Annotated in this window: 38 protein-coding genes (1 of these 38 running past the window's edge); 21 read left to right on the top strand and 17 right to left on the bottom strand. The window is 46.8% G+C overall.

All coding sequences use genetic code 11. The annotated features are described in order from the left end of the window. From cutA to L5M38_RS17255, 5 genes are all read left to right on the top strand, one after another. Positions 1 to 252, top strand: partial view of a divalent-cation tolerance protein CutA gene (gene cutA, locus L5M38_RS17275; protein WP_263179801.1) — the 3' portion only. 72 nt of this gene lie to the left of the window's left edge; the window shows 252 of its 324 coding nt (coding positions 73-324); its start codon lies off the left edge, out of view; the stop codon is at positions 250 to 252. Further along, positions 249 to 2084: a protein-disulfide reductase DsbD gene (locus tag L5M38_RS17270; protein WP_263179799.1), complete on the top strand. Its 1836-nt coding sequence runs from the start codon at positions 249 to 251 to the stop codon at positions 2082 to 2084. Before cutA ends, L5M38_RS17270 begins: the two co-directional genes overlap by 4 nt. 181 nt (positions 2085 to 2265) lie before the next feature. Continuing rightward, complete coding sequence (locus L5M38_RS17265) at positions 2266 to 3921, top strand: cation:proton antiporter family protein (RefSeq protein WP_263179798.1); 1656 nt, start codon at positions 2266 to 2268, stop codon at positions 3919 to 3921. A gap of 294 nt (positions 3922 to 4215) precedes the next feature. Next, the gene (galK, locus tag L5M38_RS17260) at positions 4216 to 5361 is read left to right on the top strand and encodes a galactokinase (RefSeq protein ID WP_263176406.1); all 1146 of its coding nucleotides are present in this window, start codon (positions 4216 to 4218) and stop codon (positions 5359 to 5361) included. Between the two features lie 190 nt (positions 5362 to 5551). Continuing rightward, positions 5552 to 6586, top strand: a complete 1035-nt coding sequence (locus L5M38_RS17255; protein ID WP_263179796.1) for an aldose epimerase family protein — start codon at positions 5552 to 5554, stop codon at positions 6584 to 6586. A 134-nt stretch (positions 6587 to 6720) separates the two neighbouring features. On the opposite strand, the gene L5M38_RS17250 is transcribed toward L5M38_RS17255, so the two are convergent. Together L5M38_RS17250 and L5M38_RS17245 are read right to left on the bottom strand one after the other, a co-directional pair. Beyond that, positions 6721 to 7125 carry a hypothetical protein gene (locus tag L5M38_RS17250; RefSeq protein WP_105251357.1) on the bottom strand — a complete coding sequence of 135 codons (405 nt, stop codon included), beginning with the start codon at positions 7123 to 7125 and terminating at the stop codon, positions 6721 to 6723. Between the two features lie 490 nt (positions 7126 to 7615). Beyond that, positions 7616 to 8617, bottom strand: a complete 1002-nt coding sequence (locus tag L5M38_RS17245) for an NAD(P)H-quinone oxidoreductase (RefSeq protein WP_263179794.1) — start codon at positions 8615 to 8617, stop codon at positions 7616 to 7618. Positions 8618 to 9026: 409 nt separating this feature from the next. Between L5M38_RS17245 and L5M38_RS17240 the strand changes: the two genes are divergently transcribed. Further along, the gene (locus L5M38_RS17240; RefSeq protein WP_263179793.1) at positions 9027 to 12143 is read left to right on the top strand and encodes a M9 family metallopeptidase; all 3117 of its coding nucleotides are present in this window, start codon (positions 9027 to 9029) and stop codon (positions 12141 to 12143) included. Between the two features lie 158 nt (positions 12144 to 12301). Here the strand turns inward: L5M38_RS17240 and L5M38_RS17235 are convergent, their stop codons facing one another. The 4 genes from L5M38_RS17235 to L5M38_RS17220 form a co-directional block, all read right to left on the bottom strand. Further along, a complete protein-coding gene (locus L5M38_RS17235; protein WP_317630250.1) occupies positions 12302 to 14119 on the bottom strand; it encodes a sel1 repeat family protein in 1818 nt (605 codons plus the stop codon). A gap of 200 nt (positions 14120 to 14319) precedes the next feature. Next, positions 14320 to 17391 (bottom strand): efflux RND transporter permease subunit, encoded by a 3072-nt coding sequence (locus L5M38_RS17230; RefSeq protein ID WP_263179790.1) that lies wholly within the window; start codon positions 17389 to 17391, stop codon positions 14320 to 14322. Further along, on the bottom strand, positions 17391 to 18590 hold the full coding sequence (locus tag L5M38_RS17225; RefSeq protein ID WP_263179789.1) for an efflux RND transporter periplasmic adaptor subunit: 1200 nt from the start codon (positions 18588 to 18590) through the stop codon (positions 17391 to 17393). The genes L5M38_RS17230 and L5M38_RS17225 overlap by 1 nt, the downstream gene beginning before the upstream one ends. A gap of 296 nt (positions 18591 to 18886) precedes the next feature. After that, positions 18887 to 20242 (bottom strand): leucine-rich repeat-containing protein kinase family protein, encoded by a 1356-nt coding sequence (locus L5M38_RS17220; RefSeq protein ID WP_263179788.1) that lies wholly within the window; start codon positions 20240 to 20242, stop codon positions 18887 to 18889. Between the two features lie 210 nt (positions 20243 to 20452). Here L5M38_RS17220 and L5M38_RS17215 point away from each other — a divergent pair, with 210 nt between their 5' ends. Next, entirely contained in the window at positions 20453 to 21892 is a 1440-nt protein-coding gene (locus L5M38_RS17215) for a LysM peptidoglycan-binding domain-containing protein (protein WP_263179787.1), read from the top strand. 170 nt (positions 21893 to 22062) lie between these two features. Here the strand turns inward: L5M38_RS17215 and L5M38_RS17210 are convergent, their stop codons facing one another. Then, positions 22063 to 23184 (bottom strand): sterol desaturase family protein, encoded by a 1122-nt coding sequence (locus L5M38_RS17210; protein WP_173247017.1) that lies wholly within the window; start codon positions 23182 to 23184, stop codon positions 22063 to 22065. Between the two features lie 231 nt (positions 23185 to 23415). Next, a complete protein-coding gene (locus L5M38_RS17205; RefSeq protein ID WP_263179785.1) occupies positions 23416 to 24786 on the bottom strand; it encodes a DUF4397 domain-containing protein in 1371 nt (456 codons plus the stop codon). A 372-nt stretch (positions 24787 to 25158) separates the two neighbouring features. Between L5M38_RS17205 and L5M38_RS17200 the strand changes: the two genes are divergently transcribed. Beyond that, positions 25159 to 27876: a DEAD/DEAH box helicase gene (locus L5M38_RS17200; protein WP_263179784.1), complete on the top strand. Its 2718-nt coding sequence runs from the start codon at positions 25159 to 25161 to the stop codon at positions 27874 to 27876. Positions 27877 to 27893: 17 nt separating this feature from the next. Here L5M38_RS17200 and yidZ read toward each other — a convergent pair whose 3' ends face one another. The 4 genes from yidZ to ansB form a co-directional block, all read right to left on the bottom strand. Then, positions 27894 to 28853 (bottom strand): HTH-type transcriptional regulator YidZ, encoded by a 960-nt coding sequence (yidZ, locus tag L5M38_RS17195; RefSeq protein ID WP_263179783.1) that lies wholly within the window; start codon positions 28851 to 28853, stop codon positions 27894 to 27896. Then, on the bottom strand, positions 28828 to 30018 hold the full coding sequence (locus L5M38_RS17190; protein WP_263179782.1) for an MFS transporter: 1191 nt from the start codon (positions 30016 to 30018) through the stop codon (positions 28828 to 28830). Before L5M38_RS17190 ends, yidZ begins: the two co-directional genes overlap by 26 nt. Before the next feature lie 253 nt (positions 30019 to 30271). Further along, a complete protein-coding gene (locus tag L5M38_RS17185; protein ID WP_263179781.1) occupies positions 30272 to 33106 on the bottom strand; it encodes a M16 family metallopeptidase in 2835 nt (944 codons plus the stop codon). Between the two features lie 485 nt (positions 33107 to 33591). After that, positions 33592 to 34650, bottom strand: a complete 1059-nt coding sequence (ansB, locus tag L5M38_RS17180) for an L-asparaginase 2 (protein WP_113940026.1) — start codon at positions 34648 to 34650, stop codon at positions 33592 to 33594. Between the two features lie 556 nt (positions 34651 to 35206). Here ansB and aspA point away from each other — a divergent pair. The 6 genes from aspA to L5M38_RS17150 all read left to right on the top strand — a co-directional run bounded on the left by aspA (position 35207) and on the right by L5M38_RS17150 (position 43106). Then, positions 35207 to 36646: an aspartate ammonia-lyase gene (gene aspA, locus L5M38_RS17175; RefSeq protein ID WP_263179779.1), complete on the top strand. Its 1440-nt coding sequence runs from the start codon at positions 35207 to 35209 to the stop codon at positions 36644 to 36646. Between the two features lie 114 nt (positions 36647 to 36760). Further along, positions 36761 to 38062: an anaerobic C4-dicarboxylate transporter gene (locus L5M38_RS17170; RefSeq protein ID WP_113940028.1), complete on the top strand. Its 1302-nt coding sequence runs from the start codon at positions 36761 to 36763 to the stop codon at positions 38060 to 38062. 139 nt (positions 38063 to 38201) lie between these two features. Continuing rightward, positions 38202 to 38927 (top strand): fumarate reductase cytochrome b subunit, encoded by a 726-nt coding sequence (locus L5M38_RS17165; protein WP_263179777.1) that lies wholly within the window; start codon positions 38202 to 38204, stop codon positions 38925 to 38927. 151 nt (positions 38928 to 39078) lie between these two features. After that, positions 39079 to 41088: a fumarate reductase flavoprotein subunit gene (locus L5M38_RS17160; RefSeq protein WP_263179776.1), complete on the top strand. Its 2010-nt coding sequence runs from the start codon at positions 39079 to 39081 to the stop codon at positions 41086 to 41088. Beyond that, on the top strand, positions 41085 to 41810 hold the full coding sequence (locus tag L5M38_RS17155; protein WP_105251338.1) for a fumarate reductase iron-sulfur subunit: 726 nt from the start codon (positions 41085 to 41087) through the stop codon (positions 41808 to 41810). The genes L5M38_RS17160 and L5M38_RS17155 overlap by 4 nt, the downstream gene beginning before the upstream one ends. 228 nt (positions 41811 to 42038) lie before the next feature. Next, the gene (locus L5M38_RS17150; RefSeq protein WP_105251337.1) at positions 42039 to 43106 is read left to right on the top strand and encodes a porin; all 1068 of its coding nucleotides are present in this window, start codon (positions 42039 to 42041) and stop codon (positions 43104 to 43106) included. A gap of 176 nt (positions 43107 to 43282) precedes the next feature. Here L5M38_RS17150 and ssb read toward each other — a convergent pair whose 3' ends face one another. Together ssb and L5M38_RS17140 are read right to left on the bottom strand one after the other, a co-directional pair. Further along, positions 43283 to 43990 carry a single-stranded DNA-binding protein gene (gene ssb / locus L5M38_RS17145; protein WP_168825597.1) on the bottom strand — a complete coding sequence of 236 codons (708 nt, stop codon included), beginning with the start codon at positions 43988 to 43990 and terminating at the stop codon, positions 43283 to 43285. Positions 43991 to 44098: 108 nt separating this feature from the next. After that, entirely contained in the window at positions 44099 to 45466 is a 1368-nt protein-coding gene (locus tag L5M38_RS17140) for an MFS transporter (protein ID WP_263164505.1), read from the bottom strand. 402 nt (positions 45467 to 45868) lie between these two features. Here L5M38_RS17140 and uvrA point away from each other — a divergent pair, with 402 nt between their 5' ends. The 4 genes from uvrA to L5M38_RS17120 all read left to right on the top strand — a co-directional run bounded on the left by uvrA (position 45869) and on the right by L5M38_RS17120 (position 52736). Then, entirely contained in the window at positions 45869 to 48751 is a 2883-nt protein-coding gene (gene uvrA, locus L5M38_RS17135) for an excinuclease ABC subunit UvrA (protein WP_219250633.1), read from the top strand. A 188-nt stretch (positions 48752 to 48939) separates the two neighbouring features. Then, positions 48940 to 50109, top strand: a complete 1170-nt coding sequence (locus L5M38_RS17130; RefSeq protein WP_263179775.1) for a M28 family peptidase — start codon at positions 48940 to 48942, stop codon at positions 50107 to 50109. Between the two features lie 194 nt (positions 50110 to 50303). After that, positions 50304 to 52226 carry a DEAD/DEAH box helicase gene (locus L5M38_RS17125; RefSeq protein ID WP_011847889.1) on the top strand — a complete coding sequence of 641 codons (1923 nt, stop codon included), beginning with the start codon at positions 50304 to 50306 and terminating at the stop codon, positions 52224 to 52226. 138 nt (positions 52227 to 52364) lie between these two features. Beyond that, the gene (locus L5M38_RS17120) at positions 52365 to 52736 is read left to right on the top strand and encodes a DUF6677 family protein (protein WP_263142103.1); all 372 of its coding nucleotides are present in this window, start codon (positions 52365 to 52367) and stop codon (positions 52734 to 52736) included. On the opposite strand, the gene L5M38_RS17115 is transcribed toward L5M38_RS17120, so the two are convergent. Together L5M38_RS17115 and L5M38_RS17110 are read right to left on the bottom strand one after the other, a co-directional pair. After that, positions 52733 to 53347, bottom strand: a complete 615-nt coding sequence (locus L5M38_RS17115) for an HAD family hydrolase (protein WP_263167733.1) — start codon at positions 53345 to 53347, stop codon at positions 52733 to 52735. The two genes, L5M38_RS17120 and L5M38_RS17115, sit on opposite strands and share 4 nt — an antisense overlap. 29 nt (positions 53348 to 53376) lie before the next feature. Beyond that, a complete protein-coding gene (locus L5M38_RS17110) occupies positions 53377 to 54351 on the bottom strand; it encodes a DMT family transporter (RefSeq protein WP_263167732.1) in 975 nt (324 codons plus the stop codon). A gap of 317 nt (positions 54352 to 54668) precedes the next feature. Between L5M38_RS17110 and L5M38_RS17105 the strand changes: the two genes are divergently transcribed. Together L5M38_RS17105 and L5M38_RS17100 are read left to right on the top strand one after the other, a co-directional pair. Then, positions 54669 to 55490 (top strand): hydratase, encoded by an 822-nt coding sequence (locus L5M38_RS17105; RefSeq protein WP_263167731.1) that lies wholly within the window; start codon positions 54669 to 54671, stop codon positions 55488 to 55490. Positions 55491 to 55649: 159 nt separating this feature from the next. Further along, on the top strand, positions 55650 to 56765 hold the full coding sequence (locus L5M38_RS17100; protein WP_263167730.1) for an energy transducer TonB: 1116 nt from the start codon (positions 55650 to 55652) through the stop codon (positions 56763 to 56765). Between the two features lie 24 nt (positions 56766 to 56789). On the opposite strand, the gene L5M38_RS17095 is transcribed toward L5M38_RS17100, so the two are convergent. Beyond that, positions 56790 to 57119 carry a cysteine-rich CWC family protein gene (locus tag L5M38_RS17095; protein ID WP_263167729.1) on the bottom strand — a complete coding sequence of 110 codons (330 nt, stop codon included), beginning with the start codon at positions 57117 to 57119 and terminating at the stop codon, positions 56790 to 56792. 367 nt (positions 57120 to 57486) lie between these two features. Here L5M38_RS17095 and L5M38_RS17090 point away from each other — a divergent pair. Beyond that, the coding region (locus L5M38_RS17090) for a transposase (protein ID WP_263179774.1) at positions 57487 to 57671 on the top strand (185 nt) is incomplete at its 3' end.

Genomic DNA, 57671 nt, shown 5'->3' with positions numbered 1-57671 from the left:
TTAATTGAGTCGCGTATTGCCGCTTGTGTTCAGATTTCCGCCCCGATACGTTCAATTTATGCTTGGGAAGGAAAAATCTGTGAAGAGCAAGAATTTAGCTTACAGATTAAATGTTTACAAAGTCGATATACAGAGTTAGAACAACTAGTGCTTAGGCTTCACCCTTATCAAGTACCCGAAATTATTGCCGTGCCTGTGACCCACGGGCTACCAGCCTACTTAGATTGGATAAAAGACAACACTCAGCCATGAAAAAACTACTCAGCCTTATTTTCACTTCTTTATTGCTTCTTGCGCCCTTAGCTCATAGTGAAGGGGTTTTCGGTAACAAATTCGACTTCATGAAGGGTGAGCCTGAATTGATGCCTGTCGATCAAGCATTTGTCTTCGATTCCAAGCAAGAAGGTAATCAGGTCAAACTCAATTGGGTGATTGCCGACGGTTACTATATGTACCGCGACAAGCTTAAATTTAGCGTCAATGGTGCCGAGTTAGGCACGGTCGCTCTACCAAAGGGAAAGCCCCATGAAGATGAGTATTTTGGTAAGCAAGAAGTCTATTATACCTATGTCGATATTCCCGTTGGTTTAAAACAGGCCGATGAAAATGCCACGCTCACAGTGACCTTTATGGGTTGTGCCGAAGGTAAATTGTGTTATCCACCGACCAAGCATGAAGTCGTTTTAAAGGCGATTGCAGCCAACGATGGTTTAATTGCAGGCGCCGAATCAACCACGACGACTGAGCAAACCAGCACTGAGCCAAGCACTACCGATAAAGCCAATACGCAACCCATTACTCAGCAAGATACCCTGAGCCAAATGCTGTCGAACGACAGCTTAATTTGGACTTTAGTGATTTTCTTTGGTCTAGGTGTCGGTCTGGCATTAACGCCCTGCGTATTTCCTATGTATCCGATTTTGTCGGGTATTATTGTCGGCCAAGGGCAAAAGCTCTCAACCGCAAAAGCCTTTACCTTGTCCATGGCTTACGTCCAAGGCATGGCAATCACTTACTCTATCTTAGGGTTAGTAGTTGCATCGGCGGGACTAAAATACCAAGCGGCATTACAACATCCTGCCGTATTAGTCGTACTCGCGATTTTGTTCTTTGTGCTCAGCTTATCTATGTTTGGCCTATACGATTTGAAACTGCCATCGAGCTGGCAGGAGAAGATGAACTCAGTCTCGAATAATCAAAAAGGCGGCAACTTAGTTGGCGTGTTCTTGATGGGCGTGATTTCTGGCCTTGTCGCATCACCTTGTACTACCGCGCCGCTGTCGGGTGCACTCGTTTATGTGGCGCAAACCGGCGACCTACTCCAAGGTTTCTTAGCCCTGTATGTACTCAGCATGGGTATGGGATTACCTCTACTGATTATCGGCACCTCAGGCGGTAAATTATTACCGAGAGCCGGCGCTTGGATGGACATCATCAAGACTATCTTCGGATTCCTGCTGATCGCTGTATCTATCGTGATGCTTGGCCGTATTTGGACAGGCGTAGTATCCGATGTGCTTTGGTCACTGTGGGGCGTAAGCTTCACCGGCTACTTGATGCATCAGAACAAACTCAGTGAATTTAACTGGAAACAAACTGTACGTTCAGTCCTATTAACGCTGGCGCTACTGGCGAGCTTCTCCTACGGATTCCAAGCTGTGATGGAACACTTTGGTTTTAATAACAATTCCGTAGGCACTGCGGCGACGACCGAAGAAGTCCATGGCTTTAAACGGATTAAATCGATTGAAGATCTTGAGCAAGAAATTGCAGCCGCTACCGCCCAAGGTAAGCCTGTGATGCTCGATCTGTACGCCGATTGGTGTGTTGCCTGTAAAGAGTTCGAAGCCATCACCTTTAAAGATACCGACGTGTTAGCCCGCATGAATAAAATCGTGCTGCTACAAGCGGATGTGACTAAAAGTGACAAGGTCGATGTGGCCTTACTCGAAAAATACAATGTGCTCGGTTTGCCTACGCTGTTGATGTTTAACGAACAAGGTGAGCAAAGGGAAGATTTACGCGTGACTGGTTTTATGGGCCCCAAAGATTTTGCAACCCATTTAGATCATCTCGTGAAATAGTGACGATTTAGGCTTAGACCAGCGGAGTGATTTAGTTCACGCGAGTTTTAACGGCCAAGTGTATTTACCGCAACACCAATAAAAAGCGGACTTTTTTCATTAAAAGTCCGCTTTTTTATCCAAGTGTCATAGATTTCTTATACAATCACTTACAATTTTAGACTTTTTAGATTGGAGCATCATGGAACCAGGCATCCTCATTATTACACTCATCTGCGGCATGCTCGTCAGCCGTATAGGACTCCCTCCGCTCATCGGCTACTTAGTGGCAGGCTTTGTACTGTTCATCTTAGGAATAGATAAAGAAAGCCTGCCATTACTGCAAGAACTCGCCAGCCTAGGCGTCACTTTACTGTTGTTCGCCATAGGGTTAAAACTCGATATTCGTAGCCTGTTCAAGGCCGAAGTGTGGGCGGGTTCGAGTGTGCACTTAGTGCTATCAATCGTGATTTTTGTGCCGATTCTAAAACTCTTCGGCTTACTGGGCTTAAGCCAACTCACGAGTCTGAACCTAGAACAACTGACGTTAATTGCCTTCGCGTTAAGCTTCTCCAGCACCGTATTTGCGGTCAAAGTGTTAGAAGATAAAGGCGACGTGCAATCCCTCTACGGCCGGGTCGCTATTGGTATCTTGATTATGCAGGATATCTTCGCCGTACTGTTTTTAACCATTTCTAAAGGCGATGTACCTTCGGTATGGGCCTTTGCATTACTCTTACTGCCACTGGCTAAACCACTCATCTATAAAGCGTTCGACCGTGTCGGCCACGGTGAACTCTTAGTGCTCTTCGGCCTAGTTATGGCACTCGTGGTTGGCGCTTGGTTATTTGAATCTGTTGGTTTAAAACCCGATCTCGGCGCACTGATTATCGGTATCTTGTTGGCGGGCCACAAAAAGTCCTCCGAGCTGGCAAAATCCCTGTTCTATTTTAAAGAACTCTTCCTCGTTGCCTTCTTCTTAACCATAGGACTCAATGGCTTACCTACGGTATCGGATATCGTCCTCGCGGCGCTATTGGTGTTGTTAGTGCCACTCAAAATTCTGCTGTTTGTTTACATTCTTACCCGCTTTAAGCTGCGTTCGCGTACTTCTATGTTGGGCTCATTTAACCTAGGTAACTTCAGTGAATTCGGTTTGATCGTCGCCGCAGTAGCCACCTATAAAGGTTGGTTACCTCCTGAGTGGCTAGTGATCATCGCCGTGGCATTAAGCTTTAGTTTTTTACTCGCCGCGCCACTTAACGCCACCGTCGGTAATATCTACCAGCGATTCCAGCAGCGTTTAATCAAGCTAGAAAAACGCCCGTTACACCCAGAAGATAGACCCATCGCCATTGGCAATCCACGCTTTTTAATCTTAGGCATGGGCCGTATTGGTAGCGGTGCCTATGATGAACTCAGGGAACAATTTGATGGGGAAATTCTCGGTATTGAACACAAGCAAGACTTAGTCGACTTACATAAAACAAAGGGTCGCAATGTAGTGCAAGGTGACGCCTCAGATACCGACTTTTGGGAAAAACTCGACAGAGCACCTAATCTTGAACTGGTACTGCTAGCCATGCCGCACCACGCGGGAAATATGTTTGCAGTTGAGCAACTCAAAAAACTGAATTATCAAGGCAAAATCAGTGCAATTGTGCAGTACAGTGATGATGCCGCGGCGCTTCGCGAATCGGGCGTACACAGTGTGTACAACTTGTACGAAGCCGCAGGTGCCGGTTTTGTGGATCATGTGATTTACGAGCTGTTGCAAGACTCAGAGAAAAACGCCGCTCAAGCGGAAGATACTGTACAAGTGCCTGATCCTAAACTTAATGCGGAGCCGCACAGTTAAGTACCTGCTAATGCTGCATTAAATTAAAATCACGCCATAACAGGTCGCACAAACGAGCAGTAACATCCTCTGCTAGTTTGTGCGGCATCCAACTAAATGCTGACTAATCTTTACAAATCAATTAACTATATAAAACACTCAATACGCTATTTTGCCTCCTCATCCCAGTATCAATTTACTCATTGCAGCCTATCGCCATTTCAGCAAAAAATCTCAGTTACATCACTGACTCAGTCGTGATATAAATCGATGACGGTAACGAAATTAGCTCAGCTTTTTGGAATTTTTTACAGCATGTCAAACCCTGCGCAACGCGCCACTAAGTTATTTGTCCAAACCTTTGGCACTAAAGCCGATGATTTATATCAAGCCCCAGGGCGAGTCAATCTGATCGGTGAATACACGGATTACAACGACGGTTTTGTACTCCCGGCAGCCATTAATTTTCATACAGTGATTGCGGTAAAACGCCGTGACGATACTAAGTTTCGAGCCGTCGCCGATGCGTTTCCCGGACAAATTAAAGAGTGGGTTTTCGGCCAAGAAAACGACATGGACCCGCAAGATGGCTGGGTGAATTACCTCAAAGGTTTTACTGCAGCTATGGCGCAAACTGGCTTATTAGCCAAGGGCTTAGACTTAGCCATTGTGGGCGATGTGCCACTTGCCGCAGGTCTTTCATCTTCGGGCGCACTCGTTGTCGCCTTCGGTACAGCCATTAGTGATACCAGCCAACTGCATTTATCCCCAATGGCGGTGGCGCAACTCGCACAGCGCGGCGAACACAGGTATGTTGAGTCGGCCTGTGGCATCATGGATCAAATGTGCAGCGCCATGGGTGAACAAGACCATGCACTCCTGATTGACTGCTTAGATCTCGATAGCGAAGCCATTCCCATTCCAGAAAACCTAAGCCTTATCATCATAGATGCCCATATCGAGAAACAACGCTTAGCCGCGACCAACGAACAACGTCGCACTGAGTGTGCACAAGCGGCAGAGTACTTTGGCTTAGATGCACTGCGTCACCTCGATTTACGCCAACTAGAAAGCGCAAAGGCCGATTTAGATGAAGTGCTATACCGCCGAGCGAAACACGTAGTCACTGAGAACCAAAGAACTCAAAATGCTGCCCGCGCCCTAGAGCAAAATAACATCCAAAAATTCAGTCGTTTAATGGCAGAATCCCATGCTTCACTGCGTGATGATTTTGAAGTCACACTGCCCGAATTTGATACTTTAGTTGAAATTGTCAGCCAAGTGATTGGCGAGCGGGGCGGCATCCGCATGACCGACGGCTGCGTGGTCGCCTTGGTCGACCATGAACTGACCGACGCTGTCGTGGCCGCCGTTGAACATGAGTTTTTCGACAAAACCGCCATCGATGCCACAGTGTATTTATGTTCCGCCAGCGCTGGCGCGGGTCGCATCGATAACTAGCCAGAACAGGCAATTTGCTAGAACAAGCACTTAGCCGCACTAAAATCAAAAACAACCTAATAGAGTGACTACGCCGTCGATAGCATACGAATTCATCGCTGAACTTTATGCTGTTGATGGCAAATAATAGGGTTAACATACTCATTTAACACAATAAGCAGTGAGCATATTCAACACAGAGGGAAGCTAAATGGTACGTTTCAGTGTTTTGGATCCTTGGACCGATCCCCGCGGCGGTGAAATCGAACGGGTTCGGATCGACAATGGCATACTCGCATTAGAAGTCATCAGCTTAGGCGGTATTATCCGCGCTCTGTGGACACCTGATAAACACGGCGAACGTGCTAATATCGTCTTAGGTTGTGATAGCGCTGAAGATTACTTGACCCAATCGGCTCATTTAGGTGCCATTGCTGGCCGCTTTGCAAATCGCATTGCTAACGGCAAAATGCACTATAAAGGTCATGATTATCAGTTAGATGTAAACCAAGCGACTAACTGTTTGCACGGCGGCCGTGAGGGTTTTAATCGTAAAAACTGGCAACTAGGTCAACTCCCCGATGGTGTGCGTTTGACCTTAATGAGCCCAGATGGCGACATGGGTTTCCCCGGTAATTGCACAGTTCAGCTGGATTACCGCCTCGCAGGCAATAATTTGTACGTAGAAATCTTAGCCTCCGTCGATAAAGCCTGTCCCGTAAGCCTCACCCAGCACAGTTATTTCAACCTCGATGGCACAGAGACCAATCATGAGCATCTGATGCAAATCGATGCCAAGCGCTATCTGACCATGAACGATGTCAGTGTTCCCACTGGGATTGCCCAGACGACAGGGTCGATTTTCGATTTAAGTCAACCAATACGCTTAGGCGACAAGCTGCATGCCGCTGAACTCGCAAGCACTCGCGGTTATGACCACTGTTATATGATGAATAATCCCGATGGCTCACTCGCCCGTTTTGGCTGTTTAAGCAGTCCCATCAGCGGTCGCGCTATGACGATTTATACTAATCAACCGAGTGTGCAGCTGTACTGTGCTAATTTTTTAAATGGCACTGTAGGTCGTAATCAACAGGTATTAAATCAACATCATGCCGTGTGTTTAGAGCCGCAGATGCTGCCAGACTCACCGAACCAAGGCGAGCGCTTTGGTGATGACGTTTGGTTAATGCCAGGCAAGGTTTATCACCACATTAGCCGTTATCAGTTCGATGCCGATGCGTAGCCATTCGCAATAAAAATTGAGAAAACGAGGAAAAGCACGATTTAGCAGAAGGGAATAAATAAAGCGATAAGGAATAAAATAAACACTACTTTATTCCTTACACTCACAGTGTTAGCCCTTAGGCCGACACTGTGTTAATCATCAAAATCATCGCCCCAATCATCGTCAAAATCCACGCCAACGGCATCAGATTCGACTTCTGGTTCAACTTCAGGCTTCGCCTTACGTACAGGCGCAGTTTCCTTCACGTTGTTCAAGTCAATGCGAGCTTGATGTTTACTCATAAATTGAGATCTTGCCGCCTTCCATGCACCACCAAACTTAGCCTCAGCAGCTTTTAACGCAGCCTCATCTAAGTCGTATAGGTTCACTTTGACTATATCTTCCACATACTCAATGATCGCATCGCGATCGGTATTGTATAGGTAGATACGTCCTGGGGAGGCATCGGGCAGCTGGTTGTCATGGACGACAATCGCGTTGCCTTTCGATGTTCTCAGCTCACCATACCAAACCTGTTTCTTTGCTGTGTTATACATATATGCTAATACCCTTAAATCAACACATACACCATGAGTTTTTTAGCCTGAATAAGCGAAGCATCGCTTGCTTTGATCCACGAATAGCGCCTGAAAGTCTCTGACGTTTTCAACTGGGTATTTTTACAGAATATTTCCGATAATCAATGCCTCATACCATGAAATTTTCACTAATTACGTATTAATTTCTGCCAAAGTACCCAAAAAGTTTAATCATTAACGACTTTAGTCTAAAAAATCGACGCGGCAAGTTTTATTCCCAAGAAAAAGCAATCATATCTATGGTGTTTGATGAGTCATCAACGTTAACAATTGGAGGTTGCTGTAAAGTTAACCATCAAGGTTATCCATGAGGATTTAATTACAGCGCTACAAACTCATATTTACCGAACAATGACTAAGCCACTATGATGTCAGAATGTCTTCTAGATTGACTCGAATGGCAGCGACTTAAAGCAAATATGTCGCTGCAAAATCCAGTATGCCTAGCTCAAATGACAGTCAGTATTACTTTGCCCCTGTGCTCACCCGACTCCATCAAAGCATGGGCTTTAGCGGCCTGTGCTAATGGAAAGGTTGCAAAAATATTGGGGACAATTTTATGGGCGTTTAACAACGGCCAAACTTTCTCAAATAATTCAGCGGCAATTGCTGCTTTGGCCTCCACGCTCTGCGGTCTTAGGGTCGACCCTGTCCACATGATACGTTTTGCCATCAGGCGGAAAATCTCGACCTCGGCTTTAGGCCCCCGTTGCATAGCTACCGACACCATACGCCCGTCCATCGCTAAGGCTTGTAAGTCGAGATTGATAAAATCACCACCCGCGATATCAAATACCACGTTTACGCCCTTATCTTGAGTGAGTGCCATCACAGGTTCAACAAAGTTTTGAGTACGATAGTTGATGACTTCAGCGGCGCCAAGGCTCAAGCAATAATCGCGCTTCTCATCCTGTCCCGTCGTCGCTATCACTTTTGAACCCAGCGCACTGGCCAACTGAATAGCCGTACTACCAATGCCACCTGAGCCACCGTGGATCAGTACCGTCTCGCCCGCTTTGAGTCCCGCACGCATGAACAGGTTGCCCCATACGGTGAAGAAGGTTTCTGGCAGCGCAGCTGCCTGCACATAACTAAAGCCCGTTGGAATAGGCAAACAATGGGCAGCATAGGTGAGCACATACTCGCCATAACCGCCGCCCGGCACTAAGGCGCATACCTTATCGCCAACTTGCAATTGGCTCACGCCGTCACCGAGGGCACAAATATCCCCAGCAACCTCAAGACCAATAATCGGTGATGCACCCGGTGGCGGTGGATACGCGCCCACCCTTTGTTTAACATCGGGGCCATTCACTCCTGCTGCATGCACGCGGATCAACACTTGCCCCGCCGCAGGGACAGGCAAAGGTGAGCGCGATAGCCGCATCACCTCGGGCGCCCCAGGTTGCTCAACATGAATATGGGTGTACTCGCTTGGTAAAGCTGACATAAAAGCTCCTGTGAGAATGGCACCAACCTAATAGCAGATTGCTATGCTTAAACGGTTCGTTTGCTAAACCTTAGTGCGGCTAAGCTAGCGCAATTTCAAGCCAAATAGCCACAGTTATTCCATTCTATATTCCATCGCACTAAATCAAGCGGCTGACGTTAACCATTTGAACTGAAAGCTGAACCTAAGCTGAACAGAAAAGATGTATCAAAAAAATATTTTGACAAATACTAGATATATTAAAAACTTACAGCCATTATTCTGAGGCATTATTTGCTGGCTGCGATGTTTGTCGCGCTATTGTTATCACGCAAATAATCCAATGAGGTTTGATGCAAGTCTGTGTTAAATGCATCAAATAACGCCCAAGGAAGATCTGCTTTGCAGACTAGATAACTACGGATACACAATGAAAAACACACTACTCTTCGCAGCAATTAGCTTAGCGATTGCAACTCCCGTTCTTGCCCATAACACTCATGCAAGCCCCCCATTAGGCAACAACACACCAAACAGTTCACCAGCTCAACCCGTCCCGCCACCGCCCTCTGCACCAATTAGCTTAATTGAATCACATAGACCGCTACTGCGGGAGACGCCATTGATGGCATCCCCTAATGATCCGACGATGACAGAGCAGCCTAAGATTCATTCACGCCAAAAACGTCAGATAGAGGTCTCGGAGCAACCCCCACTTAAGTTGCAGAATCGTAGCGCCGCGATGCAAGTCAGCGACTGCAGTGACTTTGTTGGGAAATCAGGTCAGGCATTAGTCAATGAACTGAGCCAATCGACTCCCGAATGTGTCGGTAAACTCTATAGCCTCAAAGGCAGTAGCGCGACCGCACTATTTAGCGAGGCCAATGTGATCAGTGTCGCCAATGCCATTGCCACTAAAGCAAAGGACTACACTGGGGTCGATATTCAGCATCTTGAGTCCCATATTTACTTTGTCCGCGCCGCCCTCTATGTGCAGTTTTACAGCCCAAATGATGTGCCCGCTTACAGCAATGCTGCTAAGGTCAGCTTAAAATCTGCCCTTAATGCGTTATTTGCGAACGCTGCGATTTGGACTGTCTCCGATGCTAATGCTGGCGTGTTGAAAGAAGCCTTAATCCTGATTGACTCTGCCGAGCTCGGCGCCGATTTTAATCATGTCACCATAAAAGTGCTAACGGACTACGACGCTAACTGGCAAGCCAGTTTCGCCATGAACGCCGCAGCCAACTCAGTGTTTACCACCTTATTTCGCGCTCAATGGAATGATGACATGCAGGCGCTGTTCGCGCGTGATCAAGGGATTTTAGATGCGCTGAATAACTTCCAACTCGAACATCGCAACTTGTTAGGCACCAATGCAGAGTACCTTTTGGTCAACTCAGTTAAAGAGTTATCTAGGCTGTATTACATTGATGCCATGCGTCCACGAGTGACCCAGCTGGTCAAAAACATTCTCAGCAGCACCAGCAAAACCGAACCGAGCAAAGTGCTTTGGTACGCGGCGGCAGAAATGGCCGACTATTACGATCGCAGCCATTGTAACGATTACAATATCTGTGGTTTTAAGGCGCAGTTAGAAGCCGATGCTTTACCTTTTAATTGGAAATGCTCCGACAGCCTCAAGATCCGCGCCCAAGATCTCTATCAAGATCAAGCCAAATGGGCCTGTGATGTGCTGACCAGCCAAGAAAGTTATTTCCACAGTAAACTCGAAACGGGCATGCAACCCGTGGGGCAGGATAACAACGATGACTTAGAGCTAGTGATCTTCGGCAGTTCGTCTGAGTATAAATCCTTAGCCAACAGTATCTTTGGTATCAGTACCGACAATGGTGGCATGTATTTAGAAGGTTCGCCCGCTGGACTCAAAAATCAGGCACGTTTTATCGCCTATGAAGCCGAATGGCGCACGCCAGATTTCCACGTCTGGAACCTGCAACACGAATACGTACACTACCTCGATGGACGCTATAACCTGTTTGGTGACTTTAGTCGTGGCACTTCGGCCAATACCATTTGGTGGATTGAAGGCCTCGCAGAATACATCTCTTACCGTGACGCAAACCCTGCGGCAATTGCCATGGGCGAAACCGGTGAGTATATGTTATCGACCATCTTCAAAAACAACTATGAATCTGGCCAAGACCGCATCTATCGCTGGGGTTATCTAGCGGTGCGTTTCATGTTTGAACACCACAGGGACGATGTGAGACAGATTCTGGCCTACCTACGCAACGATCAATATGCAGAATATCAAGCCTTTATGGATAATATCGGCACACGTTACGATAACGAATGGCAGGGTTGGCTCGCCAGTGGTTTAAGCACGGCTGACGATGGCATAGTCGATAAGGGCCCGAGTGATGTCGACGCTGAGCCCAGTGGCCGCGAAGGCAACTGGACAGGACCAGCGGGCACAATCAGTAAGGATTACTCGCCTTGCCAAGTGACGAACGAAGCCTACCGTTACACTGAATCGGCCAGCCTGAAAATTGATGTGCCGATGGAATGTATCGATTCAAAACTCGGCCGCGCCAGTTTCAGCTTCACCAATACCAATCGCACAGCCCAAGAGCTTTGGATCAAGATTGGCGGTGGTTGGGGAGATGCCGACATTTATTTCGATTCTAGAGGCTGGGCAAGCCCTGAGCAAAACCAAGGGGCTGGTATCGGTAATGGTAATTATCAAGTGATTAAGGTGCAGTTAAACCCTAACGAGTATTGGCACTACATTACCTTATCGGGGGACTTTGGCGGCGTCGATATGCAAGTCAGCACCACTGAGCTATTTGCTGAAATCGACCCCGAACTGGGGGATGGCGGCGTGGATCCTGAGCCACCAGCCAATTGTGGCGCAGTGACCTTAGATTACGGTAAGCTCACCCTAGGCAAAAATGAGTGCATCAGTGGCGGGCGTAACAGCTTCTACTTCTGGGTTGAGGAAGATAATACCCAGTTCACTGTCACCACTAAGGGCGGCTCTGGGGATGCCAATATTTACTTCAATGCCAGTCAGTGGGCCGACGCAGATAATGCCGATGCAAAGAGCGCTCAAGCAGGAAATCAAGAATCGCTTAGCTTCAGCGCCAATCGTGGCTGGCGTTATATCACGATTGATACTGCCACTGAGTTTAGCGGCGTAACACTGACCTTAAGCACAGGCACCAGTAACACACCCGATCCGCTGCTCATTGCCAACGCCTGCGCGACGCAATCACCCTTAAGTTATGGTGAGCTCAGTGCTGGCAAAGCCATTTGCACCGCCGATGGGCGCAACGATTATTACCTTTGGGTACCAGAGGGAACTAATCAGCTAAGCATCAACTCCGCCCACGGCAGTGGTGATGTTAGCCTGTTTTCGGGGACGACTTGGGCGAATGCTCAACACTTCGATGCAGCCTCTGTAACACCCGCCAATACGCGGGAAAGCATCACAGTCAATGCACCAAACGTGGGGTGGTATTACATCACAGTGCAAAGTGAGCCCCAGAGTGCGGGAGTCGCACTGCAGGTTGATTTACGCTAGTTTGATGACTCACATCGCTTAAGTAAGCAGTTTTAGCCATTACGCATAAATCAAGCATTTGAATAAATAGCAAAATCCCTGCTTCGGCAGGGATTTTTATTGAAGATAAGCTGAATAAGCGACACTGACGTCATAGAGTCTTTAGCGACAATACGTTATTAGCGCATCCCTTCGAGCACTTGCACTCTCTCCTTGGCCCTTGCTGCATAGTCGTTTGAAAACCGCTCTGCCATTTCAATGCTCTGCTGATAAAGCGTTAACGCTGCTTTAGCATCGGCCGGTCCACCCTCGCCTTTATCTAACAGGGTTGCGAACTGGAAGTAAGCATTGCCTAGAATATCCGCCTGCAAGCCTTGTTTGGCACCCAAGGTTGTCACTTTTTCTAACCAGTATCGCGCGTTAACCGTATCTCGATAGGGTTCCAATAGCAGGATATTGGCAAATTCAGCGGCGGCGTAAAGATCTCGCTCGGCGGCAATTATCCAAAACTCCTCGCTCTGCTCAAAATCCTCTTTAAAGTAGTAATAGGTTTCGGCAGCATCTCGCGCTAAATCAGGTTGAGCTTTAACGCTTTGACGATAATTTTCCAATGCCGTTGTGGCATTAAAGTAAGGGGAGCAAGATAACACTTGATAAAACGCCATCAGACTTCTTGCCTCAGGCAACCCTTGGGCAACTAGCTGATTTAACTGCTGCCATGCTTGCGTTTCACGAACCATATCCGCACCTGTATTAACCAAGCCACGCTCGATAACCGATAAAGGTAAACGGATTAACTCAAGCTTTGCCGCGTTATCGCCAAAGCTCGCAGCGCGTTCCAGCCAATAGATCTTTTCATCGGCACGCCCCGCGTAACCCGCTTGATCTCGCAGCCAATGCAGCGCCTCAATATCGCCAGCTTCAGCGGCTTCACGGTAATATTTCTGTGCCTTAATTTTATCCTTGGGTAAGGCGTGCCCAAGCTCATAGATACGTGCTAACAATCGTTTATCAGCAGCCTTTGAACTCTGAGCTAAGGTATTGATTTGTGATTCAGGTTTACCATAGGCATACAATTCCACATCACCGTTAGCATAAGTATATTGAGTACCATCGGGATAATTCACTTCAACCGTATCAGGCTGATACCAGACATTGACCTCATACTGCTCGGCAATCTGTGGATTAAAATTCACCCGCATCACAGCCTCATCACCGCGGCGAATCGCTTGAGTATAAGGACTAGCCCATAGGCTAGAAATTTGCTGCAAACTGCTTTTCAGCCTAGCCTCGAAGGGTTTGTCTTCCTTAGGAGAATGAATAAATACTGGATAGTAAACTGGCGCTAAAGATAAAGGCGTAGTCGCAAGCAACGAATTATCCGCCTCGCTACCCGCATGAATAGGATCGATATTAAGTTCATGACTTAAATAAAAATCATCGTGGGGTGACACTTGAGTCGGCAACGTAGTTTGGCTAGCAACTTGTGCCGCATCCACAACAGAAGTGCGCTGCAACTTAGCAAGGTATTGTTGTTTAAGTGCTTTAGCCCTTTGCCACAACGGATGGTTCGGCAGTATTGTCACATCGAGCATTAAATCCTCAAGCCGCCACTGACAATCGCCGCCACCATTCAAAGCTAAGGGCAGCGAAAACTCACTCGCTTTACTACCACTGCTAATCACTTGCCGCAGCACTGAGGTTTCTTCGAATGTCGCGCGGTAGGGATTAGCAATATCACCACTGGGAAAACGGATTTCCTTTCGAGTACAAACAGATGAGACGTAATAACCGACAAGTTCTAATTGCGTATTAGCAGGTAATACACCAACGAACTCGAAACGCGAACTGTCTACAGGTGCAGTCACTTGATCGACGGGCAACTCACTACGAAATAAAGAATCCCAAAAAGAGGCCATGACGGGAGAGGCAAACATCAATCCAGCCGAGCAAGCCAAATATAAAAAAGCCCTATGAAAGCAATGTAACAAACTCATAATGCCAGCTCTCCGTCGCTGATGAGGCAAATCCACTCGCACTTAAACACTCGCTTAAATACAACAAAGATCATTAAGTTATCGACAAAAAATTAAGCCAACGCGTTTAGCCGTTGGCTTAAATCATAACGTATTTACAGGCAAGTTGAACCCATGCCTGTCAGCCTAGGGGCGATAAACCCCAGCGCATAAAACTCAACTTAAGCACTTCGCAGTCTAGCAAGCACATCCTTGGCCTTCAATTCCGCCATAGCGACATAGGCCACAGGCACTACAAATAACGAGAAGAAAGTGCCCGCTAACAGACCTCCGACTAAGACTAAACCTATGTTAGCTAACCCTAACGAGCCCGGTCCCGATGCCAAGGCTAAAGGAATCGCACTTAAAATCATGGTTAAAGACGTCATTAGAATCGGTCTTAAACGAGATTTGGCACTGCTTCGCGCCGCCTCAATCGCACTCAAACCTTGGTCTTGTTGCTTGTTGGCAAACTCCACCAGCAAGATACCGTGCTTAGTCACTAGCCCCACTAAGGTTAATAAACCAATCTGCGAATAGATATTCACACTCTGGCCAAACAAGGCTAAGGTCAATAACGCACCGACAATACACAAGGGCACTGTCAGTAAGATAATTAAGGGATCGACAAAACTTTCGAACTGCGCAGCCAAAATCAAATAGATAAACACCAATGCCAGCAAGAATAGCGACTGAGTGCCCGCCTGCGAATCCATAAGATCCTTCACCACGCCATTGTATTTAAAGCCTTGGGCATCATTAAGCAATGTCGGTAATTGTTCATCTAAGTAGGTTTTGATTTCATCAGTTGAATAACCGGGCATAATATCTGCCGTCAATTCAGCGCTATCAAGACCCATAAACGTCTTAATGTTAGATTCTGCCGTAGTCTGTTTAATCGACACAAATTGCGACAATGGCAGTGCTTGCCCAGATTCAGAAGTGACATACAGCTTATTCAACACTTTAAAATCACTCAGTTTGTCTAAGTTTACTTGCACTTGAATAGGATAAGTAAAACCATCGGTAGCATGTAAGTCCGCCGCCTTCACTGAGCCAAGAAAGGTAGAAAGCGCATTAGTGACATCACCATAACTCACACCTGAAAGGATAATGGCGTTGCGATCGATAGACAGATCGTAGCGTAGTTGATCCCTAAGCACTGAGTTGCCTACGTTATTCAGGCCAGGATAATCCTCGAGTAACTTTTGCACTTTGGCGGCGGTTTTGCTGAGTTCGTCCTTATTCCGATCTAAGGTCGTCAGCTCTAAACGCAAATTATTGGCAATATTGAGATTATTTGCTGAGCGAATGCTAAACGACATGTTATAAGCAGAAACGTTTTCCTTTGATGTTGCAATCAAGTCGCTGATCACATCATCTATACCCTCACTGCGCTCACCCCAAGGTTTGAGTAGCACATGGTTCACTGGCTCTCCCTCGATATAGGACAAGTTAGCCCCAACCGCGGGATGCTCATTCATCACGCTATTAAGCTCAGCATTGTGATTGAGATGATACTGCCGACCGACACCGGTAGGACCATTAGACGCCACATCAATAAAGCCAGAGTCCTCCGCAGGCAAGAGTATTTTGGGTAATTGCCAGTAAGCAATACCCGCAAGACCCACCAAAACCACAGCCACACCAAACATCAAGCGCTTGCGGAAAAACCACTTATTCAGCTCATTGATATACAAATGATTTAACTGCTGCAGCGCATTCTCGACTCGGCTAAACCATTTAGGGTGTTGCTCAGTGGTATTGATAAGATAAGCGCTCATCATAGGCGACAAAGTTAACGCCACCACGCCAGAGATCATCACGGCCGCTGCTAAGGTAAAGGAAAATTGCCGAAACAGATCGGCGGTTAAGCCCGACATTAATCCGATCGGCAGATACACGGCGGCGAGCGTTAACGTCATCGCAATGATAGGGAAAATGATCTCCTGACAGCCTTTAATCGCCGCATTGAAAGGCGTTTCACCGTTTTCAATATGGCGATAGCAGTTCTCGACCACCACAATGGCATCGTCCACCACCAGGCCAATGGCCAAAATAATCGCCAGAATAGTCAACACATTGATACTAAATCCGAGCGCCGACATCACAGCAAACACCCCAATCACGCACACGGGAATGGTAATAATGGGGATCGATGCCGCCCGCAGGCTACCCAAAAATAACACCACAATCAGCGAAACTAAGATCACTGCTTCAATCAACGCAGAAAATCCTTCGTCGATGGAGGCTTCAATAAAATCAGCTTGGTTATAAGCCAAGTTCATTTCTAAGCCTTGGGGTAAATGTTTTTGCATGCGTGCAATTTCGGCTTTAATGTTCGAAGCCACTGTCACTGGGTTAGCGTTGCTCAGCGGTAAAATCTGCAATGACATTGCACTATGTCCACCGATAGACAACATACTCGGCGACAGACTTTCCTCGCCCATCACCACATCGGCGACATCGGACACGCGGATGATCTTACCCTCGCTGACCTTAATCACCAGATCCTTCACGTCTTCAAGCGTTTCAACTTGATTCAAAGGGTTAATCGAGAAATCCCGCGACTTACCTTTGATCGCACCCGAGGTAAAACTGGCATTGTAAGAGCCTAACGTGCCCACCACATCGGCAGCTTTAATATTCAGCGCCTTCATTTGTTCAGGATTGAGCCAGACTCTGACCGCCTTTTGTGAGCCACCATATGGCCCCCAAACGGCACCAACGCCTTGAACTTGTTTGAGTTGCGGTACTAACTGCTGGCTAATGTAGTCGTACATAGCCTGCTTTTCCATGCCACCCGCGTTCACAAAGGTGATGATATTACTGGCCGAATCCGTGGCCGAGGTATCGTCGGTGACTGTGGGCTTATCTATCATGCTCTGGGGGAAATCGTTAATCCCTTCGACGCTGCTACGCAACTTGTTCATTAAGTTGGTGTATTCAATATCGCTGGTGTCATCATTGAATTTAATCGTTAATGAGCAACGCCCCTCGCTACAGTCGGTCGACATGGTATCGACTTTATCTATGCCCGAAGCCGCTGCAATCAACTTATCGGCCACATTGCTCGACATAAAATCGGCGCTCGCCCCTGCAATCGACGCATTCACAGATGCAGAGTGGGTGGTATGCTCAGGGAAGTATTGGATATCGAGTTTTTGAAAGGCAATCAAGCCCAGTAACACAGCCATAATACTGAGTACGGAGGCGAAGATAGGATGACGAATACAGACTTCGGGTAAACGCATTATTCAGCCACCTCAATATTTGGAGTTGAGCCTGAATCAGCACCTTTGTCAGCGCTTGATGTTGCCGCTTTATCTGCAGTGTTTCTATCCTGCACGACTTTGATCTTGCTATCGGACTTGAGGTTTTGCATACCCGTTTTAACGACTAAATCGCCTTCGGCTAAACCTTCAGTCACGACGGCATAACCGTCATTCGTATTTTGAGCGAGTTTAACCACTTGCTTTACTACGCTATCGCCCTGCACTAGCCAGACAAAACGTTCATCGTTATTGGCAATAATCGAATTTTGCGGCACTAATAGACGTTTAATCCCTAAACTATAGAACTGCTTGATGTTGGCGAACATGCCAGGAGCAAGCTTAAACTCAGGGTTTTCAAGGGCGGCATGCACTTCAACCCGTCCTGAGCTTTCGTCTACCGCTGGGGCAACATAGTTAACTAACCCTTTGAATACCTTATTACCATAGGCCTCAACAGTCACATTCACCTTTTGGCCCTTTTGCGCCTTGCCTAAATCCTTCTGACTGATGGCATAACGCACTTCGACCGGATTTAAACTATAGAGGGTGACTAAGGCCGTACCAGCACCAATTTGACTGCCGATAGACTGACTAAAGCTGGTCAACTGACCATCGAAGGGAGCCTTGATCAGGTAATCGTTCATGGTGGCTTGTTTCTGGCGAAAATCCGCATCGGCCAGATTCACATTTTCCCGTAGCTCATCCACATCTTGCTTAGCAAGCGCAAAGGGTTCTTTAATCAGTAAGTCTTCGATACGCTCCAGCTTAGTTTTAGCCAGTGCTAAGGTGCTCTTGGCTTTGTCTAAATCAGCCTTGGCTTTAATGTTGTCCTGCTCGGTAATCACTTGACCTTTAGTCACTTTGTCGCCGTTACTAAAATGAATCGCGCTAATTTTTTCGCTAGCATTAAAGTTCAGCGTGGCTGAATCGATAGCGTTGATTTTACCGACTTCATTCACTACATCGGCAAAGGACGTTTCTTTAACGGCCTCGACCGTCACAGGGATGATGTCGACCTTGTCCGCCGACATCACGGCCATAGGGGCTAAAGCGAAAACACTCGCCAGTAGAAACGGCAAAGGCGCGAATAAGGGCGCCTTTGAGAGATGATGGGAATGGCTTTTTAATGAAATATCGCATGCACTGCGTGCTCGTTCAGTTACTCTTTGTGTAAACATAGTATGCAAACCTATCGTTCTTACTATTCAACGGACATCCTATCCGACAACAGCAAACCGGATTGAACCCAAAACTAATACCAAGTCCCCCCAAAGTGCCTGTTTCAGCAATTTGAGGTTATTTGGGTATACAGCCTATAGGCTTAATCCCAGTCAGTGCCAGTAAAAACTCGGTTACACAACCAAATAAAACAATAACTTAACGATAAACTTAATAGTGAGCACTTAAATCACACAAACAACCATAAAATACAGCAAACTTGAAACAAGTGTAGAGCCAGCCTATTAGCAAGCCACTATTTACCTTTTAACAGGGCTCCGATGGCCTTTTTCACATCTGCAAAACAGGGGCGCTGAGCCACATCTAACTGCATGCACTCGTCTTTAATCGCACTCAACTGTGTGTAGTACAGAGGGCCAATCGAGGCACTCACATCGGCCGATGCATCCACATAGGCCAACAGATCTTCAATCAAGCAACCAAGCGCCCGCACTTCAATAGCTTCTATCGCTAAGCGTTCTGCTGTCGATAGATTGCGTAAGTTTGATGCCGCACCAAAATCCCCAAACAATAAGCTCATCTGTTGATTAACCATAATATTATGGGCGTAGACATCACCATGACTTACTTGTTTGGCATGCATGTGCGCCATTGCATCGGCCAACTGGTGTGTGATTTTGGCGACTTCATCAAGGCGAAATTCGCTACCGTCTTTAAAGGTATCGCGAGTGCAGGTGACAAGACTTGGTGGTAGCCCTAAGTTACTAAACCCTGGCGGAATAAGTTCCATTACTAAACCCAATTGATCTTTCTGGCTAATGTGCGCCACGACCTTAATAAGGCTGGGATGATCACCCGTTGTGAGACAGCAATCTAACTCGTCAGCGGGATAACCATCGCTCGTCACTTCCCCCTTAAAGAGTTTTACCGCAATCTGCGCCGACCCCGTCGCGGCTATCATGGCTTGATTCAACCAATCGCCTCGATAAATGACCCCAGAAGCCCCTTCGCCAAGCTTCTCAGCCAACTTGATATCACCCAGAGTCACATTCGCCACTGTGGCCACATCGGCGTGGGGATCGACTAAGGTATGGCTGAATGGATTTCCCGCAAAGGCGAGCCAAGTCAGTTTAGGCAAACTGAGTAACCAAGCTGGCAGTGCGTGGAGTTGATTGGCCGATAAACGCACTAACTCTAAGTTGCGGCAATTGGCCATCGACTCGGGCAATGCTGTTAAACGGTTACCCGCTAAGGCTAATTTTTGCAGACGATGTAAATCGCCCATGGCCGCAGGCAATGTCTCAATGAGGTTATCAGTTAGGATGAGCCAGCGGGTTTGCAGCGGTAATGCCGCCGCAGTCACTGTTTTGATTTGATTGGCCTTAAAGCCAATCATCTCTAAATTTGTGCAGCGCCCTAATGCCTCAGGCAAATGTTCAAAGCGATTATTCGAGGCGAAAATTATCTTTAAATGCGATAAGCGGTGTAAATCCTCGGGCAAAGTGCTCAGTTGATTATTCGATAAATCGAGGATTTCGAGGGAATCGGCTAAATCAAAAATCTCCCGCGGGAACTCGGTTAAATCCTCAACCAATTGTAAACGTGTGATCCCTTGTAACTGCCCTGCCCTTAACTGCGCTAACGTCTGCACTTTGCTACCCAAGTTAATGAAAAATCGCGGCTATGGTAGCGTATAAATCGATAAAGCTAAACGCAGGATCTGCAATCAAAGGGCGGCACAATCGGCCTTAAGTCAACTTTGATATGATAGGTAAAACTTGGGGGAGCTATCCAGAAACTCGAAAACAGATTAGCATGTGCACCAATATGGAATGCCCAGTCAACTCATCACAGGACAATCATGCGGACACATTTTCGCCAAACGCACTCATTTACAGTGCTTATGCTTGCCATGCTAATGGCCCTACTGAGCGGTTGTGCTACAACATCAGCAAGCCCATCAACCACTGAATTCAATGCCACAGCAAGTAATGTCAGTAACGATAACGACCACTCGCCACAACAGCATCAAACACCTCCCGAAGTGGTTGAGCAGTACAGCGATGTGTGGGAAAAGATCCAACACGCCAATACCATTGATGTCCATGATGATGCCGAAGTACGTAAACAGCGTAACTTTTTCGATGATAAACAAAAATTTATGAATCAGGTTGGCGATCGCGCCGAGCCATTCTTGTATTACATAGTCAGCCAGCTCGAAGCGCGTAACATGCCATTAGAATTGGCGTTATTGCCCATAGTCGAAAGTGGCTATAACCCTTTAGCACAAGCTAACGGCCCCGCAGGACTGTGGCAAATGATCCCTGCTACTGGACGTAATTTTGGCTTAACGGTGAATTCAGCCTACGATGGCCGTAAAGATGCGCTGGCCTCAACCGATGCAGTGCTCGACTATCTACAGCACCTATACGACACCTTAGACAAAGACTGGATCAACGCCGTTGCCGCCTACAATACCGGTGAGCTAGTGATCAAAGCCGCCATTGATAAAAACAAAGCCAAGGGCAAACCTACGGACTTTTGGTCACTGGGTATCCCCGCTAAGCGAGTACAAACAGTCCCTAAGTGGCTGGCATTTATTCAGATTATTCGAAATCCCAACCACTACGGTTTAAAAGTCCCTCCTATTGCTAACCGCCCTTTCTTGGAAAGAGTGCCAGCACCTAATGGCGTAGATATTGGCCAGATTGCTAATGCAGCAGGGCTCAGCAAAGCAGAATTTAAAACCTATAACCCAGGCTTTCGCCAAGGTGTAATCCCCAGCAAAGGCAAATATCAAATCGCCTTACCGCTGGAAAACATAGGTCATTATCAGGAAAATCAAGACAAGCTCTACGCTCAAAAACGCTATGACAGCCAAAGCTATATCGTCAAATCTGGCGACAGCCTAGGCACAATCGCAGCCAAGTTTGATATGTCAGTGAAAGCATTAAAACAGGCCAACAATCTGACATCTGACCGCCTAAAAATCGGCCAAGAGCTCACACTGTTAACGCCAATGGCGGGCAATGATAATGAGCCTGAACCCACTAAAACTAAGGCGAAGGCCGATAAGAAAGCCAGCAGTAAGCCATCAAGCAAGGCGAATAGCACTGCCACCGACTCAACATCGGCCGATAAACCGGCAACGAAAGCGGCCACGTACAAGGTAAAATCCGGCGATTCGCTGGATAAAATCGCCCGTAAGAATAAGGTTAAACTGGCTGACTTAATGAAGTGGAACCAGCTCAATGGCAAAAGCATTATTAAGCCAGGCCAAGAACTGAAAATTTCCGAATAACGATTGTAGTTTGAACGGCAAAAAGCCCAACAAAGCGCGGTTCCAAACGCTGTGTTGGGCTTTTTCTATCCCAGTATCAGAGTTACACGACTCAGCGTTGCCGCTCAGTTGACCTAACAAACCACGCCCAGACAATCATTCCAAAACAAATCACTCCAAATACAGCGCCATTATTTTGTATCTTTCTTCGCTAAACCGAGGGGATACAATTGCTGTTTAAACATGCCAACAGGCATGTAATCGCCCACGACACCATATTGCTCTGGCCACTCTTTCTGACCTCGAACTGCAGTCCCAAATAGGTAATCTAAAAAAGAAAAATGGGCAGCATAGTTACGGTCGATTGCCGCCTTATCAGAAGCATGGTGCCAATGGTGGAATTGCGGACTGACAATTAAGTAACGTAGCCAGCCAAAGTTAACCTGCACATTGGCATGATTAAAGACCGCCTGCACGCCAACGATAATCACATAAATACTGATGATGTCTTTGGAGAATCCCAAGATAAAAATCGGCGTGAGCACCAAACAACGGGTAGCGATCAACTCAAACATATGTTGCCGAGATCCCGCCAACCAATCTAAATGCTTGGCGCTATGGTGCACCGAATGGAAGCGCCACAGGAAAGGAATTTCATGGTAGGCACGGTGCGCCGCATATTGCATTAAATCGGCGACCAATAAAATCAACAACAGTTGCAACACAAAGGGAAGACCCGCGATAAAGCTTTGCACTGTGCTGGAAATAGCCCAAGAAAAGGTCGACTGCACAAATTGGTTTGCCACCAATAATACAAATCCAATCGCTAAGTGATTCACCAAAAAATGGTTTAAATCCCCTTGCCACTCGGGTCTCAATATTGCTTGTTCTGGTTTATGGGGTAGCCATTTCTCGATAAAAATGAAAATTAAGGTTGAGCCTAATAAGTCTAAAATAAACCAATCTAAACCCAGTGAGACCTTATGATTAGCAAAAGGCTCGACTTCAACTTGATGACCACCAAAGGCAATAGCTAAACTCACAAATACCCAAGCCACAAAGCCGAAACGCTTATTTTTATTTCGAATAAAATTCAATAAACCTAAACTGCCCGATACCACTAAGGCGACAAATATTAAGCTGCGAATAACATCGACATTATAGCTTTGGCGTAATTCTGGAGTGGTGAGATATTCGGGAAAATGAAACGCCAATACACCCAGAAACGATAATATCGCTAACATACACGCTATAGTGCCGCTAATACTGCCTTCACCAATTTGGAAATGGCCGTCTTTAAATCCTTTACTCATCACAGTGAACTCCTTTTCCTATATTGCTCGCGTTATTCGCATCACAGCAATGCTCGGCTTAATTTTTGCCGATCAGCCTACATTAACCCCGCAGCCACAATCAATAAAAAGTGAATGCTAAGACAATAATGCTCAATCTACTAAGCCCACTAAAACGAGCACAAAAAAACAGCAAAAAAAGCGCTACCTAAGTAGCGCTGTTTTATTAGAGCCGTTCACTCACCTTAGCGGTTAGATCTTAATCAAGTTATAACCAAAGCTAGTAGAAGGATCTTTATTCAGCACCATAGTCACATTGTCTTCATTGCTGAAATCCATTAAATCGGATGCATAGACAACGGTTTTAGTACCGTTTTCCACAGCGATAACCTTAATAGAATATTCGCCAGCTGGCACAGTCAATGACTGAGGGCTCGCAGGATTGACTGCGGTGATCTTATTTACAGCCGTTTCAATCGTGTCATTTGCCTTTAAGAAATACACGGTTAGATTGCTTTTATCGGCAAAACTCACAATGTCGAACTTAAAGCTATAGGGACTTGGCGTCTGAGTTTGCTTCATCTCCATCGCCTTCACTTGGCTGCCCTGCTCGGTCGTTTGCTCATAGATGAAGATGGTTTTAATGTCATCTTGGTTAAGGGTGATAAGCACATTATCGAGCAATTTATTTTGCGTACCGTGGTCGAACACACTCACACCAAAATCATTAAACTCAGCACCTTGATAGCTAGTCACCCCAAAAGATGGCACTTCGCTAAACAGAGTATCTTGCTTACTGCTAGCCACTTTCACATCGATAATGTGCGAACCTAAACCGTTAAAGACGCGATAATCGACACTCGCTTCTAATGCTACATGATTGCGAACATTGGTGGTTGAATCGACACTGTCCAAGGTGATTTTTGAATCCGAAGCACCAAAACCTTCGCGGATAATCAGCTTATAAGGCACCTTAGAACTGAATTTAATGTTCGCAGTTGTATAAGAAACATTGGTTGTTCCCGCTGGTGCGAGGTAAACCTTATATTCACCCGTATCCATCACTTGCGGCTGCGACACTTCACCGTAGGCCACACTGCCTAACATCACAGCATCGGCAAAGGTTTGGGTCGACTTAGAAACATAAGCGTCAAAGGCTTGGGCATGCACTGCAGTATTGGCAATCAAGAGCTGCATTTTACTGTTTTCAGCCACTTCGTTGAGCTTATCGAGTTCAGTGCGAGAATAGTTGATATTAAGTAATTTAGGTTCGGTAAAATCACCATGTAATACAAAGAAATGGTCCGTTGCAACTTTCAAATCGATATTTTCTTTATAAATAGAGATATCTTTATCAGAGGCATCCTTAGCCATCACTTCAATCGCAGTTACGCCAGCCGTCGACGTAAATCGCGGCATAGTGTCCCCATAGATCACACTTTCATAGGTTTTATCGGCAACTTTGAGTGCAGTAACAGTGCTTCCAGCTGAAGCATTATAGAATTGCACATAGGTGGCATTTTGATCTGTGCCCTCTTCATTATTATCATCTGAGCCACATGCCGTTACCGCTAAACAGGCAACAGCCACCGCAGCGAATCCCTTTAGCTTACTTTTTATCATTGTTTCCCTCATTAGCAGACAAAAAATTCAGTTCAATCTACGCAGTTATACAATGACAACAATGGCAATTTCCACTAAAAACAAAAACAAATATTTTACAAACTCAAACACTTAACAAACATTTCAATAACACACTGAAAAGTGATACAAACCACACTTTTCAGGCCCTTAATTGATACAAATGCGGCTGCTGATACTTTTGCTCGCCTCTCAAAAATTCGCTCCAGTGGAAAATGGCTGATCTATCGAATACCTCTCTTTTAGGCTTATAGCGACTATGGATAAACTATCCTCAGACGGTACAAACCTTGTTCGACTAATGCGATTAGGTTACTCTCGCATCGCCAATTAAGCCTTTGGGATGGATAGGATTTGCAAGGGATTCTCAACTACTACAAACAATGTTTTCAACACGATAGTGCCGAAATCAATCTCTGGTCTAGCCACAAGCTTGCCGAGCAAGATCAGCTATTACTCCAACATGAAGACGAGTTAAGCAGTGGCTTCCTACCCCGCTTGCCAGTACCATTTGCTCCCGCCAGTGCATTACTAGCACGTAGCGCTTTGTATTTACGCGAAAAGGTATTATTGCACTGCTGTCTGTTTTTCTGCGGCACAGTCGACCTTAATGGCGAAAAACGTAAAGTCGTGACACCACTCCTTTATCGCGAATGCCAATTACAGGCTGACGGCGATAATCTCTACCTAGAGAGCAATAACACTCTAGCTGGCAGCGGACCATTCACTATCAATGAAGCTCTATTAGAAAAATTAGTCGTTGAAGGACATAGCCTAAGCCAAGATTTACGCGATAATCCAACGGATGTCAGTGGCTGGATATCTTGGCTGCGGGCGGGCCAAGCCGATGTCGATACCAGTCATTTATTGCATTTTCCCAAGCTGATCGATGAGGCTGAATTCACTAGCTTATGCCGTAAACGTGGGCAGTTTCTTGTCAGTCGAAGCCAAATCATTTTGGCAGAACGTTCGATCGCAAGTCGCGGCATTTTGCACGAACTCGACAAACTAATGACAGCGGCTGAACCATCAGCACCGCTTAAAGCGCTATTCGCAGAAACACAACAAACAACATCAATCAGCGCCAGTGAAGACACGCAAGAGGCTTATCTTCCTGGGCTGTTAAGCCGCGCGCAAATTCAGGCCTTAAAGATTGCGGCCAATCATACTTTGGGGCAGATCTCAGGCCCACCGGGAACAGGTAAGAGTTACACCATAGCTACAGTGGCGGCGGAGCAGGTATTAAGGGGCAAATCTGTCCTCATCGTCGCCCACACCGATGTTGCTGTTGATGTGATTGCCGATAAATTGCAACAACAATTCCAGCTAGGGAGCAGCCTTATTCGAGCAGGCTCGCCGCAGTTTATAAAAGTCCTTAAAAACCAGATTGATGAAATGCTCCATGGTCAGCACCCTGCATCAAATGAAGCCATCTCGGATAGATTGCTATTAAGTTCAAAACAACAACTTAATACCGTGACTCGTCAGCAAGTCAAAATGGAAGCGGGCTTTATACGTCATTGCCGCCATGCCATACGTCGCGGCCAAAAACTGGCGACCTTACAACAAGGACAATCCCGTTGGCGCTTAGGATTTTACAACTGGGCTTACCGTGCAGGTATAAAAAGGTTTGCCCAGCAATGGAATGAACTCGATAAATTAACGACACTGATAGCGCAAAAAGAAAGCTTAAGCCTCAAATACTTACAATTGGCCACTCACTATCGATTAAACCAATTACTCAAAAATAAGCGCAGTACGCTGGTGAGTTTTGCCAGTGCGTTACGCGCTCGCCAGTCCGCTAAGCAACTCGACGGTTTCTACAAGACGGATTTTGATGCCTTAAAACAAACCTTTCCCATTTGGTTATCTAGCCTTGCCAGCTTACATAAAGTGCTGCCCATGGAGCAGCAAATGTTTGATTTAGTGATTATTGATGAAGCCACCCAAGCCAATATTGCCGCATGTTTACCGGCCTTGCAGCGAGCAAAAGCGGCACTGGTGGTGGGAGATAGCAAACAACTGCGCCATTTCTCGTTTTTATCCCGCGCAAAACAAACTCAAATCCAGACCCAACTCGGACTCGCCCCAGATTGTCGCGGCCTAATGAGCTACCGTGATGCCAGTATGCTCGACTTAGCGTCACAATCCCTCGCGAGCCAATCCCAAGTGGTATTTTTAAATGAGCATTTTCGGAGTAAACCTGAGCTGATCCAATTTAGTAATCAGCAGTTTTATCAAGGTATGCTGAAGATTATGCAGCACAGACCCTGCACAAGTTCAGGGCACTTACACAGAGTCCAGGTTACTGGCAACCGTGATAGTAAGGGAATTAACGCCATAGAAGCGGAGGCATTAATTCAAAAGTTAGCTCAACTGATTGATGAACAAGAGAATGCATTAGTGCCTTCCAGCATTGGTGTACTCTCCTGTTTTCGCAATCAGACGGAGTATTTATCCCAGCAAATCCTCGCGCGCTTTAGCGCACAACAACTCGAGCGTCACCAATTACGGATTGCCACGCCCTTTGGTTTTCAAGGGGAAGAGCGCGATATTATGCTGCTGTCGTTTAGCATTACGGCCAACGACAGCCGCGCCGCCGTGTACTTAAATCGCGAAGATATGTTTAATGTCGCCATCACCCGCGCTAAACAGATGCAGTGGCTATTTTTATCGGTACAAGCACATGAGCTCCCCAACAATAATTTACTGGCAACTTACTTAGCATCGGCGGGCCAATTTCAAGCGGCGCACAATTATGTCGATGCCCTCGATAGCTTCGGCCAGTCAGTGGCACAGGCGATTGAAGCAAAAGGCATAACAGTCTGGCGCGCCTACCATATGGCAGGGCTAGAACTGGATATTTTATGTCGCTATGGTAACCAATATTTAGCAATAGATTTAATCGGTTACCCAGGACCTTGGGCGGACTTTTTCGATATTGAACTGTATAAACTCTTACAGCGCGCGGGGATTAAACTTATCCCCGTCAGCTATGGGCTATGGTGCCAACAGCGAGAACTTTGTATCCAACATATTTGTCAGCAATTGGGTATTCCCCAACAAAGTTAATACAGTAAATAACAGCCTTAATCATGCTGTTGGTAAATCGCTTTTATCTTGTTTCTTAGCCAAGTGATTTTGGGGTTATGGCTGTTTCTCTTATGCCAAATCAAGGTAAAAGGAATGGCGAGTTTATCAAGATATTCGCCACTTATCGGAATAGGACGACTCACTAAGTCAGGGTGTAATTGGCGAGCATATTGTTCACAATATTGTGGCGCAATTGCCATCATGCTGTGGTGAGGCTCTGCCGCGACAAACAGTGACTGCTCAAAACTGGCCAAGGTCAGCACAATATTACGGCTTAACCCAAGCTCAATAAGCACATCATCTAAGGCCCAAGTTTCGCTCTTTTCCCACAAGATATTGATATGCGAATATTTAAGAAAGGTGTCTATATTCCACTCTTCCTGTAAGGCGGGATGATCGCGGCGTAAATATACCTGAGGAAGATCGGTAAATAAAACCTCAAAATCGATAAAATAGGGTAATAAATCAAGGGATTCCTTGGAACGTGGATGACTTTCTCGGCCGGTAAACCCCATATCCGCTTCACCACGCACAATCGCTTCGAGTGAATCGTAATCCCAATTTCGTACCTTCACCTTTGCATCAGGGTATTGAGTATAAATGGCCTGAGTCAGCTCATTAAGCATGATAAGCAACAAAGGAGACTCAAGCATCAACTCGAAGGTGAGCCCTTTGGTCATCTCGTCACCGCGCTTAGCCATCAGTTGCTTACCCATTTGCAACCATTCGGATAACTCCTGCTCCATACCGTGAGCCAATGGCGTTAACTGAAATCCCTGCGGCGTTTTGACAAATAAGGGATCGTCAAACCAATCCCGTAATTTGGCCAGCGACTTACTCACAGTGGATGGCGTGACATTGAGCTTTTTGGCAGTCTTAGAGACACTCCGCTCCTGTAATAAAAGCTGCAAAATAAACAATAAGTTAAGATCAAGCCGACTCAGGGATTTGGTCATTAAGTACAATTTCCGGCAATTTAGGAACCGCTAAGATCAGTGTAATGCTCACCAGCGCACCGACAGCGAGGATCACTAATAATATATTAATCGCACTTACTTCGAGCAGACCCATCACCCAAATATATAAAGCTGAAGTACACACTTGGGCAATTCCCAGTAATGAGCTGGCAACTCCAGCCCGAGTAACAAATGGACTCAGCGCCTGACTCATGGTGACCCCAAATCCAATCGCAAAACCGGAACACACAAAACCAAAACTGAGCAGATTGAATAACTGACCCAGCCAGCCCAATTGGGTCAATATCAACACCAGTGCTGCGGCGGCAAATAATGTCTGAGAGAACAAAATTAATGATTTTTCTTTAAACAAGTTAAGTAAAAAGGGCGTCGAAAATGAGGCAACCATACTCACAAATGCTGTCATAGCCATAATGTTGGAATATTGTCCACGGTCAAACCCCATCTGCCCCATGATCAACATGGGAGAGACATTTACATAGCTTAAAATCGTGGTCACACCTAAAGTCGTTATCACCACGCGACTGAGAAAAAACCGCTGTTTAAAGGATTCTTTATACCCACCCTGCTCAACTGTGGTGTGAAGTTGCTGTTTAGGATAGGTTTCGCGCAATACAAAAATACACAGGGTTAAGACTATTAATCCCATCCCCGCCATAGTGTTAAATAGGCTAGGCCATGGGAATTTAAGCATAATTAAATGGCCTATCACAGGTGCAATCACTGGGATAATGCAAGTCACGCCATTGACCATAGAGAGCACTTTTGCTCGGCGCTTATCGTCTAATACATCACGCAAAATCGCAAAAGCCACAACATAGCAAGAACCCGCACCAATGCCTTGTGCAAAGCGTGCCATTAAAAAGAGATCACTGGTTTGCGCACTACCGGCAAAGTAAGAGGCAATAGCAAACAACAATGCGCCAAACAAGGTAATGGGTTTACGCCCAATCCTATCGGCTAAGCTCCCCGCAAACAGCATAGTGGTTGCCATTCCCGCAAGATACACAGAAAAAGCAATATGCAGCTGCGCCTCACTCGCCCCTAAATCCTGCGCAATTTGCGGCAAACCGACCAAGTACATATCTATCTCTGTCGGGTACAAAAGCACTAGACAAAAACTGCACAATAGATATCGAAACATATACCTCACCCCATTAGCCATCTCACACATAAGTTGCGCCTAGCCTAGTTTCACTCGCGCAGATCTGTGAGTGGCATTTTCGACAACAGGTATTTCCATTGACGACTTATGGGAGGACATAACACCACGAACGAGGAAGAAAAGTTGGTAACAAAACATAAGGAGGACAGGGGTAGAAAAATATCCCCAGCGGTTTGCGACCACAGGGGATATGTCGGTGAATGATCAGTCTACTATTCTATGAGCCCAACACTCATTGCTGAGGTTCTGGCGGTGCAGGCAGAACTTGGATCATTAAACTGCTATCGTCTTGCAGATATTGCTGCGCCAATTTATTAAGTTCTGCAACTGTCATCTGCTGCGCTAACGCTTGCCTTTGTTTAAAGGCAGCAAAACGACCAGGATGACTCTGGGCAGTTGAGGTGAGATCTAACCAAAAACCATTGGTTTGCGGCGCAGCTTGCATCCACTCAAGCACAGGTTGGCGGGCTCGATTAAGTAAGTCCTCACTGATCCCCGAAGGCGCTTTAACTTGCTTAACTGCGGCGGTGAAATACTCGGCAACCGTTGGCAACATGGCTTGAGTCGTCACGCTAAACAAACCTAAGTAACCATAACCGCTGGCATTGAAATCGTTATAAGAAAAGGCCGATGGCGAATAACTCGCACCCGCTTTCTCCCTCACGTTTTCCGTTAATAGAATGCTTAGCACTTGCTCCAGCAGACCCAATCCCGCGTGTTGACTCAAGTGAGTCATGTCCGTTGTAGGCCACACCATGGCAAGTGCCGCCATATCCAGTTGACCATAATGCGTTAATGTTTTCTGAACGGGCACTTTCGGAAACACAGGTACTATCGACTGCGCATTATCAATAGGGCTACGCTTAATGGCGCCAAGCGTTTCAGCCACAGCAGCAATGGCACTCGCTTCGTCAAAATCGCCCACAATAGCGAGTTCAATCGCCCCTTGCTCGACGGCCGAATGGAAACTCGGCGCTAATTCTCCAAAGTGACGTTTGAGAATTTCTTCAGGCTCACCATAACCATAGCGTTTATCACCATTATGGGAGATACGGGCAAACTGATTAGAAAACTCAGATTGTGGGTTGCTATGAATACTTTGTTGCTCGGCAATCACTTGTTCACGAAACAATTGTTCAGCCTGCTTATCCATACCCGGCTCAATTAAATAAGCCGTCATTAAGCCAAGCTGCGTGCGAAGCTCTGCGGCATTAGTGCTAATCTCGCCGCCAAAACTTTGCTCACGCAGGCCTAAGTTGATGGAAATATCTTGCCCAGCAAAAATATCCTGCAGACTGTCATAATCATGGGCCTTGAGCCCACCCTGCACAAACGCACTGTTAAACAGATAAGACAAACCATCCAACTCAGGGAATGGCACTTCACCAAAGCCAATGTTTAGGCTGACCAATGTGGTGCCTTTATTAAAGTTGGTAGGCTTAAGATTAAGGCGCACGCCATTGGCAAATTGCAGTTGGCGAATCCCCGTTTCCTTATCGCGACTGTCGGCCACTAACTTGCCTTGCTCACCAAACTGAGTATAAGCAAACTCATCAATCGCCTTGATTGATGGTGCGCTCACCGCTTGTTTACGACTTTTCTCGTAGCTGGCGATAAGCTGTTTTTCAGCATTTTCAATGGGCTTATTGCTGGTCAGATACAAATACGGCGTAGCGTTCCATGTTTGATTAAACACTTGGCTTAGCTTTTGTGGTGTCACTGTTGGCATTATTTTTTCAAAAAATGCGAGCTGCCAATCGGGTTCGACAGGGACGCGATTGCCCGCCACCGAATACACTAGACTCTCGGCAATATTCACACTGTGAATGGTACTGCTCCCCGCGACACTTAGCTGATATCCCTTATGCATACGTTTGATTTGCTGGTCAATTTCCTGCTGGCTAAAACCAAACTCTTTTGCTTGACGCAGGGTTTTCTCCAAGAGTGCGATTCCCTCTTGCCAGTTATTTTCCTGCGTACCTAGGCTCATTTGTGTGCCATAGGCAATATCAAACTGCGGCCCAACCTGCAGATTTACACCATATAAACCTTGGCTATGCAGTAATTGCGACTCCATACGGCGATACAAGATGCCATGGGCAAGCTCGAGCAACATTTCCTGCTCCCGCACAACAGGGCTATCGGTAATCGCTGAGATGGGTTTTAGCATGCCAAGGGAAACTGACGTTGACAGACTTTGATCAAAAAATGCCGCCGCATCGACACTTTGGCGCTCTGCGACAGCACCAATAGCTTGTTCCTTGGTTTTAGCGGCCAAAGGCGCGGCTTTCCAACTGGCAAACTGTTGTTTTATCTTTTGTTCTACCGCGGCCACCTCGATATCACCCACGACAATTAAAGTGGTGCGTGAGGGTGTATAAAAACGCTGATATAAAGACAGCAACGCCTCGCGATTGGCATTACTGATACTGTTCGCCTCCCCCACAGGGAAGCGCTTTGACAGCAATGTGTTTGGCATTAAAAACTGTAATTGGTTACGGTAATTCTCAAGATCCGCACCGCTACGTTCACGCAGCTCAGACAACACCACCGCTTTTTCACGTTCAATTAGCGCTGGGTCAAGTAATAGATTACTGCCAATTTCTCGCATTAAAAACAAAGCAGTATCGATTTTATCTTGGCTATTACTTGGCAGGTTGAATTGATAGACCGTCTGCTGAAACTCAGTCACAGCATTGGTATCGGCGCCAAAACTCAGGCCAAGGCGCTGCAATGTCGGCATCATCTCCCCCGCCGCCAATCCGGTCGAGCCATTAAAAGCCATGTGCTCAAGAAAGTGCACTAATCCTTGCTCGGTATCAGACTCGACCAAAGAGCCCACATCCACCCGCATCCGCACTATGACCGCCTGCTCCGGCGTCTTATTGCTCACCAATAAATAACGCATACCATTGGCAAGTTCACCGGTATGGATCCGCTCACTCATAGGCAAGCCTGTCGTTCCCATCCACAGCGGATCTTCACTCGCCTGCAGTGGCAACGCCATACTCAAAAGCGCCAGTAGTAACCACTGACGCACAAAACTAATTACCTTGAAATTGTTCATTAAAATTCGCACTTTGCCCCCAAAATCAAACAAGAAACCTAGGAAGCGCTCACCTATGTTTCAGATAAAATAAGCTTTCACTATAGTACCTAAAGCACTTTAAGTCACAAAATCAATACCTTATGCCGTACTAAAAATAGTTTATCGCCTTGATATATAGTCAGAATATGCCGAAAAATAATGAGATAGGAAGGAAGCTGAAACAGCTGTGGATTTAATGGTTACTGTGGAATGGTATGCATATATTAGCGAGATATTGAGTGTTTAATTAGCCAAGCCTTTTCGTCAATATAGTAATAGAGCAATATCTTGATTGAAAATCTGAGTTGAACCCTCACAATTTTGGCTTTAAAAATCACACCAAAGTTTAGATATTTCGGCTCATGGCCTCGTGAAAAAACAACTTCACAGGTAAGCCATTAATGACAAAATGCAAAAGCCCTACGAATATTCGCAGGGCTTTTGTTTTATCACGCAGCTGATTCTTAAAACTGTTGAAACCAACGTTGGATCTGCTGTGGATCTTTGCTTTGCGTTAACGACAGCATCAGTAAAATGCGGGCTTTTTGCGGGTTAAGATTACCTGCTGCGATAAAGCCATATTTAGCATCGTCTATCTCGGCATCAAGCGTGGTTGCGCCTGTGGGCACTCGGCTAGAGCGAACGACTAAGGTGCCTTTTTGACTCGCCTTAGCTAAGGTATCAAATATTGAGTGGTAAATATTACCATTACCTACACCGGCGCTGACTATGCCATCAAAACCCGCTTCAACCATAGCTTTAACAGGTAAATCGCTGGCATTAGCATAGTTGTAGACAATCCCTACCTGTGGCAACTTGTCGAGTTTGCTAACATCAAAAGGCGTTTGCCTTGTATGTTGACGCTCAGTTTTGCCCATGTACTCAATCTTGCTGTTATGGATAACGCCAAGCGGGCCAAAGTTAGGCGCGGCAAAAGTGTGTACACCTGTAGTGTTAGTCTTAGTCACATCGCGGGCATTCAATACGGTATCGTTCATCACCACTAACACGCCTCGACCTTTAGATTCGAGGTTAGCGGCGGTCGCGACTGCGTTATACAGATTCATCGGGCCATCGGCACTCATGGCAGTTGATGGACGCATTGCCCCAACCAGTACTACAGGCTTATCGCTCTTGATGGTGAGATTTAAAAAATACGCCGTTTCCTCTAAGGTATCAGTACCATGGGTGATGACGATACCGTCGACATCTTTATCAGCCAATAACAGATTGATGCGCTTGGCTAAGGCTAGCCAAACTTTATCGTTCATGTCCTGCGAACCGATTTTAACCAGTTGCTCACCTTGAATATCGGCAAGTTGTTTCATTTCAGGCACGGCCGCAATTAAGCTACTAATGCCCACTTCACCAGCCTGATAGTTAGACTCAGTAGCCGATTGGCCGACTCCCGCAATAGTGCCACCCGTGGCAATAATACGTACCTGTGGAAGCGCCTGCGCCGCGGAGGAAAGAAATAACCCTAAAGTGACCGAGAGCAAAAGCTTACGCATTGGAAAATTCATGCTTACATCCTTTGATTAATAATAAACGCCCACAGTGTGCACTATTGTCTAAGCCTCACTGTGATAGCTCTCACTAAAATGAAATAACAGATTTAGCGTTATCTAATTGATTATTTAAACTTTAAGGAAAGCACCATGCATTTATTATTGAGTAGATTTAACTAATCAATGATTATTCGCTATTGACGCAGTGACAATTAAATATCGTATGGTTTATTTAAATTTAAAAACACTTGAATAAATATGTCGCCGATTGGTTAACGAATAACAAATCTATAGCTAATTTGCATCAAAAAGTAATGGCTCACACTAGTGATCCGAGTTGAGAGACTTATCTAAGAAACAAAAGAAATACACTATTTCAAACAGTTAAGTGATCACCATCCTAATCCTGTTATTGCCAAAGCGTTAAGATCTACTTCGATAGTCAAGGAGACGATTCTCCTTCATGTTTTCGATGAGTTATTCTTGATGTGTTACGTATACTTATTGTACACATCCAGAACTCAATACTCGGAGATATATCTTACTATTAATTGGATTTAATAGGATCGAAATGAAAGATACTAATAGCGTACGGATCGAAGAAGATTTATTGGGCACGAAAGAAGTTTCCAATGAATTTTATTATGGCATACATACATTGCGTGCCATCGAAAACTTTAAGCTGAGTAATCAAAAAATTTCCGATGTACCTGAATTAGTCCGTGGCATGATGCTAACAAAAAAAGCCGCTGCCATGGCTAACAGTGAATTAGGCGCTGTAAGTCCTGAAATCGCTGACAAAATTATTGAAGCGTGCGATCTGATACTCACAACGGGTCGATTTGTTGATCAATTTCCGGTCGATGTTTATCAAGGAGGCGCAGGTACTTCGGTCAACATGAATACCAATGAGGTATTAGCCAACGTTGCACTGGAGATCATGGGGCTTGAAAAAGGCCGTTACGATGTCATCAACCCTAATGACCATGTCAATAAATGCCAATCGACTAACGATGCCTATCCAACAGGTTTCCGTATTGCGGTCATCAACAGTACCGATATTCTGTTAGATGCATTAACCGACCTTATCAGCGCTTTCGACACTAAAGCCACAGAGTTTAAAACCATCTTAAAAATGGGCCGCACTCAATTGCAAGATGCCGTGCCTATGACCTTAGGCCAAGAGTTTCATGCCTTTGCTGTTACATTGCGAGAAGAAATTAAGTCCATCAAGCGTTGCCAAGAGCTGTTGTTAGAAGTGAACTTAGGCGCAACCGCCATTGGTACAGGGCTAAATACGCCTGTCGGTTATTCTGCATTAGCCATTAAGTATCTGGCAGACATTACTGGCCGCGCCTATGTGCCAGCGGAAGATTTAATCGAAGCGACATCCGATTGTGGTGCCTACGTTATGCTGCACAGTGCAATTAAGCGTATGGCGATTAAAATGTCCAAGATTTGTAACGACCTACGCTTACTTTCATCGGGTCCACGTACAGGTCTGAAGGAGATTAATCTTCCTGAGCTGCAAGCGGGTTCCTCCATCATGCCAGCCAAGGTTAACCCTGTGATCCCTGAGGTCGTCAATCAGGTTGCCTTTAAGATTGTCGGCAACGATATCACTATCACTATGGCCGCCGAAGCAGGTCAATTACAGCTTAACGTAATGGAACCTGTGATTGGACAGGCAATGTTTGAGTCGCTCAGTTTGATGGGCAATGCCTGTATCTCCCTGCGTGAAAAATGCGTTGAAGGTATCACAGCCAATCCAGAGATCTGCATGGCCCATGTGATGAACTCTATCGGGATCGTGACCTACCTTAACCCAATCATCGGCCACCATGAAGGTGACATCATAGGCAAGATTTGCGCTCAAACGGGTAAAAATGTCCGTGAAGTGGTACTCGAACGCGGTTTGTTAACGGTTGAAGAACTCGATGACATTCTCTCGATTGAAAACCTGATGAATCCTAAGTACAAAGCAAAAAACACTAGCAAAGCCAAAGTGTAACTCAGTGGGGCTGGGGAGCCTTCCCCAGCCCACAACTCGATGATTCAAGAATAAGCCTGCGCAGAGTGAATATGCGTAGGCTATTGAAATTAAAAATAAAATAGAGTTAACACTATGATTATATTAGAGATAATTATCGTCCTCGGCGCTATTTACCTTGGTGCAAGGATGGGTAGCATGGGAGTCGGCTTCGCTGGCGGTGTCGGGGTACTGATACTGACCGCGGGGATGGGACTCAAACCGGGCAATATCCCGATTGACGTGATCCTCATCATTATGTCAGTTATCACCGCGATTGCGGCCATGCAAGTGTCTGGAGGGATGGATTATTTAGTCTCACTGGCAGAAAAATTATTACGTAAGCATCCAAAACAAATCACCTTTCTGGCCCCTGTCGTCACCTATTTCATGACACTTTTTGCGGGTACAGGCCACACAGCATTCTCCACCTTACCTGTTATTGCCGAAGTCGCAAAAGAGCAAGGCATTCGCCCCTCTCGTCCCTTATCTATTGCCGTTGTCGCATCTCAAGTCGCCATTACCGCCTCACCGATTTCAGCGGCTGTCGTGTTCTTCTCAGGTATCTTAGAGCCGTTTGGCGTAGATTATTTAGTACTGTTAGCCGTTTGTATTCCCTCAACTTTCCTCGCCTGCATGGTCGGAGCCGTTGTTGCCAACTTAATGGGTAAAGAATTGGCCGATGATCCTGTCTATCAAGAACGCTTAGCCAAAGGTTTAGTCAAAACACGCGGCACAACTCAAATCGAGATTAAAGCCGGCGCGAAGCGATCTGTGATGATTTTCTTACTGGCGATTGCGGCTGTCATGGCGTATGCCACTGCGATATCTGACAAAGTCGGTTTGATTGTTGACCCTGTATTGCCACGCGACGCCGCCATTATGGTGCTGATGCTCACGGCAGCTGCCGCTATTACGATTTTCTGTAAGTTAGACGCGAGCGAAATCTCTAATGCGGCCACCTTCAAGTCAGGCATGTCAGCCTGTGTCTGTGTATTAGGTGTGGCTTGGTTAGGCGATACCTTAGTGTCGAATCATATAGAGGAAATCAAAGATCTTGCCGGCACCTTACTGCAAAGTCAGCCTTGGTTATTATCGGTAACCTTATTCTTTGCCTCCATGCTGCTCTACTCCCAAGGCGCGACAACAAAAGCGCTGATGCCAGCAGCCTTGGCGATTGGCGTAAGTCCATTGACAGCCGTAGCCTCTTTCGCCGCCGTCAGCGCGCTGTTTGTATTACCGACTTACCCCACGCTACTGGCTGCGGTCGAGATGGATGATACCGGCTCGACACGGATTGGTAAGGCGGTATTTAACCATCCGTTCCTGGTCCCTGGCGTTGTGACGATTGCCACCAGTGTGGCATTAGCCTTCCTGTTTGGCGGCATGATGCTGTAGCTCAATTTGACCCTAAGTGCTCTCAGGGCTAATGCCTACAAATGGATTAACCCTCTTCTTTTAATCTGTATCTATAGACTTTGTTTTGGCGTGATGCAGGTACATTCACGCCATAGCAAATCGAGTAAGAGGTGAATTAATGTCAGCAAAAACGCGTGTTCCTACCGCCATTAACGGCGGACCATTTGGCCAAGCTTGGTCGGCTCAAGCAGACTGCTTACAAAGTGTGACTGGGCTTATATTAGGTATTTTCCTCTTATTTCATATGCATTTCGAGGCGAGCATTTTATTTGGTAAAGAAACCTTTTTTCACATGGTGCAATTCTTAGAAGGCAGTATGTTTAGCTCGACGGGTCATGGCTTCCCCATCGTGACCCAGATCATTTCAGTCATTATGCTGGTGATTGTTGCAGTACATGCCGCCACCGCACTACGTCGTTTTCCAGTGCAATTAGGCCAATGGCGAGCGATGCGTGGCTTTATGTCGACTATCAAGCATAGAGATACCCAAGCATGGTTCTGGCAGATGATCACCGGTTTCTTACTGTTTTTCTTAGTGTCAGCCCATCTTGCCACTATGATTTTAAACCCTGATATTGGCCCTCACCTTTCGGCCGAACGGGTTTACCACGATAACGCTTGGCTCTTATACGTGGTGTTTTTACCTATCGTGTTATTCCACGGCATCGTTGGTTTATACCGAGTGATATTAAAGTGGGGTGTGAGTAGTAACCGTCCACTTATCCGCACTATCGCGCAAGTATTGATCGTCTATTTATTGTGTTTAGGCACATTAAGCCTAGTGACCTATATCAATATTGGTATCGAATTAGTTTTGCCAGTACAACCGTTTATTCCTCAGTAATGGGCATGACGCTATCGGCGCACCTAGCCTATATAGCAAGACAAACAACATACGGATCCTCCTCTGATACATAGTTGCAGCGCATCTATGCCCGAGGAGCGCAATGATAAATCCATGAAATGTTATCTAAATTATTAGATAAGGATCTGATTTGAAAATCATTTATACAGACTCATTAGTCATTGGCGCAGGATTGGCAGGCCTCAGAGTCGCGATTGCCACCAAAGAGCGAGGCCTAGATACCTTAGTGCTATCGTTAATTCCCGCAAAACGTTCACATTCGGCCGCCGCACAGGGCGGAATGCAAGCCAGCCTAGGCAATACCGTTAAAGGCATGGGCGATAACGAAGACATTCACTTTCAAGACACAGTCAAAGGTTCTGACTGGGGCTGCGATCAAGATGTCGCACGCATGTTTGCCCACGTTGCACCGAAAGCGATCCGCGAACTCACCAACTGGGGCGTACCTTGGTCGAGAATATCTGCCGGCCCACGTGAAGTCATCATGAACGCACAAAGGGTAACGCTCAATGAGGCTGAAGAAGCTCACGGCCTGATCAATGCCCGCGATTTTGGTGGCACTAAAAAATGGCGTACTTGTTACACCGCCGACGGCACTGGCCACTCTTTACTGTATGCGGTCGATAACCAAGCTATCTCCATGGGCATTCCAGTACATGAACGGATTGAAGCCCTGTCGCTGATCCATGACGGTAAGCGTTGTCATGGAGTCATTGCCCGATGTTTAGTCACAGGTGAATTGCGCGCTTATGTCGCCAAATCCACCACCATCGCCACTGGCGGTTATGGCAAGATTTATGAAATATCGACCAATGCCACCATCTGCGAAGGCATAGGCCAAGCGTTAGCACTCGACACAGGTGTCGCCACCTTAGGCAATATGGAAGCGGTGCAGTTTCACCCCACCGCCATAGTGCCCGCGGGGATCCTCACCACTGAAGGATGTCGTGGTGATGGCGGTATTCTGCGTGATAAAGACGGTCATCGCTTTATGCCAGATTACGAGCCAGAGAAAAAAGAACTCGCTTCCCGCGATGTGGTTTCCCGCCGCATGACAGAGCACATGCGTAAAGGCAATGGAGTCGAAAGCCCTTACGGCCCGCATCTGTGGCTGGATATTACGCAGCTGGGCCGTGAGCATATCGAAACCAACCTGCGCGAAGTGAAAGAGATTTGTGATTATTTCCTCGGTATCGATCCGTGCAAAGATTGGATCCCCGTCAGGCCTACCCAGCATTATTCCATGGGCGGCGTGCGCACCAATGCCACAGGTGAGAGTCCACAACTCAAAGGACTGTTCAGTGTCGGAGAAGCGGCCTGTTGGGACATGCATGGTTTTAACCGTTTAGGCGGTAATTCGGTGGCAGAAACTGTGGTTGGCGGCATGATCATCGGCAAATATGTGGCTGATTTTTGTGAGAATAACGACTTAGAAATTGATACTGCGCTGACTCAAAAATTCATTGATAAATTGCAGCAAGAAATCGATGGACTGGTCGAAGGCAACGGCACAGAAAACCCCTTCCAAATAAAGAAAGAAATGCAACGCATCATGATGAACTACGTCGGGATCTTCCGTAATGGACCCGAGTTAGATAAAGCCATTAAAGGCTTGAAAGACTTACTGCTGCGGGCAAAAAATCTTGGCCTTAAATGTAAAAAACGTCACGCTAATCCTGAGTTAGTCGAAGCGCTGCGCGTCACCCGTATGTTGAAAGTGGCCCTAACCGTCGCCTGTGGCGCAGAGGCTCGCACTGAAAGCCGCGGCGCCCATTCACGGGAAGATTACCCACAACGCAATGATAAAGATTGGCTCAACCGCACGCTGGCAACTTGGCCTGATGCCGAATCACTGGAACCAGTACTGCGTTATGAAGCTTTAGATGTGATGAAAATGGAGCTACCACCGGGATACCGGGGCTACGGTAACGACAATACTATCGCCCATCCAGATACCGAAAAACGCGTACAAGAAATCAATCAAGTGCTCGCGAGCTTAGGTAATGACCCCGATAGAGACACACTGCAGCGAGCCCTGATGCCATACGAGCTGCCAAGCCACCTGCAGGCTCCTAATGAACGCCTCAGCGATACCTTAGCGATCACTCCAGCCCAACCGGTAGGAAACAAACCACTATGAGCCGTCAAATCAGCTTTAATATCTTTCGCTACGATCCGCAAGATGGCCAAGACAAGCCAAAGATGGAACGTTATCAGTTGACTGAAACACCGGGCATGACAGTATTTATCGCCTTAAATCAACTACGTGAGCTACAAGACCCTTCATTGCAGTTCGACTTTGTCTGCCGCGCGGGCATCTGTGGCAGTTGCGCCATGGTGATCAATGGTTTCCCCACGCTTGCCTGTCGCACGTTAACGGCAAATTATCCCAATGGTGAAATCACCCTCATGCCGCTACCTGGCTTCGAGCTGATTGGCGACTTATCGGTGAACACGGGTAAATTTATGCGTGAATTAGCCGAACGCTTAAAACTGTGGCTGCACCCTAGACCCGATGATCAGGACATTCATCGGCTCGAAAATCCAATGGCACCCGAAGAAGCCGCACGGATCTATGAGCTAGAACGCTGCGTCGAATGTGGCGTTTGCGTGTCGGCCTGCGCCACCAAACAAATGCGTGATACCTTTGTCGGCGCGGTTGGCATGATGAAAATTGCCCGCTTCGAAATGGATAGCAGAGACAGCCGCAGCGCGGATGATTTCTACCATGTGATTGGCAATCAAGATGGCGTCTTCGGTTGTATGACGTTACTCGGCTGCCAAGATAACTGCCCCAAAGATTTGCCGCACATGCAGCAAATCGCTTACCTGCGCCGCAAAATGGCCGCGACCATACTCTAATCCTCCCTCTAACGTCCCGCTGTTTTGGCGGGATGGATAGGATTGCACCTTTCCAAAACCAGCTGACAGCTTTTATCTGTCAGCTGCTGAGTTACGAAGCCTAATTTTCTTAGTTAGGCGCCTCCCCAGCACTATCACAAGTGCAGATCCTTACTACTAGCGATACAGCTCAATCGGCAACAAAATCCATTAGCGTAACGCGAGTAGTTGTTATGTAAGGAAACATAAATGAAACCGTCTAAACTCACATCAGCCATACTTGTGCTGAGCTTTGCCACACCTATCTTTGCCGTTCAAGCCAATAATACAGCAGAAACCAATGACGAATTACGCACTGAGTTACAACAAATTCAGCAGAGACTCGCCATGCTCGAAGCTCAAGAAAATGAGCCATCAGTGCCATCGGATACCCAGTTTAATTTTTATGGTTCTTTACGCCCAACCTTCGGCCTGACCCACACTAACTCGGACGATGTGTGGGATGTAGGCGATGCGAACTCGCGAATTGGCTTTGCCGCAGAGCACCAACTCGGTAATGGCTTAGTCGGTTTTGCGAAAGGGGAATTTAAGGTCGATATCAAAGATGACGGTGACTTTGGCGATGCACGTAAAGCCTATGTCGGATTAAAGGGATTTTTTGGTAGCGTTGCCATAGGTAAACAAGCCGTCACGCAGGAAATGATTTCCGATCCCGTTGATATCTTTAACCGCTCAGGAACGCCTCTGGCCTATGACAGTGCGAGCCCATTCAGGCTCAATAATCTCGTGACCTATCGTAAAGAGTTTGGCGACCTGTTATTTTCGGCCGATGCGCAATTCGACGGCAATAAAGGCAGTGGCGGCAGTGACTTCGTTAACACGGGTATCCGTTATAAAACCGACTTCATCTACATTGCCGCGGCTTTTTATAATAAAGAGTTAGAGGACAACAAGGATGAAAATACATTCGGTGTAACCCTAGCGAAAAATTTCAATTCTCTGTTCCTCGCCGCAGCCTACCAAAACATTGAAAAAGACAGCGTCGATGGCACCACATTGGATGGTTCAACACTGGATGTAGTTGCAAGCTATCCCATCACTGACAGCTATAAAATCAAGCTAGGCGTGTCCAGATATGACGATGGCGACAATGACATCACCTCCGCGAAATACAATGCCTATAACACTACGCTGGAATGGCATAAAACACCGAAATTCAGCACCTTCATCGAATATCAAAAAACAGATTTTGAATACCGCGAAACCAATGACCAGATCATGCTAGGCATGCGTTATAACTTCGATTATACGTTCTAAGTTTCTATCTCAAACGTATCGTTATGTGAGCAAGCGAGGTGAAAGATTTAGCAACCTCGCCCACGACCTCAAAGCACAAAACTTAAAAGCATAAAGACAAGAAACAACAAAGCCACGACTCGCGTGGCTTTGCTTATTTAAGACGATACCGTCTTTATGCTTCGATACGTTCCAAATTAGAAGGGAATATCGTCATCCCAGCCATCATCCAAATCTGGAGTGAAGTTTTGCTGTGGTTGTGGCGCTGGACGCTGTGCTGGTGCTGCAGGCGCTTGATAAGCTGGCGCTGGAGCGGCTTGTTGCTTAGGCGCATAACCACCTTGTTGTGGTTGTTGAGCCTGTGGCTGACCATAACCTTGCTGCTGGGCAGGAGCTGGCGGAGCATATTGTTGCTGAGCTGGCGCTTGGTAAGCAGGTGCAGCTTGAGGCGCTGGCGCATATTGATTTTGCGCAGGCGCGGCTTGTTGTGGTGCAGATTGATAACCTGCGTTTTGTGGCATGCCGCCCATTGGCGCGCCTTGTGCTTGTCCACCTTGACCACGGCTACCTAGCATTTGCATGCTACCGCTTTGGTCGATAACCACTTCAGTGCTGTAGCGGTCTTGACCACTTTGGTCTTTCCACTTACGAGTTTGCAGTTTACCTTCAAGGTAAACCTGTGAACCTTTACGCAGGTATTCACCGGTAATTTCAGCTAATTTGCCGAACAGAACCACACGGTGCCATTCAGTACGCTCTTGCTGTTGACCCTGTTGGTCTTTCCACGATTCGCTAGTCGCTACTGTGATGTTTGCGACTGCATTACCGTTTGGCATATAACGCACTTCTGGATCTTGTCCCAAATTGCCAACCAAAATTACCTTGTTAACACCACGACTGGCCATTGAAATCTCCTGCGATTCTTTAAATAATCTATTAATTCAGTATGTTGTTTATCTTTATTGCCATAGAGGAAAATCAGCTTCCCCAAATACCACACGGCAGACCAGATATTATTGAGCAGAGCCTAACACAGCTCGTGCTTCTCTTAAATCGAAATGCTCGTCTACCTTGAGATAAGCCACTTTCTCGTCCAGCACGACTATGGCTTCAACAACGCCCATTAATTGGGATAACTGGGTTGCCATATCGCGCGCTTGCGCCTTGTCTTTCACTTCAGCTTCTAAGGTGTAACTCTTTAACAACACAGGATTTTGCATGCCTAATGTCAGGAATAACCAAATAGACATTAAGATCACGGCAACAACAAATACCCCGACTGCGCCCACGAGCTGGAAAGCACCGCCACCGAGCATACCACCACAAAAAGCCCCTAAAAACTGGCTAGTTGAATACACGCCCATAGCCGAACCTTTTTCGCCGACGGGGCAAAATTTGGCAATCAAACTTGGCAGTGAGGCTTCTAAATAGTTAAACCCTGTAAAGAAGAGCACCACGGCAAAACTCAATACCCAGAGATTGCTCGCAAATGCGGCCATCGCCAGCAATGCCACTATCATGATCACGAGGGCAATTTGGAACATCGCCTTAGTATTTTTGCGTTTAACCCCTATGATGATTAACGGCACCATCAAAATAAATGCGCCCACAAAAGCGGGGAAATACAGCATCCAATGTTTTTCTTTCACTAGACCCGCATCCACCAGATCCAGCGGTAGTGCCACAAATACTGCGGTGAGCACTAAATGCAGGATAAAAATCCCAGCGTTAAGCCTAAATAATTGCGGCTCGAGGAACATACGTTTGAGCTTAGCGGGCGTTGCTAAAGTGTCTCCCTTCGGCGCCTGAGTGATGGGATTAGGCACTAAAAACTGGATCAACAGCATACCGACAATAGCAAATACCGCCGTTAACCAAAACAATCCAGTCAACCCAAGATGTTGCGCGACTATCGGCCCCATTAGCAAAGACAGGGCAAAAGACAACCCGATACACATGCCAATAATCGCCATCACCTTAGTGCGCTGCTCGTCGCGGGTTAAATCCGCGGCAAGCGCCAGCACGGCAGCGGCAATCGCACCCATACCCTGTACAGCTCGACCAAAGACAACGCCATAAATCGTATCTGCGTTAGCAGCGATAACACTACCAATAGCAAACAACACTAAGCCACCGAGAATAATCGGCTTGCGACCATATTTGTCAGATAAAATCCCCATGGGGATTTGCAGCACGGCTTGAGTCAGGCCATAGGCGCCGATAGCAATACCCACCCACAGAGGCGAAAAGCCTTCGAGATGCTGACCATAAAGTGCAAAGACGGGCATGATCATAAACAAGCCCATCATGCGCAAACCAAATACACTGGCTAAAGAAAACGCGACTTTTTTCTCAGTACCCGAAAGTCCGTTGTTACCCATGATTTTGCCCTGGATTGAAGTCTTTTAAGGGGCGCATGTTACCACACCCAAAAGGATTTGCTCAAAAGGAAATAGTGGCCTAAACCACTGACTATACACTTAGCTTTTATCCCGTTTATCACGGACCTATATGACTGTGTCTGAGTTAACATCTTTATTTTTAACGCTCAGGCACAGGGGAATGAGTCTAACATAGTGTTCACAATTGTCCTGTGAGTCAGTGCGCAACAACAGTATTAATCTTAGTTAATCCATTCCATCCACAACATCCCGCAAAGCAGGCCGACTTAAAGCCAGTGCCAGCCCTAAGATTGGTGCAGATCACAGAATCAACTAAACTCAGCGGCGGAACTGTGCGATACTTGTGCTCATTTTTTTAAGCATATGGCATTAGAGCGATAGATGGATAAGATTGAAATACGCGGCGCACGCACCCACAATCTCAAGAATATCAACCTGACTATCCCAAGGGATAAACTGATTGTCATCACGGGCTTATCGGGATCTGGCAAATCCTCCCTCGCTTTCGATACTTTATATGCCGAGGGCCAGCGACGTTATGTCGAGTCCCTATCTGCCTATGCTCGCCAATTTTTGAGTTTAATGGAAAAACCCGATGTGGACCATATCGAAGGCTTAAGCCCGGCGATATCCATAGAGCAAAAATCCACCTCCCATAACCCACGTTCGACCGTGGGCACGATTACCGAAATTTATGATTACCTGCGCTTGATGTTTGCCCGCGTGGGTGAGCCGCGTTGTCCGACACATAATCAACCCTTGGCGGCACAAACCGTCAGCCAAATGGTCGATAAAGTGTTAGAAATGCCTCAAGACAGCCGCTTGATGCTGCTTGCACCTGTGGTCAACGCCCGTAAGGGTGAACACGTTAAATTGCTCGAAGGTCTATCGGCGCAGGGTTATATCCGCGCGCGTATCGACGGTGAAGTGTGTGACTTAACCGATCCGCCAACCTTAGATTTACACGTTAAACACACGATTGAAGTGGTCGTCGACCGTTTTAAAGTGCGTGACGATATCAAGCAACGCTTAGCGGAATCCTTCGAAACTGCGCTGGAACTCTCCGGCGGCATAGCGACCGTTGCTAGCATGGAAGACGACACTGGTACTGGTAAAGCAAAAGGCGAAGAACTGATCTTCTCGGCCAACTTCGCCTGCCCGCACTGCGGTTATTCGATGGCGGAATTAGAGCCAAGGATCTTCTCCTTTAACAATCCCGCTGGCGCGTGCCAAACCTGTGATGGTTTAGGGGTACAACAATTTTTCGATCCTGAGCGAGTGATCACCAATACCGAGCTTTCACTGGCGGGCGGTGCGATTCGCGGCTGGGATAGACGCAACTTCTATTACTTCCAAATGCTCAGCTCACTCGCCGAACACTATAAGTTCGATGTCGAAGTGCCCTACGAGCAGCTTAGCGAAAAAGTCCGCAAAATCGTACTTTACGGCTCAGGTAAAGAAAGTATTGCCTTTAAATACATTAATGACCGCGGTGATGTGGTGGTGCGTAATCACCCCTTCGAAGGCATTCTAAACAACATGGACAGGCGCTATCGCGAAACCGAAAGTAACTCGGTACGTGACGAATTAGCCAAGTTTATCAATACCCAAGCTTGTCAAAGCTGTGGTGGTTCGCGCTTACGCGAAGAAGCACGTAACGTGTTTTTAGGTGATATCAACCTGCCACAACTCACCACTTGGTCGATTGGCGAAGCCTTGGACTACTTCGAGAAAGTCGAATTTAGCGGCCAAAAGGCGCAGATTGCCGAGAAGATTTTAAAAGAAATCCGCGATCGCTTAGGCTTCCTCGTCAACGTGGGCCTCAATTATTTGAGCCTATCGCGCTCGGCAGAAACCCTCTCCGGTGGTGAAGCCCAACGTATTCGACTCGCCAGCCAAATCGGTGCAGGGCTCGTCGGCGTGATGTATGTGCTCGACGAACCCTCAATTGGTCTGCATCAAAGGGATAACGAGCGTCTGCTGCAAACCCTGATCCATCTGCGGGATTTGGGCAACACTGTGATTGTGGTTGAGCATGACGAAGATGCGATCCGTATGGCGGATCACGTGATCGATATTGGTCCTGGCGCAGGTGTACACGGCGGCGAAGTCATTTGTGACGGTCCGATTGAGAAGATCATCGCCTGTGAAGAATCGGTCACTGGCCAGTATATTTCCGGTAAGCGCAGCATTCATATCGATACGCCGCGCATTCCCTTCGACAAAAACCAAGTCATTCAATTGTTTGGCGCACGCGGCAACAACTTGCGCAATGTGGATTTAACCATTCCCATTGGCCTCTTCACTTGTGTAACAGGCGTATCGGGTTCGGGTAAATCGACCTTAATCAACGATACCTTCTTCAAGATCGCCCATAGAATGCTCAACGGGGCGACAGTGGATGAGCCTTCACCCTATGATCGTATCGAAGGGATGGAACTGTGCGACAAAGTGGTCGATATCGACCAAAGCCCGATTGGCCGCACACCGCGCTCAAATCCGGCCACTTATACGGGCATCTTTACCCCAATTCGCGAGATTTTTGCCGGAACCCAAGAGTCACGCACTCGCGGTTATCAAGTCGGCCGTTTCTCCTTTAACGTAAAAGGTGGACGCTGCGAGGCCTGCCAAGGCGATGGCTTGATCAAGGTCGAAATGCACTTCCTACCCGATGTATATGTGCCCTGTGATTCTTGTAAAGGTAAGCGCTACAACCGCGAAACCTTAGAAGTACGCTATAAAGGCAAGAATATTCACGAAGTACTACAGATGACAGTGGAAGATGCGCGTCAGTTCTTCGATGCCGTACCTGCCATTGCCCGTAAGCTACAAACCTTGATGGATGTAGGTTTGTCCTATGTGCGTCTCGGCCAAAGTGCGACCACACTGTCGGGCGGTGAAGCCCAAAGGGTGAAACTTGCCAAAGAGCTGTCTAAGCGGGACACGGGCCAAACCTTGTATATCTTGGATGAACCGACCACGGGTTTACATTTTGCCGATATTCAATTGCTGCTCGACGTGTTGCATCGTCTCAAATCCCACGGCAACACGATTGTGGTGATTGAGCATAATCTGGATGTGATCAAAACCGCAGACTGGATTATCGACTTAGGCCCAGAAGGTGGCGGTGGTGGCGGTATGATTTTAGCTACAGGCACGCCGGAAGAAGTCGCCGAGCATCCAACCTCCCACACGGCACGCTTCTTAAAGCCACTGCTAAAACGGGATATAGAGCTAGCAAAGGCCAATAAAGCTAAGGCTTAACATTCGGCTCACGCAGCCGTTGGTCTGAATAATAGAAGCGCAGTCGCCCTAAGCACTGCGCTTTTTTTCGCTCAGCAATCCAATATGCTTAAGCTATCGCATACATATAGATCTCATTGAATTAGAATCGGATTTAGGCAAAGATGATATTCATCTTCTGGCGAAGACTTCAGCGATAAGGAATGTCCATGCGTGATAGCACTCAGTCCCCAGTGACTCACCTTATATTACCGAGGCAATATCAATCACTTTTAAGTAAAAACCTAAGCGACATAAACCTCAGTGACGTAAACCTAAGCGCATCGACTCTATTCAACCACAATCGCATCGGTCAGCTGCTCGCCAAGTTCAAGATCACGCACCTTATAAGACATCAATCCCAAAGACTTGGCTTATTAGCACTGGCCTGCGTTGTTGCAACGACCCTCACTGGCTGCGTTAACTCAGCCGAAACCTGTGCACGCACTGAGCTAAAACTCACTTGGGCCGAGCCCACAGAGTTACAAGCGGCAGTCACAAGATTAAGCTCAGATGAATTTGAAGGCCGCAAAACCCAAACCCAAGGTGCGGCAAAAAGTCGTGACTATATAAAGCAGCAATTTCAGGGGCTAGGTTTACAGCCTTGGGGAGCGGACTTTATCGTACCCTTTGAATATCAAACCTTCTTCACCCAAGAAACCGGCGCCAACGTGGTCGCCACCGCGATGGCGGCAGAACCGACGAATCGATGGCGCATTATCGTCGCCCACTATGATCACTTAGGCATGAGCGGCAGTAAGATTTACCACGGCGCCGATGATAACGCCTCGGGCGTCGCCGCTATGCTCGCCATTGCCAAACATTGGCAACAGCAATTTGCCCTACAACCCAATATCTTGCCTAAGGTAAACCTGATGTTTGTGGCAACCGATGCCGAAGAACCTGGGCTCTATGGCAGTATCGCCTTGGTAGAGCAACTCAAAACCCGCCTGCCAGAAGCGACTTTTGAGCTGATGTTGAATTTAGATATGGTGAGTCACCCCGGCAGGCCCTATGCGATTTACCTAGAAGGCAGTCGAAACTTCACTCAGTTCAATCAATTTAAACCCCTACTGAATCAGCAGAACCGACTTTGCATTAAACTCACTCACCCTAAACCCGTTGGTCGAAGCATACAAAGTACCGATTGGCTGCGGGCGTCGGATCACTACCCCTTCCACAAAGCGAATATCCCTTGGCTGTATTTTGGTGTGCCGACCCATCCCCAATATCACACACCAGAGGATACCGTCGCGACAATCGACATCACTTTTCTTGCGGCAGTGACAGAGTCAGCATTCGAGTTACTTCAATTAAATGTTGAATATTTAAAGAATTAATGGGAAGTGGCGCGTTTCTTGCTCAGTTTTAGCGAAAAAAATGCAGAAAACAGGTTAAATAGTGTGACTCTGATTGGTAAAGTGGCCGCCATGCTGCTATAATCCGTCGTTCGCGGGAAATCGACACGGGGTTGATTTTCTGTCTGTGAAACTTTAGCGCCATTTCGCGCGCGCATCCACAAGGCTACAACCCAATGTCATCCGATGAAAGAACTTTCCGTGAACTCGGCCTATCCGAGAATTTGTTGCGTGCTCTTGACGAGCTAGGTTATGAAAAACCAACGCCAATCCAATCAGCCAGTATCGATCCACTTATGGCTGGCAAAGATATTTTAGGTCAAGCGCAAACAGGTACAGGTAAAACTGGCGCCTTCGCGTTACCACTATTAAACAAAGTTACCAGCCAAACTACACCGCAAATTTTAGTCTTAGCACCAACACGTGAATTAGCCGTGCAGGTTGCTGAAGCATTCAGTAGCTATGCAAAATTTATGAAGAATTTCCACGTTCTTCCAATTTACGGCGGCCAAAGCATGCAACAACAGTTGAATGCCCTGAAACGCGGCCCACAAGTTATCGTTGGTACGCCAGGTCGTGTTATGGACCATATGCGTCGCGGCACCTTGAAACTCGATTCATTACAAGCCTTAGTGCTCGATGAAGCCGATGAAATGTTAAAAATGGGCTTCATCGATGATATCGAATGGATCCTTGAGCACACGCCAAGCGAACGCCAACTGGCGTTATTCTCTGCCACTATGCCAGAGCAAATTAAGCGTGTTGCTAACCAGCACTTACGTAATCCTGTACATGTTCGGATCGAATCAAGCCAAACTACGGTTGAGTCAATCGAACAGCGTTTCGTACAAGTATCACAACACAACAAACTTGAAGCCTTAGTACGTGTATTAGAAGTTGAAAACACTGAAGGTGTAATCATATTCGTACGTACTCGTAACTCATGTGTTGAGTTAGCTGAAAAGTTAGAAGCCCGCGGTTATGCTTCATCACCACTACACGGTGACATGAACCAGCAAGCCCGTGAGCGTGCCGTTGACCAACTGAAACGTGGCAAGTTAGACATTCTGATCGCGACTGACGTTGCGGCCCGTGGTCTTGACGTTGAGCGTATCGGTCACGTTGTGAACTACGATATTCCGTATGATGCCGAAGCTTATGTACACCGTATTGGCCGTACAGGCCGTGCTGGCCGTACTGGTATGGCGATCCTGTTTGTAACGAGCCGTGAAATGCGCATGCTGCGCACTATCGAACGTTCAACTAACAGCCGCATTTCACCAATGAAAATCCCAAGCCCAGAGACAGTTGCAGAACGTCGTCTGTCTCGCTTAGGTGAGCAATTGGCTGAAACAATCAACGGCGATTTAGATTTCATGAAAGAAGCTGTTGCTCAATTATGCCAACAGTTAGAAGTCGATACCGATCTGCTAGCCGCTGCATTATTACAGCAAGTTCAGCAAGAACGTCCTTTGCAATTGCCAGCCATTCAAGAACGTGTTCGTGATGAACGCAGTGAGCGCACTGAACGTAGCGACCGCGGAAGTGATCGTAATGACCGTGGTGGTGAGCGTGGTGAACGCAGAAGTCGCGAACCGCGTCCAATGCCAGCAAGCTTAGGCTCAGCTGAAGCGTTGAAAGACAACCCAGATTTGAAAATGTGCCGTTACGTGATCGACGTAGGTCGTGAGAATGGTGTAGGTGTGGGTAACATCGTTGGCGCTATCGCAAACGAAGCTAACATCGACAGCCGTTACATTGGCGCAATCCAACTTTACGATGCAGTGACCACTGTTGACCTGCCAGACGGCATGCCAAAAGACGTGTTACAGCATCTACGTAAAGTACGTGTTTGTGGCAAGCCATTGAACATCCGCGAAGCTGGCGATCAAGTATTTGTTGATTCAGGCCGCAGTGCTCGTTCAGACCGTCCTGCTGGTGACCGTAAACCACGTGGCGATCGTCCAACAGGTGACCGCCCAGCGGGTGATCGTAAGCCTCGCGCTGCGTCTACTGGTGATAAGCCATTTGCTGACCGCAAACCTCGTGCAGACAAACCTGCCGGTGAGCGTAAGCCACGTAAACCACGTGAAGACTAATCTAGCTTAAGCTAGAGACTAAAAAAGGAGCCTAGGCTCCTTTTTTGTTGTCTTGATTTTGTCTTAGTTTGCCTTTAGCAAAGATAAAGCTTAGTGTCTAATCTCCAAAGAGTTTAATGGTATAAGTAATCGACTCCCATGAAAAAAGCCCTTACCGCTGGACTATTATCCGCCTTCGTCGCCCCCGGCAGCGGCCATTTCTATCTGCAACATAAACGCAGCGCCCTAGTGTTTTTTGTGCTGGCAATACTGAGTCTTGGCCTGATGCTGCAACAAGTCATGCAAGTAGCACAGCTTATCTCACTTGATATTCAAACTGGTGTTTTACCGCTAGATATAGGCGTGATTACAGCCGAAGTGACCAAGCAAACCACGGCAACCATTCGTGATGGTGCGGACAAGCTGATGTATGGATTTATCCTCTGCTGGCTAATTGCCTTATTAGATAGCGTGCGCTTGGGACTGAAACAAGATAAGCAAGATGCAGTCACGGCCCCAAAAAATGCCTAGTCGCCAACTGTCCATGCTTCAATAAAGCTATGGTAGCAAGTAACGAGCATATCAGCGTTGTGGGCATAATCGGGAATAGTTTCAGGACAATAGAGGGCACAGTGACTACCAGCATTGCGCGCAGTTTGCAGATCAAACAGATAATCGCCCACATACAAGATATCTGCGGGCGCGAGTTGCCACTGCTGGCAAATAAGATGAATACCTTCGGGATGCGGTTTAGGCTCAGCATCATAGCGCGTTAATACCAGTGCGATATCTATGCCGAGTTTATCGATAGTGATTTGCGCCGCTTCTGGCATATTGCGAGTCAAAATAGCCAAGGGCAGTGACTTGGCCCGTAGGCATTCGATAAGCTCCCTCGCGCCATCAATCCAACTGGCCTTGAGTGAACTTTGTCTTTCGTACTCATGGACGATTTCCAGCGCCTGAGCCCGTTCTTCATCAGTACTAAGACTCTCTACATGGGCCAAGATATCTGTACCAGAATGAATCCCCAACTCCCGCCGCAGCCCTGCAAAATCAGGATTAGAATGCGCTAAGGTGCCGTCGAGATCGAAGATGACACCACGGATATCCTGAAGTTTTAACTCGCTGAGTCTAGTGATCACTGGCCTTTCCCATGGATAAAATGTATGCGTTAGACAGCCTGCAAACGCTTCGCCTGACGATTACGGTACATAGGCAGCAATTGCACCACCATCACAGACACAATAATCACGCCAATCCCCAGCAGAGATAAACCATCTAATTCATCAGCGCGGAATACTTCTGGCCACCAGCCAAGGCTCACCACTAACGCCGTGGCACTAAAGCTAAATACTGGCGTTAGGGCCAACATGGCACTGACCTGCGCCGTCGGCCAGTACTTCATCGACTGGCCAAAACAGCCATAGGCGATCAAGGTATTGGCGGCGCAAAACAGTGCTATCTGCCAATCGAAGCTGTCCATACGGACAAACTGACTAAAGTCGCTAAAGGGAGCCATTACGAAAATACCTAAGCCATAGATCACTAAGAGCACGTTCGCGGGCGACAAACGATTCAGTAAGGATTTTTGCAATAAGGCATAGCTAGTCCACGACAGTGCTGAGAACTGGATGATCATCACCCCAATCCAAACCTGATGATGATTAGCCCCAGAAAAATTTAAATTAGGATGGAAAAACATCAACATACCTAAAGCTAAGGTTGCAAAACAGCTGAGTTGCACTGCATTAAGCCGTTCCTTAAAAAACAACACACCACCAAACGCGAGGAAAAAGGGTGAAGTCTGGAAATTAAGTTGGGCGGCGCCGGGTGCGAGGTAATCGAGTGAGTAAACAAAAGACACATAATTGAGCATCAAGAAGATGCCAGCAAGCACTAACCTTAACCAAACTTTGGCATCGAGTGCTGCAAATTGCTTAAGACTACCTGCACTCCATTGGATCACTATGCTGACTAAAAGCGCGACCAGAAAACGAAACCAAGTAAGAGTTACGGGATCAATAAAGGCCGCAGAGAGCTTTAATGCTATCGGTAACATGCCCCAAAATAAAACCGCAACTGAGATGAACAGGAGCCCAAGCTGAGCATGATTATTTGCCTGAGGGGCGTTATGGCTAAGGTTCACGGAGGAGTCCAGTAGAAACCGCAAAATGGACAGCCATTCTGGCACTGAGCCAGCACAATATCTAGCGGATCATCATGGAAACATTCGCGTTAGATTGGATACTTTAGCTGACACTTATATGAGGCAAGTTTCAGCATCTTACGATAACTGAATATTGGCCGCACTCTTGATTCAACGGCAGCAGATTTACCCCGAAAGCCAACATTGGCATTTCCCGCATTGCCAATAACCGAGTATATTTGGCCCATAAAAATGGCTTCTGCCACACTCTCTCTAGGCCACTTCTTTTTAAGCTAACGCTTTAAATAGGAAAGTTAATGTTATCTACCGCCACGATCGAACAAGTTAAAACACATATTAATACCGCAGCCAAAGAATTAGCCGAGCGCCGCGCAGCAGGCACGAGCGGCGATTTACTGATCCCAGAACTAAGGCCAACCAGCTTCGAACAGGCCTTCGCTATTCAACAAGCCGTAGCAGAAATATTTAAGGCAAGCGATAACAATCCTATCGCGGCGTGGAAATGCCTATTACCCACGGCGGAAAAAACCGTCGTAGCGCCTATTTATCAAGATGATGTGTATCAACAATCGACCACTTGCCCACTCTATCCATCGACTAAAGGCCTGGCCCGAGTCGAACCCGAACTCGCCTTCGAGATTGCTCGCGATTTACCGCCAAGAAGCACGCCTTATACAGAGGCTGAAATCGACGAGGCCTTAGGTAACATTCGTTTAGCGCTAGAATTGATCAAAAGCCGCTACCACACACCCAGTGAAGCGACGCATTTTGATGCCCTCGCCGATGGCTTAGTCAATCAAGGACTGTGGTTAGGGCCAGTGCTTAATCCGCAAGAAGGTTTAGAAATGAGCTGTTTTGAACTCAGCGTTGATATTGCCAATGACGAGCACCAGCAAAGCGACACACTGCAAAAAACCGCCATTCATCCTAACGGTTTCCCTAAGGCGGGACTCTACTGGTTAGTTAACTTTTTATCCGCCCAAGGCATTGGCTTAACTCAAGGGCAATATGTGATCACAGGTTCCTACGCGGGAGTTTTAGATCTACCGCTCAATCAGCACTGCCAATTCCACTACGGCGAGCTAGGCCAGTTTGGTTTGCAGTTTGTCGCTAAATGAGTCGTGAAATACACAGTGCCAAGCCCATCTGCAAGGTGAGAAGGTAGGCAAAAACTTGCCTTCTAAAATCCCCAAAGTGACCAACAGCCTGAAAACAAGCTTGTATCAAGGGTGAAACATTTGTATTATCCAAGAGGATCAAATATAAGGATATACAAGATGTTATATGGAAAAATATTACCCTTAGCGAGTCTACTGGCCTTAACCTTAAGCACCTCACTTGCCTTAAACGCCTCGGAAAACACCTTTTCCCAAGCCTACAGTGACTACCAAGCCGCACTCAAACAAGGGAATAACACCCAAGTAGAAGCCAGTGCCAAAAGGGCCTTTGAATTGGGCGAAGCTCAATATGCGAAGGACAGTGTCGATCTGGCCAATCTGGCAATGAACTGGGCTGGTGCGCTCAAAACTATGGCCATGCCTAATCTCTTTGACGGTGATAATGCGGCGAAAACGGCTAAGGCCTATGAGTTATATCAACTCGCATTAAGCAATTATAAAAAGCATTACGGCGAGCATGCTGCCGAGCTTATCGACCCGCTACTCGGCGCAGCAGAAACGGCTCCTAAGCTGGTTTTGGCTAAGGAACTTTTAGATAGCACGCTGAAAATTGCAGAAAAAACAACAAATAAAAAGCTGTTGGCTGATGTAAAGATGGCAACCTTTGATCGCTTCACCAACACAGGATTGTATACGACTCAGGTAAGGGAGTATGCCTTCGAGGCCTATGAAACTTACAAAGAGATCCTACCCGAAAATGCCCTAGACAGAGTCAAAGCTACCTATGTAGTGGGTGCCGTTGAGTATGCAGAAAAGCATGATGACAAGGCGATTCCATTGCTTTTAGAAGTAGTTAAGCAGTTTGAAGCCCTTAACTTTAGCCATCCCTATGCATTAAGTGCCCACGCTTATTTAGTCGAACTGTATGAGCGTCAAGGAAAGCGTGACGAATCCACCGCTCACTGTATTGCTATCGGCAAGATGAGCCCCTGGGCCGACACTCAGGAGCAACAACCGCTGTTTCGTACGGTACCAAAATACCCCAAGTCCTACCTCCTACAACGTAAAAGCGGCTATGTGACCCTTAACTTCACTGTTGATGAGATGGGATTTGTGAAAAACCCTGAAGTGCTCGAATCCAAAGGCGGTGTGCTATTTGAGAAATCCACACTAAAAATGATCGAAGAATGGCGTTATGCCCCTAAGTTTGACAATGGCAAACCAGTGCAAGCTCAAACCACGGTGCGTATAGATTACTATGTTGATAAATCTTAATATTTTTCAGTAATCTATAAAAGATTATTTCACCTCATAACCTAGCCCATCGCTCACACTCGATGGGCTTTTTTCATCCTGCGCTGCAATCTGCCCCTGACTTAAACTCTGCTTGAGTTGGCTAAGACAGGTTTGGCAAATACACGCATCGGCAGACGGTAAAATGGGGCTGATTGCCCCTTGCTGCGAATCTGATGCTTGCGCTTGCAACACCGCCAAAGGCGGAAACACCTGCTGCGCACACCAACAATCCTCAATACCCTTACCAACAATCACCGCACATTGATTCGCGCCTTTGCACAGGGGGCAAATTTGCGCAGCTTCTAACTTAGGTTGTTCCGATGGCTGAGACACGGTAATCCTTATTGCAAGATAAGTTGTTATAGCGCGGAGATCATAATAGATTTTTGCAACTCAAACTTAGTTGATTGGCACCAAAGTGAAATTTTAAAACTTTCCAAACTACGTTTGAATGCTTTAGTTAAAAAGTCGTGGGGCTTCACCCCTCAGGCTAATATTGGTGCTGTTTAGCATAATGCTATATTGATTGCGGCCTCACGGCCGAGATAAATCAAAGTCGTGGGTCTTCAACCCACACCCGACCAAGAGGGGATCAACAGCAATTCCCTCTTGGATCTCCCTTGCCGTGTAGTGGCACACTAATTTTGGCCACCTAAATAGAGGTGATATTATTACCTCGTAGATGACTTTAGGTGAACACATGAGATCGACAACCAGAAAAACATTTAGTGCTGAATTCAAACTTGAAGCAGCCCAATTAGTCCTCGATAAAAACCATAGCATCATCGAAGCTGCAAAGGCGATGAACGTAGGTAAGTCCACTATGGATAAATGGGTGAGACAGTTAAAACTAGAACGCCAGGGTGGCACACCGGGTGGCACACC

The organism is Shewanella sp. SM101, from assembly GCF_025654465.1.
Taxonomy (GTDB): domain Bacteria; phylum Pseudomonadota; class Gammaproteobacteria; order Enterobacterales; family Shewanellaceae; genus Shewanella; species Shewanella oncorhynchi.
The sequence above is the reverse complement of the archived record's forward strand: the minus strand, read 5'-3'. Positions and strand labels throughout refer to the sequence as shown.

What these genes read in the sequence shown, in the direction of transcription:
- L5M38_RS17240 (WP_263179793.1), top strand. Translation starts at nt 9,027, where the DNA reads ATGAAAAACACACTACTCTTCGCAGCAATTAGCTTAGCGATTGCAACT.
- galK (WP_263176406.1), top strand. Translation starts at nt 4,216, where the DNA reads ATGTCAAACCCTGCGCAACGCGCCACTAAGTTATTTGTCCAAACCTTT.
- L5M38_RS17265 (WP_263179798.1), top strand. Translation starts at nt 2,266, where the DNA reads ATGGAACCAGGCATCCTCATTATTACACTCATCTGCGGCATGCTCGTC.
- L5M38_RS17190 (WP_263179782.1), bottom strand. Translation starts at nt 30,018, where the DNA reads ATGTTTCGATATCTATTGTGCAGTTTTTGTCTAGTGCTTTTGTACCCG.
- L5M38_RS17130 (WP_263179775.1), top strand. Translation starts at nt 48,940, where the DNA reads ATGCGTGATAGCACTCAGTCCCCAGTGACTCACCTTATATTACCGAGG.
- ansB (WP_113940026.1), bottom strand. Translation starts at nt 34,650, where the DNA reads ATGAATTTTCCAATGCGTAAGCTTTTGCTCTCGGTCACTTTAGGGTTA.
- L5M38_RS17100 (WP_263167730.1), top strand. Translation starts at nt 55,650, where the DNA reads ATGTTATATGGAAAAATATTACCCTTAGCGAGTCTACTGGCCTTAACC.
- L5M38_RS17150 (WP_105251337.1), top strand. Translation starts at nt 42,039, where the DNA reads ATGAAACCGTCTAAACTCACATCAGCCATACTTGTGCTGAGCTTTGCC.
- L5M38_RS17105 (WP_263167731.1), top strand. Translation starts at nt 54,669, where the DNA reads ATGTTATCTACCGCCACGATCGAACAAGTTAAAACACATATTAATACC.
- L5M38_RS17250 (WP_105251357.1), bottom strand. Translation starts at nt 7,125, where the DNA reads ATGTATAACACAGCAAAGAAACAGGTTTGGTATGGTGAGCTGAGAACA.
- L5M38_RS17125 (WP_011847889.1), top strand. Translation starts at nt 50,304, where the DNA reads ATGTCATCCGATGAAAGAACTTTCCGTGAACTCGGCCTATCCGAGAAT.
- L5M38_RS17230 (WP_263179790.1), bottom strand. Translation starts at nt 17,391, where the DNA reads ATGCGTTTACCCGAAGTCTGTATTCGTCATCCTATCTTCGCCTCCGTA.
- L5M38_RS17120 (WP_263142103.1), top strand. Translation starts at nt 52,365, where the DNA reads ATGAAAAAAGCCCTTACCGCTGGACTATTATCCGCCTTCGTCGCCCCC.
- L5M38_RS17235 (WP_317630250.1), bottom strand. Translation starts at nt 14,119, where the DNA reads ATGAGTTTGTTACATTGCTTTCATAGGGCTTTTTTATATTTGGCTTGC.
- L5M38_RS17210 (WP_173247017.1), bottom strand. Translation starts at nt 23,184, where the DNA reads ATGAGTAAAGGATTTAAAGACGGCCATTTCCAAATTGGTGAAGGCAGT.
- L5M38_RS17245 (WP_263179794.1), bottom strand. Translation starts at nt 8,617, where the DNA reads ATGTCAGCTTTACCAAGCGAGTACACCCATATTCATGTTGAGCAACCT.
- L5M38_RS17270 (WP_263179799.1), top strand. Translation starts at nt 249, where the DNA reads ATGAAAAAACTACTCAGCCTTATTTTCACTTCTTTATTGCTTCTTGCG.
- ssb (WP_168825597.1), bottom strand. Translation starts at nt 43,990, where the DNA reads ATGGCCAGTCGTGGTGTTAACAAGGTAATTTTGGTTGGCAATTTGGGA.
- L5M38_RS17165 (WP_263179777.1), top strand. Translation starts at nt 38,202, where the DNA reads ATGTCAGCAAAAACGCGTGTTCCTACCGCCATTAACGGCGGACCATTT.
- L5M38_RS17255 (WP_263179796.1), top strand. Translation starts at nt 5,552, where the DNA reads ATGGTACGTTTCAGTGTTTTGGATCCTTGGACCGATCCCCGCGGCGGT.
- L5M38_RS17185 (WP_263179781.1), bottom strand. Translation starts at nt 33,106, where the DNA reads ATGAACAATTTCAAGGTAATTAGTTTTGTGCGTCAGTGGTTACTACTG.
- uvrA (WP_219250633.1), top strand. Translation starts at nt 45,869, where the DNA reads ATGGATAAGATTGAAATACGCGGCGCACGCACCCACAATCTCAAGAAT.
- yidZ (WP_263179783.1), bottom strand. Translation starts at nt 28,853, where the DNA reads ATGACCAAATCCCTGAGTCGGCTTGATCTTAACTTATTGTTTATTTTG.
- L5M38_RS17225 (WP_263179789.1), bottom strand. Translation starts at nt 18,590, where the DNA reads ATGTTTACACAAAGAGTAACTGAACGAGCACGCAGTGCATGCGATATT.
- L5M38_RS17170 (WP_113940028.1), top strand. Translation starts at nt 36,761, where the DNA reads ATGATTATATTAGAGATAATTATCGTCCTCGGCGCTATTTACCTTGGT.
- L5M38_RS17205 (WP_263179785.1), bottom strand. Translation starts at nt 24,786, where the DNA reads ATGATAAAAAGTAAGCTAAAGGGATTCGCTGCGGTGGCTGTTGCCTGT.
- L5M38_RS17215 (WP_263179787.1), top strand. Translation starts at nt 20,453, where the DNA reads ATGCGGACACATTTTCGCCAAACGCACTCATTTACAGTGCTTATGCTT.
- aspA (WP_263179779.1), top strand. Translation starts at nt 35,207, where the DNA reads ATGAAAGATACTAATAGCGTACGGATCGAAGAAGATTTATTGGGCACG.
- L5M38_RS17155 (WP_105251338.1), top strand. Translation starts at nt 41,085, where the DNA reads ATGAGCCGTCAAATCAGCTTTAATATCTTTCGCTACGATCCGCAAGAT.
- L5M38_RS17140 (WP_263164505.1), bottom strand. Translation starts at nt 45,466, where the DNA reads ATGGGTAACAACGGACTTTCGGGTACTGAGAAAAAAGTCGCGTTTTCT.